Consider the following 55,356-nt stretch of genomic DNA (forward strand, 5'->3'; position numbering starts at 1 on the left):
TGCTGTTCGCGCACCTCAAGCGCATCCTGAAGCTCGATCGATTGCGATTGCGCGGCCCCTGTGGTGCCCGCGATGAGTTCCACCTCGCAGCCATCGCCCAGAACCTCAGGAAATTGGCCAAGATCTGCACTATCCGGACACCAATCCCAGCCACTTAGGGCAAGGAGGCCGCCTCGACCCAATCGCAACTCGTCGCGGCGAAAAGAACGCCTGGCTTAATCACCGACTTCTTCAACACAATCCACCAATTGCAGGCGTAGGTTTCAGGATTCACGCCATTTTTGCCGGTGGCGCAATACGGCGTCGGAAAATTACCCACATTGAACTGACCTTGAACATCGGCAAAGGCGATGCAGGCCTTCTTCCCTGTCTTGAACCAGCAACTGATCGCGTGCAGTCATCCGGATAAGCCGCCCCGCCGGAGGCCAAGCTGACTTGGTGACACACGAACGCATTATTGTCTTCCGGTCTGGCGGCAACAGTATCAGCAGGACGGCAAAGCTGACCGGCTGCAGCGAAGCGCAGGTGAAGCGCGCTGGGCTCGACATCAGAAGGAAAGCGGGAAGCAGGAAATGTTGTCGCAAAAGTTGAGTTCTGCGAGGTGCAAAAGTCAGTTGCAAATCGTCGCGACAGAGGCTCGGCAGCTCCCCGAAGTAGCCATTTCAGATTGCTTGCAGGTGCGGATAAAGTCCTTTATGCATCGGCACATGATCAAGTCCGCGCTCATCGCTGCAATCTATTATGCGACGCTTCCATAAGGAGCGGCGCGTTTCGATCATGCCTTGAAACAAGCCGCCGTCAGGCGGCTTTGTTCATTGAGAGGACCCCCTGGCGGCAATACCAGGAGGATTCCCTATGGCACTTCCCGATTTATCAACCGGTCATTCCAAACCATATTCGGCGGCTTTGAAGACGCTCATTGAGCGCGGCTATGTAAATCAAGGGACCGACCTGCCGGGTGTCGATGCCGCCTTTGAAGCAGGCATCGTACCCGCTTACGCTGGTTTCGATGCGACGGCTGACAGTCTTCATGTCGGCCATCTTCTTCTGATCATGGCGCTTCGTCATCTTCAGCAGACTGGCCATAAACCCATCGTTCTCATTGGGGGTGGGACCACCCGCATCGGCGATCCCAGCTTCCGTTCGGACGCGCGGCCGATGCTGACGGACGAGCGGATCGCCGCCAACATTGAAGGGATCAGAAAGGTCTTTGGCCGTCTCCTTGTCTTCGGAGACGGCCCGACGGATGCCGTGATGGTGAACAATGCCGACTGGCTGGACAGCATTCGTTGGATCGACATGCTGAGAGACGTCGGCAGGCATTTCTCCGTCAATCGGATGCTCTCTTTCGACAGTGTGAAGTCGCGGCTGGAAAAGCAGGAGAATCTGAGCTTCTTAGAATTCAACTACATGATCCTCCAAGCGTTCGACTTCCTTGAGCTAACCCGCCGGACCGGTTGCCGTTTGCAGATGGGTGGAGCCGACCAGTGGGGGAACATCATCAATGGCATCGACTTGATACGGCGGACGGATGGAAAGGAAGTCTTCGGAGTGACTACGCCGCTTCTGAAGACTCCTTCAGGTGTCAAGATGGGTAAGACGGCTGCCGGAGCTGTGTGGCTCAACGAAGATCGCCTTTCGCCATACGATTACTGGCAATTCTGGCGTAACACGGAAGACGCTGATGTCGTTCGGTTTCTGAAGCTTTTCACCGATCTGCCGATGAACGAGATCGAGCGATTTGGACAGGCTGAAGGAACCGAGCTAAACGCCGTCAAAGAACGTCTCGCCAACGAAGCTACGGCCCTGGCACATGGAACTAACGCCGCCAAACAGGCGGAGGCCACGGCTAGCCAAGCATTTGGGCAGGGCGAAGCCGCAGAGGGGCTAGCGACGCTTCATCTAAATGACGCCGAGGGGTTGGCCGGAGTAGCCCTTGTGGATTTGCTGGTACGCGCCGGATTGACCTCCTCCAAAGGGGAAGCGCGAAGGGCGATCTCGGGACGAGGTGTGCGGATCAACGGCAACGTTGTCGAGGTTGATACAATGATATCTTCCCAAGACCTCCCGATCCGGCTTTCGCTCGGCCGGAAGCGCCACACTGTTGTAAAGTAGGGTTTCAGCAAATGCTGTCGCAGAAATTCTGCCCGCTTAGCGGATATTGCAGACATTCGCGTCGAGTTCCCTGAGGAATGTCGAGAGACACTCCTCAGGGGGTAGTTAAGGCCGCCAAGTTTTCTGGGTTAGCAGGCGCGCCACTGTGGCAGCTTGGCTTGTATGGCGAGGCCATGGTTGAGTGAGGCGAACCAAATCCAGCCCCGCGGTCGATCCCGAAGCTTCCCACAATGGCGAAGAGAACATCTTCACTGGTTCCTTTTCAGCACAAGACCTTCCGTTCGCTATGGTCGGCTGCACTCATTTCGAACCTTGGCACCCTAGTGGAAGGTGCGGCGGCAGCTTGGCTGATGACGAGCATCGCCACCTCCCATGGAATGGTGGCGCTCGTCCAGTCATCGACCACCCTCCCCTACATGATCTTCTCGCTCGCGGCGGGAGCGCTCGCGGACAAGTTTGACCGTCGCCGGATCATGTTGACTGCGCAACTGCTGATGGTCTGCGTATCCGCCTTCCTGGCGTTCCTGACCTATGCGGGGAATGACACCCTGGACCCTTCTGGGTCTCACCTTCCTAATCGGCTGTGGTTGGGCATTGCACGATCCCTCTTGGCAAGCCTCCATGGGAGATATCCTGCCTCGCGAACACCTGCCAAGCGGGGTTGCGCTCAACGGCATGAGCTACAATCTCATGCGCAGCATCGGGCCGGCGATTGGCGGCATAATCGTGGCCACAGCCGGTGCGGCCTTCGCGTTCCTCTTCAACGTCCTTTGCTACTTCGCTCTGATCGCTGCGCTGTTGCGATGGAAAGCCGAACGGGCACGACAAGCGCTGCCGCGGGAGGCTTTCGGCAGTGCGATGGCGGCGGGCTTCCGTTACGTGCTCTTGTCGCCGAACCTTCTCAAGGTGATGTGCCGGAGCTTTTCGGCCTCACCGCCGTTGTCATTTTGGCTCTCCTGCCGTTGGTCGCTCGCGAACAGATCAAAGGGACCGCAGTCACCTACGGCGTGATGCTCGGCTTCTTCGGCCTGGGAGCGATTTGCGGCGCGCTCCTCATCGGGCGGGTCCGAGAAGTTCTCTCCAACGAATGGGTCATTCGCGGTGCGTTCTTTGTATTGGCGATCAGCTGCTTCTTTCGGGCATGGAGCGAGCACGTTGGGCTGAGCTGTCTCAACCTCATGCCAGCCGGTGCGGCCTGGATTCAATCATTCTCGCTGTTTAACGTCACAGTGCAGCTTTCGGCGCCGCGGTGGGTGGTTGGACGCGCCCTCTCTCTATCAGACGGCCACATACGGCGGCATGGCGGCGGGAAGCTGGCTTTGGGGCGAACTGGCGGATGTCCAAGGTGTTTCGGGAGCCTTGCTCGTCCGCCAGCTGGTTCTTGTCATTGGGGGACTGATGGGCATCCTTCTGCGTCAGCCGGATTTTGAAACGCTCAATCTGGATCCGACCAACAAGTTCAGCGAACCGACGCTGCAACTTGACCTGCGGCCACGAAGCGGTCCGATCATGGTGATGGTCGACTATCGTGTCGATCAGAGAGATCCAGACTCGCCCACAATAATTATCTGAATTTCAGCAGTAATTTTTGATCGCCCATTCGTGCTGTGTACCAGCCCTGTGTCTTGCGCAAGTGGTCACGAACGGCTGCCGGAGCCTCGAAGACGCCCTAAAAACACATGCTGCGATTTTTGAACACGCTTGACGATTAGATTAATTCATCCACAATGCGTGTGTTGAACACGCGAGGTGAGTTATGAACATGAAAGAGCTTAGGGTTCGACTGGGCATGACTCAAAAAGATTTGGCAGAGCAGATGGCAACGACGCAACAGACTGTGGCCCGTTGGGAAACAGGCAAAACGCAGTTGAACGTCGAGCAGATCAAGGACCTTTGTCTCACGTTGAAATGCACGGTCGAGGAGCTGCTGGGCTGGAAGATTGATGTCGAGGAGTGGCGCACGAGCCCGTTTGCAATTGCCGATGCCGAAACGCGATACGGCACGCTCAGAATCAAGACGACTGTTGGCAGCCGCCAATATCCTATCGATGAAAAGGCGCGTGAATCGATTTTACGTCAGTTGAAGGAACTTCATAATCTTCGTAGAAATAACACAAGCAGGCCATGGCTGTATTGTTGGAGCCTTGACAACAAAATACTCTTGATAAATCCGCAATATGTCCGCACCATTGAGCTTATCGGTGAAGATGTAGAGGAGATGCCAGAGTATTATCATCCAGAAATCTATCGGGCTTTGGATGACTGGGATAAGGGTGAGGTTTCAGGAAAGCTGAAGAAAGAATGCGATGCCATCATCGCAGAGATGGGTGATCAGGAAGCCGTGCGCATGGCCTCCCATGTTCGCGTCACATATGACGACGGAGAAGATGAGTGGAACTTCTTGGATGAAGAAACCGCTACGACTTTCTTCGGATTGGAAGCTGCGACCTTTGACGTTCCCCAGTGTAGTTTCGCCGAAGTGGAGGAAGAAGGTTACTACCGAGCGCGATACGCCAACCTTGATCGCGTCGCGGTGATGGAGGTTCCAAGCGACCGTTATCACAGATTGACCGCGCCCGAGGAAGCTTAGAACCATCCACGAAGGGCGCATGTTACATCTGACCTTGCGTGGTGCGTTTTCAGTACGAGATGACGTTAAGCGTAGGTAGTGGCAGGTAAGAGTGCTCGACCAGAAGCTCAACTGCCTCCTCAATATCGCTGCCAATGTGCCGCAGGACACGTCCACGGGAGCGTGGATAGGCGTGAAGTTCCTGCACTCCACGGTCCGCTCTCCCATCGTCGGTATGTGCCCGACGCCATCTTGTGGACGAGCTTGGCCGCCTGCACCCGGTTGTATTCCGGCTTGCGGTCCGCCTGGGGGTCCGCCGCGATGGCTATCTCCATGTCAATCGGCGCCGAACTTTGACTGCCCGCTGCTTTTGATGATTTGGCGAGGTCCCGCGCATAATCACTCTTGGTCTTCTCCTTGAGGCCCTGTGTCGCGAACTTGTGGTCCAGCAGGGCAAACAGGTCCAAGTCCCCTTCCGCCTGTGGCGCTGGCTTGTCCTCACCGCCCTCGGCTTCCCAATTGGGGACCGCTTCTGCGCGCTCCACCGTGGCGATTGTCCGCCCAAGACGCATCACAAGATCGAACGCCAAACCGTGCGCGTGCACGACGATTTGCCGCCCAGGCCTCATTTGGACAGGACTTGAGCTGGCCCGGTGGTTTGAGCCGGGTTACCTTGAGCCGGTGGGCTGCGAACAAGCAGTTCGAGACATTGGCCTCGATCACTTCGCAACACGCCGCTGCGCCTGGCCTCGGTGTGCTCCCCCCGAAATCGTTGTGTCATATCACCGAGGGCATCACGGCCAACAGCTTCCACATGGGCAACAGCCTCGCCATTGGGCCGAATATGGTCGCGAGCAGATCACCAACGAAGCGGTCGGAACCTCGGAGCCGAAGTTCGACGCCGAGGTGGTTCGCATGATGCGCTAAGCAGCACCACGGCGCTTGCCGGTATGTTTGCTGCCAGCAGCCGACGAACTCCTATCCTCCTGGACCGCTGTGCGTTATTGCTTTGATTTACCGGCCGCTCAAGGCTTCCATAGTTTCGCTTTCAAGGCGACCTTTGGCAACATGCCAACGGAAATTTAACATAACGGCATAAACATTTCTTTATGCGGCGTTGACAAAGAAGCGAACTGCTGTAATTGTCTCCCGCGTCGTGGTTCTCCGTACGGCGCTGCCGCAGCGGAGCTAAGAGGGAAGCCGGTGCGATGCCGGCGCTGCCCCCGCAACTGTTAGCGGCGAGCCAACCCCACTCATGTCACTGAGGCGAATAGCCTTGGGAAGACCGGTAGAGGCTATGACCCCGCGAGCCAGGAGACCTGCCACGGCGAATTACGTCCACGGGCGGGGTGTCTCGGTGGCCGCTGCAGCCTGGCGTTCGTGCCGGCCTGCTAGCGCCTTCCTTGTCACCGACGCCCCAACCATCGGGGTCTGGCATGACTGTCTCTCAGCAAATTCCTGTAGCAACGCTCGGCGTGCCCCGCTTCGGTCGTCGGCGAGAACTGAAATTCGCGCTTGAAAGCTACTGGTCCGGAAAATCGTCCGCTGCCGACCTTCTCACGACCGCGAAGGCGCTCCGTGCCGCTAGCTGGGAGGAGCAGCACGATCGCGGCGTGTCGAAAATCCCGTCGAACGACTTCTCGCTCTACGACCATGTGCTCGACACCGCAGCCATGGTCGGCGCCGTTCCATCCCGTTACGGCTGGAATAGCGGCGAGGTCCCACTTGACATCTACTTCGCAATGGCGCGCGGCAACCAGGGTCAGACGGAGGATTGTGGACACGCTGGTCACCAGCAGGCGGCTCATCGGCCTGATGTAACCGCGATGGAAATGACCAAGTGGTTTGACACCAACTATCACTACATTGTGCCGGAACTCGACGATGATCAGACGTTCGCCCTCTCGTCGACGAAACCGGTCGACTACTTCCTCGAGGCTAAAGCTCTCGGCATTCACACACGCCCAGTCATCCTTGGACCGGTCACCTTCCTCAAGCTGGCTAAATCGCCTGCCGAAGGCTTCGATCCCATCGCGCTCCTGCCGCGGCTGCTGCCCGTCTACGAGCAACTCCTGCAGAGGCTGAAGCTGTCGGGAGCCGACTGGGTGCAGATCGATGAGCCAGCGCTTGTCCTCGATCTGAACCCGAACGAACGAGCTGCGTTCGAATTCGCCTATGGCCAGCTGTCGAAAGCCGCGCCCGAGCTGAAGATCATGCTGGCTACCTATTTCGGGCCGCTGGGAGACAATCTCGAAACCGCGGTTTCTCTGCCCCTGGCCGGGCTGCATATTGATCTCGTGCGCGCTCCCGAGCAGCTGGAAACCGTGGGTCGGCTCGCACCGAAGGATCTGGTGCTCTCGCTTGGCTTGATCGATGGCCGCAACGTCTGGCGTGCGAACCTGCCCGCCATTCTCGACCGCATCAAACCGATCGTCGCCGGCTGGCCCTTGGACCGCGTCGAGATCGCGCCTTCCTGCTCGATGCTGCACGTGCCGATCGACCTGCGCATGGAGACGGAACTCGACGCGGACATCAGGTCGTGGCTCGCCTTCGCGGCCCAGAAGACCGACGAGTTGGTGTTGCTGGCCCAGGCCCTGTCCCAAGGCACGGATGCGGTGGCAGGCGCGTTGAAAGCGTCTGCCGAGGCTGCCGCCACCCGCGTGACATCCACGAAGATCCATGACCCGCTTGTTGAGGGGCGGATCGCCAGCATTGACGACAGCATGAAGCGACGAGAGAGCGCTTTTGCCGAGCGCTCCAGAGTCCAGGCCGGCACGCTGGGGCTGCCGCCGTTCCCGACGACGACCATCGGGTCCTTCCCGCAGACGCCGCAGGTACGCAGGGCGCGGGCCGCTCATGCGAAGGGCCAGCTGAGCTATGTCGACTACGAGACCTTCCTGAAGAAGGAGATCGAGGCTGCAATTCGCTGGCAGGAAGAGATCGGGCTGGACGTGCTGGTGCACGGCGAGTTCGAACGAAACGACATGGTACAGCATTTCGGCGAGCAGCTGTCCGGCTTCGCCTTCACCCAGCATGCCTGGGTGCAGAGCTATGGGTCGCGTTACGTGCGCCCCCCCATCATCTTCGGCGACGTATCGAGGCCCAATCCGATGACGCTGCGCTGGTGGCAATTCGCCCAGTCGCTTACGGAAAAGCCTGTGAAGGGAATGCTCACAGGCCCAGTGACCATTCTCAACTGGTCTTTTGTTCGCGACGACGTACCCCGCTCTGAAGCATGCCGCCAGATCGCGCTCGCCATCCGCGACGAAGTGACGGATCTCGAATGGTCCGGCGCAAGGATGATCCAGATCGATGAGGCCGCGTTTCGCGAAGGATTGCCACTGCGCCAGTCTGATTGGAACGACTATCTCGACTGGGCTGTCGAATGCTTCCGGATCGCTTCAACGGGTGTAAAGGACGCGACTCAAATCCATACCCACATGTGCTATTCGGAGTTCAACGAGATCATCGACGCGATCGCTGAAATGGATGCGGATGTCATTTCGATTGAGACGTCGCGCTCGAAAATGGAGCTGCTGGACGCTTTCACGAGCTCCAAATATCCGAACGAAATCGGTCCCGGAGTCTATGACATTCACTCACCACGCGTCCCGGAAGTCGGCGAGATTTTGGATCTCGTCATGCTTGCCCGCGAGCGACTGTCGGATGCCCAACTGTGGGTAAACCCGGACTGTGGCCTCAAAACACGCAAATGGGAGGAGGTCCGCCCTGCCCTCATGAACATGGTTGCTGCAGCACGCGCGCTCCGGGAGAAAGTGTAGGCCGGAGGGTTTCCTGGTTGCTCACCATGTGGTGAGTGACCGGGCTGCCGCATGTCGGCCGTGAATGTGCCAAAACGCGATCACATCCTTTGAAATAAGTCACTCGAGCGAGAATGTGCACTTTCCTTCGGCACGTGTATTAATCGCGCAGGAGTAAAGGGCACCGTTTTCTCCCTGTGACGTGTCGAGTTCGAAGGGGATGTGATTGGCGTCGAGACCGCTCCGGCCATGGGTTATCAGCATGCCAAGTGCACTGTTCTCGATCAGTTCGTAGAGGACTTCTCGGCTCGGTTCATCGAAATGCGCGGGTAAATACATGACAGTTCCTTTCACGGGCCGCTGGGTTGGTGTTTACCGGCCGGCATCTGATGGCAAGCGTTCCAGCGCCGCGACGATCCGGAGCTTTGCTGGTGCGGGCAGAGGCAGGATGGGACGCGGGGGTTCGGCACTGCAAATGTCGAGCAATTCGGCAAGTGCATAGACGACGCGAAGGCTCGAGAACTCCTTGAAGAGGCTCCAGAGCGGCGCAAGCGTGGCATCGATCCGTCGCGCTTCGGCCGCATCGCCCTGTTGCGCCGCCGTGACGATCTTCACGCAGACCTCGGGCAGGATGCCGGCGAGGACGCTGTACCATGTGTCGGCGCCGGCGATCATGGCCTCTGCAGCGTTCCAGTCGCCGCTGTAGCCGATCGAGAACCCTTCCGGCACAGTGCGCCTCTGGTCGGCCAGATGGCTCTTGATCGCATCGCCCTTGTCTGTCGGATTCTTGATAGCGACAATCCCACCCACCTTTGCCAGGCGGCTGACGAGTGCTGGGGTGAAATGGAAATGCGTCGTTCCTGGATTGTCGTAGACGACAATCGGCAGGCCGCTCTCGCACGCCACCGTCGAGAAATGTTCGAACACCTCGTCATCAGTGAGCGGGGTGTAAGAGGCGGCGGCAAGCAACCCCGCGGCAGCCCCAAGGGCCTTAGCGTCCTGCGCGAGCCTCACTGCTTCGTCGGTGCGCAGCGCGCCCACACCCACCACGACCGGCATTTGTCCCCCGGTTTCGTCCAAGGTCTCGGCGAGCGTCCGTCGCCGTTCCTCGCGCGTCAGATACATGTATGTGCCGGTGCTGCCGAGAAGACCGATGGAATCGACCTGAGCGGCGCAAAGCCTGGCAATCAGCTTGCGCAGAGCAACGGTATCGACGCGGCCGTCCCGATCGGTCGGCGTGATGGGAAACGCGGAAAGGCCGCTCAGGAATGCCATGGCAAGGCTCCGGGTTTGTACGCGAGCGCAGGACTGGCCGGACCACAGGTCATCACAGGGCGTCCAGAGCCCGCCGCAGGTCGGCGATTAGGTCATCGGCGTCTTCAAGACCCACCGAGAGACGCATGAGGTCCTCGCCGACTCCATCGGCCAGATGCGCATCCTTGCGGATCGGCTGACGAGCACGGGTCAGGCTTGCCGGATGATAGATGAGGCTGTCGGCATCGCCGAGGCTGACAGCCCGGGTGATCAGGTTGAGCCGGTCCATCATCCGCCGCGCGCCCTCGAACCCAGCGTGGAGGCCAAAGGCCAACATGCCCGACCCTTGGGACATCTGCTTTCGCGCCGTCACCTGATCAGGGTGCGAGTCGAGGAAGGGATAACTCACCCATGCCACCGCCGGGTGCGCCTCGAGCGCCTGAGCCACCGCAAGGGCCGTGGCGCTGTGGCGTTCCATGCGCAGCGTGAGCGTCTTCAGACCGCGCAGGATCAGGAAGGCTGACATGGGCGAGAGCGCTGCGCCGGTGATGTAGCGCAGGCCCGTTTCGTGCAGCGTGCGGAGCGTTTGCGCGTGGCCGAGAATCGCCCCACCAAGGGCATCGCCGTGCCCATTGATGTATTTGGTCAGGGAGTGGAGCACGAGGTCGGCCCCATGTTCGAGCGGCCGCTGGAGCGCGGGCGAGGCGAAGGTGCTGTCGACTGCAACCTTTACACCGCGCGCGTGGGCGCGCTCGGCAATGGCAGCGATGTCGAGGATGCGGCTCAGCGGATTCACCGGCGTCTCGAAGAAAACAAGCCGGGTCCGCTCGGTGATCGCGGCATCGAGATTGTGAGGATCGGACAGGTCGACCGCGACGACCTTGATGCCGAAGCGGGGGACCGCCTGTTCGACCATGGCAAGCGTGTTCGCATAAAGCGTCTTGTGGACGATGAGTTCATCGCCTTGGGACAGGAGCGACAAGATCAGTGTGCCGAAAGCCGCCATCCCCGAGGCAACGATCAAACCTGCCTCGGCTCCTTCCAGATTGGCGAGCCGTTGCTCGAGGATCTCCGTCGTCGGATTGTATTCGCGCGCATAGAGCCTTCCGCCAAGGGCGGCGGCGGCCTCGTTCGCTGCCACGCTTTCGAATCCATAGGTCGAGGTCAAGAAGACTGGCGGCTGAACGGCATTGGAAAAGCCGGCGGGATCGTAGCCATGATGGATCGCCCGAGTGGCGAATCCGGGACCGGTGTCGTGGAGCGACCGCGTGAGAGCATCGGTTTCGGATTGATAGGAGCGGGTCATTCGGCCTTCTAGATCTTTCTTGGGTTTCCGAAAGATTGACGGCAAACTGGCCAATGTGAAATATCCAGTTAGCAATGAATGAAATGGTCCAGTCTTCAAGTGCCGGTTCTGCAGGTCGCTCGCACGCGATGGGTGCACGCCAGATCTACGAGGCTCTTCGCGAGCAAATCCTCGGCGGCGTCTATGAAACCGGCAGTCAGCTGCCGTCCTCCCGAGGCCTGGCAAATGACCTTGGCGTTTCGCGAACGACGGTGACGGTCGCCTATGAGCAACTGACCGCGGAAGGTTTCATCGAAGTCCGTCAAGGCGCACGACCTCGCGTTGCATCTTCGCTGATCGGTCCTGAGACGAGCCGCACTGTCGCGAAACGAGTCGGCCCGGTTCATCTGTCCGCCTATGGCGAACGACTGCGCGTCACGCCGCCCTGGCCGGATTATCTGCCGACTGGGCTGAAGGTCGATTTCCGCTATGGCGACCTGGCGCCGTCAGACTTCCCCGCATTGGTCTGGAAACGTGCGATGAGCAAGGCGATGGGGCAGCGCCCGTTGCGTCTTGCCTATGACGATCCTCGCGGCTCGCGCCGGCTGCGCCAGGCGCTCCAGGGCTATCTCTGGCGCGCCCGAACCCTGAGTTGCGACCTCGAGCAGATCATCATCGTCAACGGTTCGCAGCAGGGCCTAGATCTGTGCGCTCGCCTGCTTCTCGATCCCGCCGACCGCTTCGTCATCGAGGACCCGTGCTATAGGATGGCGCGTCAGGTCTTTGCCAGTACGGGTGCCTCGCCCGTCCCGGTCACCGTCGACGAGGACGGGATGAAGACGGAGTTGCTGGCGGGGATCGGGGCACGACTGGCCTATGTCACGCCATCGCATCAGTTTCCGCTGGGCGGCGTCATGCCGATCACGCGCCGCCACCAGCTTCTGGAATGGGCGCGGCACAACAATGCCTACGTGATCGAGGACGACTACGACAGCGAATATCGCTACGACATCAATCCGGTCCCTCCGCTGCACAGTCTCGAGGACCACGGGGCTGTCATCTACCTCGGCACGATCTCCAAAACGCTCTCGCCGATGCTGCGTATCGGCTACCTCGTCGTCCCGCCGGAATTGCAGGAGGTCTTCGCAACCGCCAAACAATTCGCGGACCGGCATTCGCCGGTGGCTGAACAGGAGGCTCTGGCCTCTTTGATCGAGAGTGGCGGGTACGAAAGCCATGTGCGGCGCGTGCGCAGGCTGAACGGCGAGCGTCGGGGGACGTTGCTGGGCGCCTTGCGGCGCAGCTTCGGCGATCGCATCGCTGTCCAGGGAGCAGAGGCCGGTCTGCACGTCGTCGTTTGGTTCGACGAACTGCCGCGATCGCGGGAAACGACCCTGGTCGAAGCCGCCCGAGGCGCGGGCCTGGGGCTACACCTGATCTCGCCCCTTTACGAGCGGCAGTCGGACGAAGGCCACATCGATCGCGTGGGGCTTGTCATGGGCTATGCCGCCTTGAGCATTCGGCAGATCGAGAAGGGCGTTGAGATCCTGCGAGCGGTTGTCAAGCAGGTGCAAGACGCGTTGCCGGGACACGGTGGCTAAAACGGCGGGGACGTGGCGTGCTGGCGAGGAAACCGACCCTTGGGCTGAACCGCATTTCGTTTGCAAGCCAACTGGACTGGGAAAACGCCATGCAACTGGTGCTGTTGATCAGGCCAGTTTGGCGGCAGATTTTCGTGCGAGACGAATTTCCGAGAGCGATGCATGACCCGGCAAGGAAAGCTGCTTCACATCCATATCGCGCCCGCTGCCTCCTAATGAAATGGAGGATCTGGCGGAGGCGTAGCTTGTTGCCGGCCGAGGCGGGCTCGAGCACCCGCAAGAGATAATCGACGATCTCTACCAGGCCTTGTCCACCGCCGAACGATCGAATTATCCAGCGCATGGTGCGGCATGCACCATGCGATGCCAGAAGATCTGGACGCTCGACAAGCACCTTTCTTCAAACATTTCCCGAACGACCCGCAGCGCAAAGCCTCCCCATGAGAAAAGAGCATCCCATGTCTTTCACGCCATTGATTGCCCCCGAGATCAAGGCCCGCTACCCGGATTTTCATCTGATCAGCATTGTGGTGCGGAACGCTGAAATCGACGTGCCGGATGCACAGGCGTTGAACGACACGATTGCGGCGGCGGAACAGGCGGCGCTTCGCGATGACGCCCAAAGGGACGCGCGTCTTGCGGCGTGGGCCGTTGCCTACGAGGCTTTCGGCACAAAGGCCAATCGAACGCCGTGCTCGGCCGCCGCGCTTCTCAAGCGGGTGCGGAAAGATGGCTCTCTCCCGCGGATATCCCCACTGGTTGATGCCTACAATGCCGTCAGCGTGCTGTACGGCGTTCCGATTGGCGGGGAGGATCTCGATCTTTACCAGGGGGTCCCGAGACTTTTAATTGCGAAGGGAGCGGAGCCATTCGACACGATCCAGCAAGGTGAAATGGTAACCGAGCATCCCGAACCGGGCGAAGTCATCTGGTGCGATGATGCCGGTGTCACGTGCCGCCGCTGGAACTGGCGGCAGGGGCGGCGCACCATGGTCACGGTCGATACCCGCGCCATGTGGCTCGTGCTGGAAGCCCTCGGCCCAGTGTCAGCTAAACAGATGACGGCCACCGGAGAGCATTTGATGGGACTTATCCAAGCGTTGTGCCCGGGTGCGCGAATCGAAACCGCGCGAATCGACGAGTCCACTACATCTCGTGTTCCTTAGGGTATGGCCCCACCTTTCGGAGAAACACCCCACTCAGCCCTGTCCGGATCTGGCGCTCCTTGCTCGCTCCGCTGGCCTACACAGTTGATTGCGAACGACCCAGAACGGCTCTCGAAAACGAGCGTCGAACGAAATCAGATCACCGCTTGTTCTCCCTTAGCGTTGTTTGGCGTACTTTTATCGCGATGCCTCCAGTGGGGATGGTCCAAATTGCGCAAGCTCGGTCGAGTGATCGCGGAGAAGCTTAATGTCGACTACATCGAAATTCATGGAGCGGTACGGACAACGGGTGCGAACCCGGGACGTCGTCCCGGTGTCGTCAGGCTCTCCCGTCCGACTGAGCCTCAGTTTTCTTCACGGCGCGAATACTCCTGAGGCCGCCCGGATTCTCGTTAAGAGACAGCTGCCGCTCAGGACGGCCCACGCGATACTCACGGAGATGGTCGATCACGGCAAGGCGTTCGTGACGGTTCCTTGCGTCGACGACCTATTGCCACTGAAGAATGAACTGTCGTCCGCAGGCGTGATCGCGAAGGTTCATGCGCCGCGGCCGATAAGTGTTCGCGAAGTCCGGGATCGCACGAAGCTCTCTCAGGAGGCATTCTCCGTGAGGTATGGCCTCGATCTGGCAACGCTTCGAAACTGGGAGCAAGGTCGCTCGAAACCGGATGCAGCGGCGAATACTCTCCTTTGGACCATCGCCCGGAATCCGGAAGCAGTCGAAGAATCGCTGGACATGGAGGACGGAGTGGCTGCCCCTTCGCCCTAAGGGGGCCGATCACTTCGGCGCGCGGCAATTCGGCCGCCAGCGCGATGGCCGGCCGCCGCGCGGTATCGACAGCGCGCGAGCCTCATGCGTCAGACGCCTTCCTTGGCATGTCGCACGCCAGATCCCAAACATGATTCCATCGCAACGAGCTGGTGACGGAAGCAGTGTCTGCACTTTTGGAAACGAGCCATTTGCGTTCTCATGGACGTCGCGACTCGTCTCGTCCAGTAAAAGTCGCAATCATTGTCAATTGCGATGTTCCGCAGTCAGCTGGCCGTTTATTTTCCTAAGATCTGCGTTATAGGCCGGGGTGTTGTCGCCGTTTCGGCGGGTAAGATGGGATAGGCGACCTCGGGTGCCTTTCCGGTCAGCGAGTTGAGGAAGGCAACAAGCAGGTCGACTTCTTCGTCCGCCAGTACCACGCCAAGCTGGGTGGTTCCCATGATGGCAACGGCCTGTTTCAGATCCCAAACCTTGCCCGAATGAAAGTATGGCGCGGTGAGTGCAACGTTGCGCAGCGGCGCCACGCGGAAAACATAGGAATCGTCGGCTGCATTGGTGACCGCAAATCGGCCCTTGTCTTTTTCCGGCAGGACCTCGGCGCTGGGCTGTTCCACGAGGCCGAATGGGTAATAGGCTTGCCCACCAACGTTGATACCGCCATGGCAGGACGAGCAGCCTTTGTCCATGAAAAGCGCCAGGCCCTGTTTCTGTTCGGAAGTCATGGCGGCGTCATCGCCATTCAGGAAACTGTCGAAGGGGGCCGGCGTGACCAGTGTCGCCTCGAAGGCTTCGATTGCCTTGGCGAGGTTGTCGAAGGTGACCCGATCGGCTTCAGCCGGAAAAGCTGCATCGAACCACTCGACATATTGCGGCATGGACTTGAGCGTGGTGATGACTTGGCCCGGTGTATTGGCCATTTCGATCCCGGCTTGGACCGGTCCCTTCGCCTGAGCCTTCAGGTCTTCGGCACGACCATCCCAGAACTGGGCGATGTTGAAGACAGCGTTCAGTACAGTCGGCGCGTTGCGCTGTCCCTTCTGCCAACCATGGCCGATCGAGGTTTCGTGATTGTCGTCGCCGCCGGTGGCCAGGTTGTGGCACGAGTTGCACGACAAGACGCCTGACGCAGAGACGCGTGGATCGAAGAACAGTGCCTTGCCGAGAGCGATCTTTTCCGGGGTGATCGGGTTGTTGGCGACTGCCGGCGTGGTGGGTGGCAAAGCCTTGAAAGTGGCCATTGCCGTTTCTCTGAGGTCTGCGGGGATCGAATCCGCAGCAAAGGCGATGGCCGTCAGCAAGGGGACAGCCATCGTACTGAATAGGATTTTCATAAATGATCTCGCTGCGTCGTGCACGCAGCCACTCTGGGATATGCGGCTCATGAACGCCCTGCGCTAGATCAGTTGCGGGAGAGGACCGGGGGTCTGACACCTGTTTTTGCGGCAGAGCTTGGACCGTCCCGGAATTGAACGCTCTTCTCGATTGGATTTTGGGAGGCGGAGGATCGCTGCTCGGCAAGCGGCGGCGCCGGAGCCGTGCTCCGGTTCTCTCTGCGCCTTCAACTATGAAGAAATCGGGGCCACCGTGTCGGAGTCGGTTTGGGGCCGGTTATCTGTTCCGCAGCAGGTCCTGCTCGACTTCCGCCTGCCTTCGCCAGATCGACCTTGGCCCAAATCGATCCGCGATAGTGTCTTGTAGCACCTTTGCGGGACGATCTTATTTCGACTGTAGAGGGCCGTTTGGGGTGAGCAGAATTACACGAATTTCAGAGGCGCCTGAGTAGCTGTTTTAATTGGCTTGTAGGCCTCCATAGAGCGAATATTGGCAGACGACGGAGCACAATTTTGGCTTCGTTTATCATCTTGCTTCGATGGGGCCAACTGCTTTGCAATCATTACACGGCAATTTACCATCATGAATTTGAGAACCAAGTCCCACGCAGTGATTTTCACACCGGAGGCGTTGCAATCCTATCGCGAGAAGCTGATTTACAAATACAACAAGATGATTAACATCGCCATAGCGCCGCAAAATATTGTTTGTTCGCTACACTACGCTCCAGATGCCGGCGAAATCTCGACACAATAACCTCGTCGGCGTACCCGCTCCAGCCTCACACACGACTGCGGCGCCTATACTTGCGCTTTTCCACTGCCCGACATGCAGGCAGCGAGCCATTGCATCGCCGAGGTTGCATCTTCCAATATGGCGACCTGCTTCGCAAAGCGGAAAACAGCCTTGCGCGCTGCGCTCGCAGGTTTTCGTCCGTTGTATGCATCAAAGCACGCCCTGAGGGCGGCTTCGTAGATCCGGTCTCTGCGATCTTCTGGCCATTCGTTGAGAAAATCGATAGCATCCGCAGGACTGGCAATCTCTTGCACGATGTGCGCTGCACGCCTTACGAAAAGTGGGCTGCTGAAAGTCCCTGAGCTCATTCGTTCCTCCCGACCTGCTGAAACCGCTAGTTTTGCGTGAACAGGCGCCTCCTCTACACCCGCCCACCATTGCGGAATGTGTTGTCACAGCGATAGCGGTTCAATAGCAAAGCAGCGGCGTGATGTCCTCGGTTTGCCAGCGGGTCAATGCCTAACATCCTGCTGCAAGAGCGGCTCACCGGATGAATCTAGATCGTTTCGACCATTGCGAATCAACGCTTGATAGTTCCTCCACGCGCCACCAGGAAGCGGCCACTGCTCTGCCATCGATTTCACAGCCAAAAAGAGGATGGCGAAACAGAAATAGCCTGCTTCGTTTCGAGATCACTGGTCATTTCGGCGCAAAGCTTACGGCCGAGACGCGCCTGAAAATGCGCAAGGACCGCGGCAGGTCGCCAACAACGGGCGGATCAACGGTCACGACGGCGGATACCGCGCCATAGAATCTCGCTGGGCGAGCATCGCAATAATCATGTCGAGACCTTTGTTGCTTTCAGCGGCGACCGCCACTATGAAGCGACGCTTCGCCGACTGTGTTTCACGCCGCCTGGAGAGTTTCATGACAGAAGAAGCCGAAAAAAACATCGACACCCTCATCGAGCTCACGGCCGATGTCGTCTCAGCCTATGTCTCCAACAATCCGATCCCGGTGGGGGATCTCCCTGCCCTCATCGGCCAAGTGCACGCGGCTCTGAAAGGGACGGCCGGAGGTGTCTCTGCAGAAGAGCCGGTTGCCCTTACGCCTGCAGTCCCGATCAGGAAGTCGGTGACACCGGACTACATCATCTCCCTTGAGGACGGGAAGAAATTCAAATCGCTAAAGCGCCATCTGTCGACCCACTATGGGCTGACGCCGGATGGATATCGGGCCAAATGGGGCCTGCCGGCGGATTATCCCATGGTCGCGCCGAACTACGCCGCGGCGCGCTCGTCATTGGCCAAGACGATGGGGCTCGGCCGCAAACCGAAAGCGCCGGAAGCACCGGAGCCGACGAAGCGAACCCGCAAGAAGGTCGCGGCTTGATTTTGGCAATCGAGATTCGTTCTGGAGCGTTGCAGCCATCGGCTTAATCTGCTCGTCATATAAAAAGGCGGGGCCAACCCCGCCTTCCTTTCAAACAACTTTGTTTCATGAGGAATTCGCGACGCCTGCAGCAATCTGCTGCCCTCAGTTTTTGCTCGCTCCTATCGAGCGGCCGTGAGGACCTCCGGACCTACGCGCCCACTCTTGCCAAGACGCAGGAGAAAATTTCAACCAGCTTTGCTGAGGCTGCCAGCGGAGGACTTGCCGGTGCGGCGATCCTGCTCGATCTCATAGTTGATCTTCTGGCCGTCAGCGAGGGTCGAGAGGCCCGCGCGTTCGACAGCGGAAATGTGGACGAAAACATCCGGACCGCCATTGTCGGGCTGGATAAATCCAAACCCCTTGGTGCTGTTGAACCACTTTACCGTTCCAGTAGGCATATACGTGTTCCTCCTTAACAATTGCAACGTGGGCAGGCCATTAGGCCTGCCCGACTCATAGCCGAGACTTGGGCGCAGCAAAAAGCGAAAAATTGTTAAGCCCCGATCAGCTGGCGCACTCCATTTTGGCCGTAGTCGCCAGCAAGCAGTGTCCTACACTACCGCTCGAGCATGGCCGGAAGCGCCCGATCCTTCCAACGCTCCTCAGCGCCACGTCTATGGCTGGTGCTTGGAGGCACGGGACGTAAGGCCGACCGCTGCTCGTGCCGCCAGGTCAAAGGTCGGGTGGTTCACGGAGCTACCTTCGTGCATAACGGCTTGGCAAGCGCTTGAAGGAGTTTCGAATTGGATTGTTTCAAGAGGGTCGAGGCGTTAATAGATGCCACCAGCGTGGAAGCGATCGATAACGCGCGCGTTTTGCTGGACCAGTTCAAGGGCAAGTCAGAAACAATCGCTCAAGCGATCGATGACTTCCTACTTGATTTCATGACCTTGCTGTTTGTGGTAGAAGCTACCCGCGAGCGGTTCCACAATCCGGCGAGGCGGTTGGCGCGTATCAGATTGAGCAGGATCAGGCTGTTACTCACCCGATGCTCTTGACCTAAGGGACCACGCCGCCAGCGATGCGTTTGCAGCCGCAAAGAAGGCAAAATCTGTTCGCCGGCAAACCGAGCACAGCCAGGCGGTATTTACGCAGATGAATTCGATCGCGACCGCCAAATTCTCCTGTTTGGTACCCAGCGACGACGGCAAGCGCGGACACCTTCCGTGCTGCTGTCCTCCAGCGACAAACGTGCCTGCATGCCCCCATCCACGGCGAGCTCGACGGTTGTTTCTTACGTTTGATCAAGGTCCCGCGCAAACACTCCCCTTTCCCGCAGCAACTCATCAGGCTCAACGGCCTGGCGGCAGGCGCATTACGCCAGAAGCGCGCAACCGCATCGTTTTTTCCGGCCCGAGTCCTACGATCTTCGTTTTCCAGCGCCTCGCGGATATCGCCCAACTCGCCGATCTTTGATCAGATCCGTCTTCGCGCGCGAGCAGGCTCCGCGCTCGAGTTGGCTGGGCTGCTCACGCCTCTGCCCTTCAGCATCGACCCGGTCTGGCTGTCGAGGACAGGGTTCCGCTGGGGCGACCAACATCTCCATTCTCACCGTCAGTGCAGCGGCCATTCGAAGCGCATCCTATACCCCTCCCCCGGCAGCGCGCCCAATCGTCTTCCGAACGAAGAAGATATCCTCAGCCGCGCGCGCGTCGCGTTCGGCCCTGTCCGATGTCCGACAATGTCGCATGCGCAGCATGGCAGAGCCGGACTTGTCCACATGCCTCGAACGGTTTTCTGATCTGGCACGGTGCATGCTTGGTCATCCGCAAGGCGTCGCGGACCAAGGAGTATCCGTCCCATGATCACCTCACCAAGAAATACCGCCGCAGGTCTCCTGGGTCCATCCAAAGATGAGGCTCGAGTAAGGCCTGGCCCCATGAAGAGCTTATTCATCTGCCTCGGCGCTGCCCGCCGATCCTCCCACGCGGGGAGACGGGGACGCAGCGCCTTCATCAAAATGAGGAACAAATCACTTTCCCTCGAATTTTGCCTTTCGACCAGCCATCACAACCGGAGCCATCGATCGTCCCCCTGGCTGCGCAAGGCGTTCATTGCCACCGCGCTGGCCTTGGTGACGACCGCTCCGGCTTTGGCCGCCACCGACGGCGGCAAGGTGACGGATTTCCTGCTCGACAACGGCATGGAAGTGGTCGTCATCCCCGATCACCGCGCGCCGATCGTCACTCATATGGTCTGGTACAAGATCGGCAGCGCCGACGAGCCACCCGGCAAATCAGGCCTTGCCCATTTCCTCAAGCATCTGATGTTCAAGGCGACGACCAACCACGCCGCCGGCGAGTTCGACCGAGCCGTCTCAGCCATCGGCGGCTACAATAACGCCTTCACCGCCTACGACTACACCACCTTCCTCGAGACGGTGGCGCCCTCGGCGTTGGGTGAGATGATGGGCTTCGAGGCCGATCGCATGTTCAACCTCATCCTCAACGACGATGATATCAAGACCGAGCGTGACGTGATCCTGGAGGAGCGCCGTTGGCGCAGAGAGACGAACCCGCATGCTCTGCTGGACGAGGAGGTCAACGCGACGTTGCGGCAGAACCAGCCCTACCGCATTCCGGTCATCGGCTGGATGCAGGAGATGGAGAAGCTGAACGGCACCGACGCATTCACCATCTACAACAAATACTACCGACCGAACAACGCCGTGCTGGTGGTGGCCGGCGACGTAGAGCCTGAGACGGTGAAGGCGCTGGCCGAGAAGACCTATGGCAAGGTTGTGCGCGGGCCGGACCTGCCCCCGCGCAACCGTCCGGTCGAGCCGGAGCAGAACACCAGGCGCACAGTGACGCTGACCGATGCGCGCGTTTCGGTGCCGAGCTTTTCCACTCAATGGGTGGTGCCGTCCTATCATACGGCAGAGCCCGGCGAGGCCGAGGCGCTCGACCTGCTGGCCGAGATCCTCGGCGGCGGTAACCGCAGCCGGCTATATCAGGAGCTTGTCGTCAAGCAAGGCATAGCCTCGGCGGCCGACGCCTCCTTCCAGGGCACCATGCTAGACGACACCAATTTCACCATCTCCGGCTCGCCGCGCGGCGATGCAAAGCTCGTCGATCTCGAAGCGGCGGCCGTTGCCGAAGTCGCCCGGATCGCCAAGGATGGCGTCACCAGCGACGAGCTGGACAAGGCCAAAGACCGCTATATCCGCTCTGTGATTTTAGCGCACGACGAGCTGGACCACATCGCCAACATTTATGGCAAGACGCTCACCACCGGTGGCAATGTGAAGGACGTGCTCGAGAGGCCGGACCGCGTCCGCAAGGTCACCACCGACGAGGTCAAGGCGGTCGCCGCGCGTTTTCTGGTGCTCGACCATTCGACCACAGGCTATCTTTTGCCGCAGCAACAGGCGGGGAATTGATCATGAGCTCCATCCCCATGCAAATGCGCCAGCCGGTCTTCCCTTCACCCCTTGTGGGAGAAGGGAAGACCTGGCGCGCCTTCGCCACCCTGTTCCTCTCCATCCTCTTCTCATCTTGCCGGCGCTCGCCGCCCGCGCAATGACTATCCAGGAAGTCAAATCGGCAAAGGGCATCACCGCCTGGCTGGTCGAGGATCATACGGTGCCGATCATCGCCATCCGCTTCGTCTTCGACGGCGGCACCGCGCAGGACCCGGGCCGGCAAGGAAGGCCTCACGACCAGGAGGCGGTCGACCGCATCCGCGCCCAGATTTTCTGCGGCATCATCGCCAATGAGCGCGACCCCGAGACAATCGCCCAGCGCAAATGGCGGCGCGCGATCTACGGCACGCACCTTTATTCGAGGCCGGACGAAGGTACCAAAGTGAGCCTCGCCGGGATAACGCCGGCCGATCTCGGCGCCTTCCACCAGGCGACTTTTGCTCCCGACGGGCTCCATGTTGCAGTGGTTGGCCACATCGACGCCAAGACGGTAAGGGACAAGCTCGACCAGCTGTTCGGCGATTTGCGCGAGAAGCAGACGCTTTCCCCCGTTGCCGATGTCTCTGCAAAACTCGGACAGCAGGTGGAGGTGAACTACGATCTTCCGCAGACCTCGCTGCGATTGGCTTTTCCAGGCTTCAAGCGGAGTGCGCCGGACTTCTTCCCCGCGGAGCTGATGAAGGAGATTCTCGGTGGCAGCGCCTTCACCTCGCGGCTGTTTGATGAGGTGCGGGAAAAGCGCGGCCTTGCCTATGGCGTCCGCTCTTATCTGGTCGATATAACCAGCATTCTAATGCGCTGCTGGTTACGACAGCGACACGCTCGGACCGCGCCGCCAAGACCCTGAGCATGGTCCGTCAGGTGGTGAAGGATATGGCGGAGAAGGGGCCGACGGAGGCCGAGCTCGAGGCGAGCAAGAAATATCTGATCGGCGTCTATGCCATCAAACATCTGGATTCCTCGAGCTCGATTGCAGCCACGCTGGTCGATTTGCAGCTCGACAATCTCGGCCTCGACTACATCCAGCGCCGCGCCGCCCTCATCGATGAGGTGACGCTCGACCAGGTCAAGGCAGCGGCGAAGAAGCTGCTTTCGGCCGAGCCAGCCATTATGGTCGTCGGCCCGCCGCTGGGGGCAAAGGATAAGCCCAGGACCCCATTTCGACCTTCCTTCTCCCCTTGTGACGCCGGGGACGAAATCGGTTCCGTGGGGTAAACGGGATCTGTTACGAGCGGTTTTCGGGCCTTGCGAGGCATTCGTCGGTTCGGGCGGCCGATTAATGTGGCGCGCTCCTCGTCAGGCCAGCCTCTCTTCGAGTGGATAGAGGACGCCGATCGTTGTAGGCGCAGGCCACCAGCATGCACCGGTGTGCGTGGCGAAGCCGACGAACGATTGTTCAGCCTAGGTTTAGTGAGAACCGCGAGCCATCGAGTAGGCGGCGATCAGGATGGCGTCTTTCAATGGTCACCCTGCATGGCGATCGGAAATTTGCGCCTGGGAAGGCGATGAAACACACTCGTCATAGACCGCCCCTCTCCTTCACTTCATGCGCTCGCATGGCACTTAGCAAGGGAATAATTGTGCAGGTAACATCTTCCCGTCATGAGAGGCTGTTATGTATTTTTATGTTTTCGTGCGCACGTTTTCCGCATTGCTCACATTTCTAACGGCCGTATTCTATTACCTTCGCGATTCTTCCCCACCATTTCGGCTGCAGCATATTTCGATTTCAAGGGGCCGTGGTCCGCCCTCAACCGAGGATCGAATTTGAGGCATGTCGATAATGCCCGTCCGCGTCAATCGCGTCATGCCTCGGTTGAAGACCAGATGCTGCATCGGAATGAATCGCAGTTCTATCCATCAGCTGTACTGCGCGACGGCTTGCCCTCGGCCGTTGAGTGTCAACAATTGTGCCAAGTTCATCGAGGGTTATAGCGCCCCGAACAATGCGGTTTGGTGGCAGCACTAATGATATCCAATACCTTCTTGATCGTTGTAGTCATAAACGAGTAAGCCATCTGCTTTTACGGCCGTCATTGGAGAAACCTCAAACCGTCGCCTAGTTCCTTTCTCACCAATTGTGTCTCCGACATAGAACAAACCGATCTTTAGATTCTTTATAAGCGAACGCGTATTCTTTGGGCGGATGAATCCAATCACTTTTTCAACCTTTAAATAATCGAAAGCAAATTGGACCACTGCCCTTCCGGCCTCGACCCCGATCCCTTTTCCGGAGGCCGCAAGGTGGAGGCAGGTTATGATTTCCACGTTATTCGGATCTGCGGACACATAATTCGGATCTTCGGACAGATACGTGCCGATGCACATCAATCCACAATAGCCAGCGAATTTCCTGGCTTGGCCTTCATCTTTGACGAACACCATCCATAAGCCGAAACGATTGTGCTGCCAATGATTGATGAACTGAACCAGTGCAGCTTTCGACTGTTCTATCGTCGGATAGTCCCCATCTCTGATGGCGTTCACCACGAACGGATCGCTATGAAGTCCGTGTAGAAGAAGCTGGTCGCTCTGCGACGGCGGCCTTAGGATTAGGCGCGGCGTTTCTAGGATGTGCATCAGAAGATTCCTTTCTGATCCGGCACTGACAATTGAGCGGCGCCCACAACAAACATGGGACTATGATCTCCTAGAATGCGCGTTTGTTGGGTTAAAGTTCTAGGAAATCTCTGCAATAATCTGGTTTCCGGGATGCTGAAGGTTCTTTAAATTCGCTGAGACGGGCGGCCATTGCACGCTGATGATGTGCTGAAGTCACCCAAGGAGGTTGCAGGCCTTGCCTGGGCGCGAGAAGTCGAGAATCACACCCTTGATGTTGGCCCATAGGCAAGCAGAGTTCTTTCGAGAGCTGACCGGCGACGCGGTTCAGCTCGCGCTGGCACTAGATCGCCAGCACGTTGGCGCGTAGGTCCACACGAAGCGCCTGAACATGCGCCACCTCTAGAGAATGCAAAGTAACTTTCCCTTTCCAACTAGTAACGTGGTCTACCCCCGTCCGTCCGAGGTCCTATGCGAAAGCCGCACGTGCGCAATACATCCGCCTCCACCAATAGACCGTCCGGATCCGCTATTGCCCCTGTGCCTGCCGATGATCCGTCACCTGAGATCCCCTGACCTGTTTGGACCCATTGATCGCCTGCCGGCACTTGGCCCCACTATCGGCGAGCGGACATTCGAGGTCGTTAACCCCCGACCGGCGAATTGCTGGCAGAACTTCCCGACATTGGCGTGGAGGAGACGCGCGGCGATCGACAAGGCCTATATTGCGCAAGCGGAATGGGCGGCTTTGACCGCCCGGGAGCGCAGCGACATGCTCTGGCGCTGGCATCAGCTGATCGTCGACCACGCCGACGACCTCGCGGCGATTCTCACTGCGGAGATAGGCAAGCCGATTGCCGAAGCCAAGTCGGAGGTGTCGCATGCGGTTGCGTATCTGCAATGGTACGCCGAAGAGGCCAATCGCATCTATGGCGAGACGATCTCCGCACAATCGACGGACCGCCGCATGCTGGTGATCAAGCAACCGATCGGCGTTGTTGGCACGATCACGCCATGGAATTTCCCGGCCTCGATGGTGGCGTGCAAAATCTCGCCAGCCTTGGCGGCGGGCTGCACGATCGTCCTCAAGCCCGCTGAACAGACGCCGCTCGTGGCGGGAGCAACGTTCGCCCTCGCCCATCAGGCTGGCTTTCCCGAAGGCGTCGTCAACCTGATCTATGCGTCCGAAGGTGACGCGGTCGGCCGCGAACTTTGTACCAATCCCAAGGTCCGCAAGATCAGCTTCACCGGGTCGACTGAGATCGGGCGCCTTCTCATGCGCCAGTGCACGGACCAGATCAAAAAAGTCAGCCTTGAGCTCGGCGGAATGCACCTTTCATCGTCTTCGATGATGCCGATATCGATGCCGCGGTTGACGGTGCGATCCAGGCGAAGTTTCCGCAATGCCGGCCAGACCTGCGTTTCGGCGAACCGCCTTTACGTCCAGTCGGGCGTTCACGACGAGTTCGTCGAGGATTCGTGGAACGGGCTCGCCAACTTCAAGTTGGTGACGGTTTCGCTCCCGGAGTGGACATCGGACCGCTCATCGACAAGCACGCTTTGGCCAAGATCGAATCCCATATTGCCGATGCCGTCGCCAAAGGCGGCGCAAACGCATCGGCACGAATGGCACGTTTTTCCAACCGACAGTCCTGACCGGTGTCTCCAGCGAGATGACCGTCGCGCAAGAAGAGACATTTGGGCCGCTGGCACCGATTATTCGCTTCAAAGATGCGGATCAGGTCGTGCGTGAGGCCAACGACACGATCTACGGCCTCGCGGCCTACTTTTATGCCTCCAACCTGAAGCGTGTCTGGCGTGTGGCCGAGGCCTTGGAATATGGAATGGTCGGCGTAAATACCGGCCGGATGTCTTCAGAAGCGGCGCCGTTCGGTGGGATAAAACAGTCCGGCATCGGGCGGGAGGGATCCCGCCATGGCCTCGAGGACTACCTCGAAGTGAAATATCTCTGCATGGGCGGCATCTGAATTTTCGGCTTGCAGGGTTCACAGACCGGGTAACCTAGCGAGCGATCTCCAAATATGTGAATTGTAGGATCGCACCTCGATTGGGAACTGAGGGGCGGCTCCGTACCCGAGCAAACACGCAATCCTGAAGGAGCACCCTGGCTGGACTTATCTCCCGACGAGACAAGCGTCTTCATTGTCGGCGAAGACGGCGTGCAAGTGACGGAGGATACGCTTGCGAGGGATTTGGCGGCCCTGGCCGACTATCTTCAGGCGACGGGCTGTCTTTTGCGCGGGTCTGGTTGGAAGCTTGTGCACCATCGCGATCGTGAACGCTGGTTGTGCGCAATATCCGGTTTCTGGGGCAGAATTTTGAACCTGCTACCTTCCGATTGTCAGTAGCTCAGTTGTTCTTCGGCCGACTGCCGCGCCAGTACAGGCTCGGACAGAATCGAAGATACCATCAGGCAGGCATTCGCATTCGACATTTCCGGTGATCGGCGCACGATCCAGGGCGCGCCAGGTTGACCAAGCGCCTCGAACCGCATGACAGTCTTGATCGGCTGGAGGACGGAAATCCCGCGATGCCGAAGAGATTGGTCAGCGCAGTCGAGCCCACACGGCATCTGCGGCACGAAACAGCAAGGGCTGGGAAGCGATCGGCCGAGCGGTCCTCGAAGGCGCGGGCCAGGGTGTCGACGATGCGTTGGTTCAGGTCCGCCAATCTGGTCTCTACCAACTGATAGCGGCTTCGGTCGCCAGTGACAGCGAGTAAAGATATTTGGCATCATCGGCTTTGATTGCCGCGCAGATCTGGTCGAGACTGGGATAGCTCACTGGTGCACCTTTGGGCTCATAGTGCTTCCTCCTCATCGAGATGAGGATTGCCGGATTTGGCGTAGAACACCAACACGGGTCCGAGATCAAAGCGCGTCCCGGGCGCAAGGCGCTGGACGGACCGGGGCCATGTTTCGGTTGAGACGCCATCGATGCCTCGCGCCAGCGTTCTGGCAAATCGGGGCATCAGCGGAGCGAGTGTCGGTGCCAGGATCGCAGCGGCCGTCGTCTGAAGGGCTAGCGAAGTCCGATTGCGGGCGGGATAGAAACGTCGCGCCGCCGCATAGTCTCGCGCCCGACGGTAGATCACGCAATCGCGCACGAAATCGCAGACCTGAGCGGCCGCGCGCCGGACCGAGAAGCCTTCGTCCGAATAGGCGCGCTCCATCGCCGCGCGATAGATCTCTATCCGAGCAAAGAAGGCGCGGTCGACCGGGCCCCAGTCGCCTGCATCGGGTACACGGCCGGCAAAATCCTCCTTGATTTCCTGGTTCAACGCATCAAGCCAGTTCAGCCAAATCCCTTGGAACACCTCGTTCTCCGTGCGGCGCAGCGCGTCCAGCGTGAAATCCGTCCGCTCACCTTCCGGGCGTGTCAGGCCCAAATGGAGGCGCACAACGTCGACTGTCTTTGGGCTCAGAACCTCCTTGCCCCAGACCGCATGGCGGCAGCTGGTTGAGAACTTCTTGCCGTCGAGCAGGTAGAACTCGTTGACGTGATAGTGGATGCGTGGCGTCCAGTGGGCGAAGACCTCGGCGTAAAGAGCGGGGTAGAGTAGCGCGTGGTAGAACGAATTGTCGAAGCCGAAGAAATGGACAATCTGCCAGTCGTTGCCGGGCATCTCCGCCTTCCAGTCGCGACCCAGCAAGCGGCCGAGCGCCTGGATGTTGTAAAGAAAACCGAAGGCCATTTCCGGCCAGACCCAGATCACTTGCCCCGGGAACCCTTCGGCCGGCAGGCCCCAGTCCGAGGGGTGGGTAATGGGCACTGAAAAGTTGCCGCGTCGGCGTAGGCGCGCGAAGAGATCCAAGATCCGTAGCGGGACGCCCGACGCCCTTAGATGCCGGTCGATATTGTCGTAGCATCGGTCCAAGGCAAGTTCCGGGCGGCGGACGGAGCCGACCAGCGGCGCCTCGGCAGACTGCCGTGACCGGGCTGCACCCAAGTCGTGGCAAAGGTTTGGGGCGCCGCATTCCTCGCAGATGTTGCCACCGGCGGAGCCGCCGCAATCGGGGCAGAGGCCGCTAACATCCGGCTCGTAAAGATAGTGGCCTGTCACAGCATCGAAAAGCGCAGGGCTCTGGCGCAGATCTACCGCCGTGCTGCTCAGAAGACTGCGGAAACACGCGGCTTGAAACTCGCCGTAACCGTCATCGCCCATTGTGGGTTGGAAGCTGTGGACGTCACAATCGAGAAGTGCAAGCGTGGCGCGAATCTCGTCGGCGTAGTAGCGCGCCACGTTTGCAGGCGTCGATTGATCGGCATCGGCGCGTGTCGTGACGTAGCTCTGGTTGTCATCGCTTCCAGTGAGGTGATATGCTTCGGCTCCTTTCATGCGCAGGAAACGAGTATACACGTCGGCGCCGAAATAGGGGCCAGAAAGATGCCCCAGATGCAGATCGCCATTTGGCGTTGGCGGCGTGGAGAAGACGAAGATCGGCCCGCGTGGAGCCGCAGTCTTTGCAGCGGCATCAAGGGCGGCCTCGCCGTCTCGCCAGTAGACATCGACGAAATCTAGGTCTTCGTGTCCGTCGTTGCGCAGCACATGCGCTTCAAAAGGGTGGAACAGAACGACATCGCCCGCCTCGACCGAGATTTCCCCACGGTCGGTAGTGACCTTGCCCGCGCCAGACAGGACCACGAAGGCCTCGATTTCGTCGTGCCGATGGGGCTCGGATGTAGCGCCCGGTGCCAGCCTACCGAACGAAAAACCCGTCCCGACGCTTCCCGTTCCGAGCGTGGCCATGTCGATACCGAACGCCCGCGACAGCTCCGTTCGAGAAAACGTGTGTTTGCGCATGACAACGAACCTAAGCTGTTGAAGCCGTGGGACCTTCGGCTGCCAACGCAACAGCCTCCCGTGCAATTCGTGGAGAGAAACGGCCCGACCCGTTGGCGGCCCCGGCCAGGATAATGCAGCTCTGGGCCGCCAGGCGGGCGACGAGGGGGGCGCCAGTTGGGCTGTAGGCGTCATAGAAGACCGCCCTGCGACCACCTCCACAATCCAGGTGCCGAAGCGTCTCAACGGGCTGCGGTCGATGCTCCGCGAGCCCGCAAATCAGAACGCCATACTCTCCGCGCATTTTTGAGCGGTCGATCAGTTTCGTGTGCATGCCTCCGCCTGGCTGCGTGAGCTCAATCGCGATAGAAAATGCCATTTGGGGGCTTGAGTTTGTCGAGATCGGCCACTTTGCCCTCGGGCGGGTTAAGGGCGCGCTTAAGCACGTTATATTCAGCACGGGTCGGTCCACCGGTTGAAGCACGCTGGAACACCAAGTAGAGTGTCCGCCGCGAACGATTGCTTTTGTTCGGTCGTGAGTAGTGCGGTGCGTAATCGTCGAAGATGAAGATGTCGCCAGCCTTCCATACTACCGGTTCCCAGGAGAACATTTCGGCGACTTGAGGATCGATCACCCCACCGGCATCCATGGGAAACACCCCCTTCTTGTGGTTGCCCGGGCTGAAGCAAAGCCCGCCGTTTTCCGGGTCGGAGTCGTCGATGCCTATGGCAACCACCGCATGGACCATCCGGTCGGGGAGTTTGTGTGGAATGTGATAAATATCCTGATGCGGGAGATAGCCGCCGCTGTCGGGGTAGTGGAAAATCAGCAACTCCTTGAGCCTGCGCGAATCTTCGCCAAGCAAATCCTCGACCGATGACTTTATGCGCTGATCTTCTAAGAGCAAACGACGCAATGGATCATGGAAGTCGAGAAAATTCTCGATCTTGGAGATGATCTTTCGATTGTCCGTCGTCTTCTCGAACCACATGAGCCATTTATCATCGCTGACATCCCAGCGTGACATATCTTCGACAAAAGTAGAGATATCTTCCTGAGCCGCTGGAGCGAAGAACCTTTCGAGCCTGACGTATCCGTCTTTCTGCCACTTTTCTCTTTGTGCATCTGTCAACATGCGAAAAGCCTCCTGTTGGAAAGACTGGTCGATCGGACATCCCAATTAGGGCAGTCGGGCGCTGGTCAAGTTGCGGGTCCACGGAGACGGACTCACGTCATGTGGGACGGCGATGCTAAGTGCGTTCCGCTCCGGCGGATATTGTCCGCAGAAGCTCGGCGCGAGACTGCCTATGTCAGGCTCAGCCGGGTCCAGGGGTTCCGTAAACTGGGCCGGATCAATCGCTTCACCCGGTCCAGCCACGACACGCACCGCTAAAGGCCGGCACCATCCGGTGACCGCCGAGCCAGCCATGGCCGCCAAGACCACGGCGCTCTTTCGAAGGAGCGACCTGGTACGGTCTTGACGACCGTAGGGGAAATGCACGCCCCCAGAATAATGCGATGCGCCGCTTGGCCCAAGGGCTTGTTCGGTCACGATGATTTCGGAGAAGCCTCCGGCCTTCGCCGCAGCGAAGGCGGACAGCATTCCTAGGATGCTACCGCCGATGATCAAAAGTCTACCAGTCATATCCCGCTGCCCATTTCTTCGGCTGCGGGGTCGGGCCAGCTCTCGATCGAGGTATGGCTGATGAAGCCAGGATGCTCGGGGTTCGCGCATGGCGCGCGCCCAAGAAGGCTATCGAGGATGCGGCGCGCGCGCCAGGCCAGCAGGCTTAGGTTCGGATCGGCCAGGCCGCGCTGCCCGAGGCTCGCGTTTTGTACGAAGATGCGTCTGCCACGCGGCCCGTCCCAGCTCACCGAAAAATCCTCGCGAATAGCTAATTCATTGTCGATCTGCTCCAGCCGGTGCGCGATGGGTTCCAAGAAGTCTGGCACCGCGTTCTCGTAACCGGTGGCCAGGATGACGATGTCAGTCGTGACTTCTTCGACCTCGTCCATGCCGTGCTGCAGGGTCAGCCTGTGACCCGCGCCGGCGTTGATGCAGTGCGAGACGGTGCAGCCCGGCCGCAGTGTGATGTCGCATCGGTTTGGTTCGAAAAATGCGTGGCGGTACAGCGCCTGATAGATTGCGCGCAACGTGCTTTCCGAAATGCCGTCCGAGGCAAGCACGAAACGCCGCAGGAGCAGCTTACGCTGCGACTCGCTCATCGCCGCAAAACGATCCGAAAAGCAGGGCATGAACAACTCGTTTGTGAACGGGCTGTTGTCGAGAGGCAGATAGTTTTCGCGCTGCGACACCCAAGTGATCGAGGCAGGCCGCCGTTCTTTCGGCAGGCCGACAAGGTGCAACATCACCTCGGCTCCCGACTGGCCTCCGCCAACCACGCAGACATGCTTTCTCCGCACCTCAGGATGGATGTGCAGTAAAACAGATGAGTGGAAAAGGTTGCGTCCAGTCCAGCCCTGAAACTGAGGCGGGATTCGCGCCTGCTTGCCAATGCTGACCACGACGTCTCTGGCGCCGAGAACCGCCTTATCCGTCCGCACCCGAAACTCGCCGTCAAAGCGGATTTCGCGCACCGTCTCGCCGCGACGCACAAGTGGGTTCCTGTGGAAGGCCCAGTTCAGGTATTGCTCGAACTCAACTCTGAGCACGGCTTCGAACTGTGCGTTCAGGAAGTGATACAGACGCCCGTTCTCGTGCAGGAAGTTTACGAAAGTGTAGGCTGATTGCGGATTCACCAGCGTGACCAGATCCTTGAAGTGGCTGACCTGGAGCTCCGAGGAATCGAACGCGATGCCCGGATGCCAGCGGAAGTCGATCTGCCGATCCAGGAACAGTGCCCCTTGCCCAACTTGCTCGTGTATCTGACACGCAAGGCTCAAATTAGACGGCCCAGCACCGACCCCAACGCAAGATAACTCCATTTGCTTTCCTCCTATAGAGTCTTCCCACTAGGTGGCTTGTTCTCGGCGAATATCGGCCATAACCATTGGGGCCCTCGCGGACGTTTTCGGAGCCCCGGTCCCGACCGGGTTTGCGAGAATTTGTCCAGCGCGTTCGCGTCGTCGAATGTAGACCCGAGCATTCCAGCGCGGTGACAATCGAGGGGGTCAGGCCGGCGACGTGGGGCAACGACGTATGTCTTATCCGCCCGTCTGGATGCGCGCGTCGCCGTCACGCGAGACGCAGCCCATCGAGGTGTTTGAAGCCGGCGCAATCGTCCGCCTCAACCATGACGCGCCGGCCTTTCGGCGGCTTGATGGCAGGCGAGAGCGCGGTTTTCACTGCGGCGACGGCATTTTCGGTGCGCATGATCATGGACGACGTCTCGCTGATGCGTTCGCAGAATCCCATGCATGGGCCGTGCCAGAGAAGGAAAACTTTATTAAACAATGGGTTGGCGGATTTGCGATCCTGTCGGAAATCCGACATTGAGGGGGGACGCCTCACGGCGGCGCCCGATTTGCACGTCGATGTCGCCTTTTTCCGAATAGCTAATCGGGCACTTTCTGCACCAGAATACTTCTCTTATGGAGACCAGCACGAAGTCTTCATGAACGGACAGTGCAGAACCTTGTGTCTCTGCCGGACAGATCGAATATGCCTCGTCCATCGAGGTCGGCAGTTGCAAGAGCTGCCAGATCCTTCGCCCTGTCGTGCCGTTGCGCTGGCTCGATCCCGACATCCTCCGAGGCCGCGATCATGAAGAGCGACGCAATCTCATGTCCGCCGCGAGGCCTCTCTCATGGGGAAGCACTTCTCTATTTGGTGTCGGATCGATGCTCTTGATGAGATGGTCGCGGATGGGCGCATGCCCAGACCTAAGCGCATCAATGATTTGCGATATGGGACCTTCACCAACTGGATTGTCGAATCTCTGTAAAGATAGCCGGAAGGCTCTGCCGGTTCCAAAAGCACGTGCGCCATTCGGTGCCTGCGACTCAATCCAGGTGGAGGGATGAGGCCGCAAAGCAGTCTTGTGCACGCCCACCGGTGGGCCAGGATGGAGCCATCGTAAACGCAGTTATTCGATGATCGCCGCCGCAGAGCCCTCAGACTGTGCCGCGCCCGACACCGGCGACGTCGTGGTCGTCGATCGCCCCGTCGCCGATGTCGATCCGACAGCTCGGCCAGTTTCGCGGTGAGCTTCACTGCTTATTCCGCAGTGCCCACCGAGTGGCACAGGAGGTTCTATCAGGCGGTCACGGCTGCGTTCGTTGTCGGATCTTCGACGATGTCGGACATGAGACACAGCGCCATCAGGGTGATCGCATTGTTATGAAATGATTTTCTCATTTGGCACGATACCTGCAGCGCAGTCCGCAAAACGCGCTGCGGCACTGAAAGAGGAGAATCATCCCATGATCATGCGCGCCGAACCTGCGGTCGCAGCCGAGAAGCAAACTGGGCATGAGCGCCGCGGCAATCCCAAGCAATTCGAGCAAGACTTTTCGTAGTTCAGTCCACATTTCTGAAGAGCAAGGAGAGAGTATCATGGCGAGAAACCAAATGCGCGCGGCGCGGGGAGTAACAGCGGCCGTTGTCCTCATCGTGATGGGACAGCAGGCCGTCGCGGCGGACCTTGCGCAAGCGGCGAGCGTCCCGCAGGCAGGAGCCTCGGTCACGGAAGCGCCAAGCCCTTGGCAGATCCGGCTGCGTGCGTTGGGGGTCATTACTGAGGATTCGGGTTACGTCAATGCGGTGCCCGGCTCTGGTCTTTCCTATTCGAACACCGTGACGCCGGAACTCGATATCTCCTATTTCTTCACGGACAACATCGCCGCCGAGCTCATACTCGGCACCACCTATGCTAACATCGGGGGCCAAGGTACGATCGGCGGGCTGGGCAATATCGGCAAGGTTTGGCTGCTGCCGCCCACGCTCACATTGCAGTATCATTTTACCGATCTCGGCGCTTTCAAGCCCTATGTTGGCGCCGGCGTGAACTACACGATATTCTATAACCAGGATGCCGGCAGCGCCGATACTCTCAAGGTTAAGAACACGTTCGGCACCGCGCTGCAGGTCGGATTCGACTACATGGTGGATCAGCATTGGGGGGTCAACTTCGATGTGAAGAAGCTTTTCCTCAAGCCAGACTTCGACGTCACCGTCGACGGCGCGAAGCAGACGGGGAAGGCGGAGCTCGACCCCTGGTTGATTGGCGCAGGTGTCACCTACCGCTTCTGATGCGCAACGCGAAGGCGGCCTGATGACAGCCGATCTGAAATGAAGGGCGCCTCGGGCGCCCTTTCCACGCCGACTCTGCACGGGCGGAGTCGGCGTGGAACACTAGAGGGGTGGGGTGTAACCCTTGGGGGGACGTGTCCGAATCGGAGGAACGTTTCTGATCAACGCTATGCGATAACCACCCAGCGCATAGCAGCCGATTGTCGGGGATACTTGAAAAAGCCGTATTAGGAGTCGGCGTCCTCGCCTGCACCCGGCCAGGTACTTGCTTAGCCGCCGACAGGCTGCCCGCGCCAGGGCGCGAAGCCGAACGGGCAAGATCGCTGAAGCCTGCCGAAGACGACCGGGCGCGAACCATGAGCAGCCGGCGCGCGTCGTCAGGCGCGCGGGCCCGTAGCAATTACTTGGAAGTCGGGGGTCACGCCTGTTTGTCGGGCCTAACCAGATCCGTGTGGCTGACGCCGAGGGCCAATGCCAGTTCATAGATCGTGATGATTGTCGGATTTCTTCGGCCTTTCTCCAAGCCGCTGATGGACTGCTGGCTGAACCCGGAAATCTCGGCAAGCTGCTCCTGCGTCAGACGCCTCCTTAGCCTGATCCTCTGCACATTACGTCCGACCAACCTGCGCATATCCATGCACGACAGGCAGCGGATTAGGCAGCTTAGTTTATCAACTATAATATGTAATCCACATCGAGCATCTAAATCCGCTGGCGGAGGGGCTTCGCGGAGGCCATTTTCCGGAGATAGCGATGTTACAGTCTAAATCGAACACGCCTATTGCCGACGAAGTGCACTGGTCGGACAGCCTCACGGCTTACGATAAAGCGCATTTCACGACTTATATGCGGCTGCTAGACGCCTCCGCCGATGGTGCGAGCGAAGAAGAGATGGCCCACCTGATCCTCGGCATCGATCCAGCACGCGAACCGGAGCGCGCCAGGAAGGCTCTTCGTAGTCATCTCAACCGTGCGAACTGGATGGTCACAACTGGCTACAAGAAATTGTTCGCCGGCTGAACAATCGCGCTGTGCGCTCCGTTTCGCCTTTCAAGCAAGGAAATCCCTGTACTCGTCTTTATGAGCGCGTGCCGTCCCGGACGGCGCGGCGAACGCCTCCACGCAGATGATCGGCAGGATCTCACTGGCGGCCTGAACCCGTGACTCGCCGATCAGGGCTTCGGCATTTCCCGTTCCACCCCCCGGCAAGCGAACCGTCGAGCGCCTGGAGGGCGAAGCAGAGGCGACGGCCACGCGCTTCCGGCGGACACATGGGTCTGGCAGTCGTCCGGGCGCAGCTAAAACTGATGATACACTCAAAGGCCCACAGCCGATGTCTCAACTGCCAGGCGGGCAGATCGCGTCCATATGGCGACGCACGGATTGAGTAACCCTCGTACCCGAACCCGGGAATTGAAGATGTCGGTCGGGGCGTGGACACCAGAATACGGCCACATCACGCCTGAGAGAGTCCGCGAGACAGAAGCGCCCCAACGCGCCAGGTCGATGCGCGACGCGACGATGGTGTGGTCATCTTCCACCGATCCGGCCGGTCGGCGGCGCTGACTTCTGCCCAGCTCATGACCCAGGCCCGCCAGGATCACGCGACGGCCCGACATCACGCGGCCCTGCTGGCAACCTGCGCCCACAGCGCCGGCTCAGTGAAACCCGTCGTTTAGCCGAATGGCATCCACCGTCTCGTTGGAGCCGTTGAGATATCCGGCCACGCCGCGGGTTTCCCGATTGTGTGGGTTCTCCGATCCGGGCGCGGCCGGCCGGCTCGGCGAAGGATGTGCTCCATGCACAGATGGGTGACGGTGACAATTCGGCCGGCACAGCGCGACAGGCCGAACTCGATCATAGCTGCGAAGAGGTCGTAATTACCAACAGAACGCCACCCGCTCCCTTCGGGGGTGGATGACGCAACATCGAGCGCACGGCGGGTGCTTTCCCAGACGCTCGGTTCCTTGGGCGCCGTCTTTCCTTCCAACAGCACCGGAACAGTATCGCGAAGCATGGTCGGCCCGCTCGACATTCGTCCGTACATCCGTGGAGCCGCTCCTTGAAAACGCGGTATCGCAGAGGGTGCATTGCATGTAATTTGTTGCCAAAGTCACCTTACCAACCAGCCGCAATAAGTTGCATCATGATGCGTCTATGAAGGAATGACCCTGCCTTGGAGGCGAATGGCCAGCCGAAACAGCCTGTGCTCATGCTCAAGACGACCAAACACGAATTTAGTTTCTCAGAGAATTGAAGATCGTGAGGAGGCCAGCAGGGCTACGGCCTGATCCTTGGTGTGGACGCCGAGCTTCTTCTTCGCATTGTCGAGGTGGAAATCGACGGTACGCGGCTTGATGCCCAAGATGCAGCCGACAGCCCAAGAGGACTTGCCGCGCGCGGCCCATTGAAGGCATTCATATTCACGAGGTGTCAACGAAACGCCGTCCACTGTTCGATTGCCGGACAGCTTTCGACGAGCATAAATGTGAAAACATGTCGCCATGAGTTGGAGCGCCTGTTCGTATCGCTCAGCAACGCGCAGGGAGGCGGAATTGGGCTTATCAGCGGCAAAGGTCACCGCTGCAACACAGCCTCTACGATCGATAATCGGGATCGTCAAACCGCAGCGGATGCTGAACTGGGCCGCCTCATCAAATAGCTTCTGTTGAGCCGGCGACATCTCAACGCAACGCAAATCTGACCCCGGCCATGGAAACGGGGAGCCGCCGCACCGCGCACGCATGATGACGGGATCGACTTTCTGATACTGGTTTTGCAGATAGTGCGCGGTCCAGAGAGGCGGGTAATTCGAGATCAGCTTGGGCTCGCCACAAGATTGCAATGGCAACGACAGATAGGCAAAGGTGAGTAGATCAAGTGCTATGGCCGCCCCAGCCATGGCATCCCGGAGATCTGTTTCATCGACACTCTCCGACAGCTTTTCCAGAAATGTCTCGAAGAGAAGCGGCATGTTCTTCGTCATTGTCCTGACTCAATCCATTCCGTCTGCTGCGCGCCATTCTGACCGGGAGACTCCGCCATAAGCCGGGGCCGCATAACTGCGGCCGGGGTTTGCAGGCTTGTGGCCGGGCTGGCCGTCCTTACAGGACGCCACGTAACTTGCATGATCTTCGCACCGATCGTCGCCAACCGCAGCTGCGCTGGACTGTCCGACTGCCATCACCGAGAAGCTACAGCATCTTCCCGACGCAATAGTGCAATCAGAGAGCTTCTTGGGACGAAACGAAATCCTCGCCGCCTCCGGATCATGCAATCGTGAGAAGTCATCCTGCGCCATCATGATCGGGGGGTATCAAAGCGTTCCTCAATCCAATGGTTGCCGCGGTGAACGTCGGTCGACAGGGAAGAGCACAACGGACGGTGCATCTCGCCGCTTTGAGCGCTATGATCCGGACGTATTGTTGCGCCGCTTTATGATTGTTGGTGGGCGGATCGACTCCAAACATTAGCATGGATAGGGGTGCCGCTATTCTCCGCTAAATTCAATACCAAGCTATCATCTTAAGCCGGACCCAACCCAGGCCGGCACTATCGCTCGACACTGCTGCGGTGACATTCCATTGAAGGCTCTGAAGCACTTCGCGAAGTGCGAAGCAGACGTAAACCCGCAGGCCATGGCAATGTCGATGATGGGCATCCGCGTGCCTTCGATCAGGCGCTTCGCATGGTCTGTGCGGATCCGGAGATAGTGGCGCACCGGCGGAAGTCGGACATGGGAAGCGAACAAGCGTTCCAGCTGGCGCCGCGATACTGCGGCCCGTTGCGCAACCTCTTCCATTGTCAGCGGGAACTCCACATTTTCTTCCATGATCCGCATTGCCATCAGGAGCTTGTCGCTCACACCCGCAAAGGCTAGGCCCGACGGACCGGTCTGGCGGTTTGATCCTGAGCGCTGACCTTGGACAGTCGCGTGGCGGCAGACCTCCTGTGCAATATACCCGCCGGCATGGCTGCCGATCAGATCGACCGCCAGGTCAAAAGCTGCCAGTTCTCCTGCGCAGGTTGAATACTGGCCGTCCTTGACAAACAAGGAATCGCTTATGCGGGGTTGGTTGAACACTTCGGCGAAAGCAGCGAGCCGCGACCAGTGTATCGTGCAGCGTGTACCTGCCAGAAGGCCCGTCCGAGCGAGCAGCCATGTCGCTGTCCCAACCGCAGATATCGGCACCGCGCGACGCGCCATCGTTCGCAGAAATCCGTTGAGCTCAGGCGTCAGTTGCTGTTCTACCGGCTCGCCCGTCACGATAGCGAGCTGGTTCGGTCTGCGATCGTCCGAGCCGGAAACCAGCTCGTCTATCGCGACATCAACAGCAACCGAAAGGCCGTTGGCGCCCTCGATTGGCCGAGCGTCAAGCCCCGCGATTCGCCACCGGAACAGCGGCAGGCTCGATACCGTGTTGGCGATGCGAAAGGGTTCGATATAGGCGTGAAGCGCCAGGTGCGAGAACCCGGGTAACACCAGAACCACCAGGTCAAACGGTCGATCGGCCGCCGCCGAAATTTTCGGCGTGGCCAACGACACAATTGCGCTGATGTTGGCGGGTGCGTTCACTAGGATCCGTACGTGGCTACTGGCTCACCGAACGTGCCTGGTTCCGGTTTAATGCCGAGGCCAGGCAGTTGCGGTACGGCGATGTGACCATTTTCGATGACAATCGGATTCGTCGCGTCGAAATGTCCTTCGATATATTCCTGCGCGATCCAGGCGCCCTCAAAACGGCGCGGCTCCACAGTGGAAGCTAAGTGCACGCAAGCCGCCGCGATTATGTCGCCACCCCATGCGTCATCACAGCTGTGCGGTAACGAGCGGATGGCGCAAAGGTCGCGCATTGTCGCCATTTTGGTGAGGCCGCCAAGACGGGTGACCTTGAAGCCGAAGCCATCCGCGATGCCGAGCGAGATCGCCCTGAGTACTGCGTTCTGATCTTCGGTGTTCTCGTCCAAATATACCGGATGCGTCACCCTGCCCTTCAGAGTGGCCACCTCATCCATAGTGTTGCAGGGTTGCTCGAAAACGAATGGGATCGCCTGGCAAAGCCGGTCCAGATGGATCGCTGCAGCGACAGTGAGGCCCCTGTTGCCATCCACTGCGATACGCGCTTTGTAGCCGACCGCTTCCCAAACCTTGTGAATCGAGGCCACATCCTGTTCGAGATTTCGCCCCGAGATTTTGACCTGCAGGCGTGGATAACCTGACTTCACCTTGTCGGCGGCTATCATGGCCGTTTCGTCAGGCGGGCCAACAATCAGCGAATAGTAGGCCGGAACACGGTCGACCAGCGCACCGCCCAGCAGTGTCGAGACCGGAACTCCAAGCCGCTGGCCGAGAAGGTCAAGGAAGGCAATGTCGAACGCTGCCTTGGCATAGCCATGCCCGTTCAAGCGCTCGTCCATGCGTTTGGCGAGAAGCCTGATCGAGGCAATCTCGGCGCCCATAAGACCTGGGGCGATTTCGGCAATCGCCGCGCGTGCGCCGAGTGCATGATGTGGCTGATAAACCGGCCCGACCGGGCAGGTTTCGCCCCAGCCAGTCAGTCCGTCATCGGTCACAATCCCGACGATGGTGCTGTCAAGCGCGTTGACGTCGTCGCTTGCCATTCGATAGGTGCCACCTTTAACAGGCAGCTGGACCTTATAGACGTTGATCCGGTCAATGCGCATGAGGGTGCTCAGTATTCTTCGTTGAGTGCGTCGACGGGGATATCCCTTGAGCGACGGTCGACATAAGCGCGCAATTCCTCGTCCTTCGCGACGTCGAGCTTAGGTTCTTCATATTCGGCCAGAAGATGGCGCGTATGCTCGAGTGCGCGTTGCTTGATGTCCTTGGAGCCATCAGCGTACCACTGCTCATCGAGTTATTGTCGAAGAGTTTCGGGATAAAGAAGGCCTTCTCTAAGTTCGCCTGTGTATGCGGATTTCCAAAGTAATGGCCGCCCGGCCCGACACCGCGGACCGCAGCCAGGGCTTCATCAAAGTCGTCCCATTGGATGCCTTGCGTCATGCGATAGCCCATGGCGCAGATTCGGCGTCGACGACAAACTTTGCGATCGAGCAGGGCATGTCGGCTTCATTCCAGCCAGCCGAATGCCAAATGTAGTTTGCGCCTGACATCAGCACGGCCATTATCGTCATTGCACTTCATAGCCAGCTTGGGCATCGAAGACCTTGGCGCCGCCAAGAAGGTTCGAGGTACGCCAACGGACGTTGTAGCGGCGAGCCATCTGGCCGATCATGAAGTTCATGAGCGAAATCTCAGGAGTTCCCGCCATTGGCGCTCCCGATTGCATCGACACGGTCGACAGGTAATGCCCATAGATCGCGGGGCAACCTTCGCGCCGACCTGCGTGTAGGCGAGAGCCGAGGCGCCTCCGCATTGAGCTGCGCCACTGCCGCCGCGGTGGAGGCCGGCGTGTTCGCGCCGCCGAGAACGAAGGGCGAGCGGCAGAAAGCACGCATGCCGCCCAGCATGACCTGGTCCAATACGAGCGGCGAATTGCTGTTGCAGTTCCGGTCGTGACCGCATGCGTGCATAGCCCGTCGATGACGTCGACTTGACGGTCACGAAGGCGCTTTCTTCCGAGGCAAGCCAGACAGCCAGATTTCCCGACATCTTTCGATTCGCCCCAGCGCAACGGCGGACTCTTTGGCCGACTTCCCCTTGTTGCATGTTGTCTGGGTGGGTCCTATGATCGAAGACGAGGACATGTTGAAGGATTCCTGGATAAGCGCTGCTTATTCCTCCTCGCGATTGAGAGGGCTACGACAGATTTAGGCTCGGATCTGCGAGTTCTGAAGGCGGAAAAAATATCGTCCGATATAAGATCAATTCATCTAAGCGTGCTACGCTGATCAGGCCAAACCGAGGCGCCCAATGTGCTTGCAAGTGCAAGGGGCTTGCGCCGAGCAGGCGCGGACCCTTAGGCGGCGTGCCGACTCTTTAGCGGCGTGCTGACCCCGAGCCGGGACTATCGCCGTGCACCATCCGGCAGCAGAATGAACCTGCTCGCCTGCATCTGGTAGCGATCGAACTCCGATTTGGCCACAAGCCGGAACTCGTCGATTAATGCATCGGCAAAAACGTCGGTGCGTTGGTCACGGTTGGGCGCCGGCTCGTGCTCAATCTGCGAACCGCCCAGAATCATGGCAGGCTGAAACGAGCGCAGACCGACGTCCCTGCAGCGGTCTCCCGATCAAATCGCCTGAGACTCGCGTATTCCGGCCTTCGAGGTCGACGCACAACGGTCTCGAGCAGCGCCATTCGACATCTCGTGTCGGGTTTGTCGGCTCCGCTACACACGCTCTGTTTCAGCCCATCTCTTGTTTTGCCTCGGACCAAATAGCTGAAAAGCAATCACAAAATCTCTTTCTCGGCTCGATAAGTCAAATTGGCACGACTTTTGAAACCCTTCGGTGTTGAGGCGGCGACGACGAAATAGTTCTCTGTATATCGCCATGCGAAGTAAACATCGCTCCGCAGTACTCAGCCTTCGAAGGGAAGAAATTGGCCATGTCAAATCCACACATAAACAAAGGTTTGTCTATTTTGACGGACGATGTCGCCTGCGCAAGGCAACTCAATGCCCGCAACGTAAGAGTGCTCAGCACGGATGGCGATAGGGGGCGCGGCGTATTCTCTGCTCGCGATTTCCTGCCCGGGGAGATTGTTATCATTGGGTTAATTGACCGCATGGAAAGGAGGCGGACGACAAACTCGTTTCAATTGGACTGGAATGTCCATGCTCTCTTTCAGAAGCCGGCTGTCATTGTGAATCATTCTTGTGAGCCAAATTTGGCGATTGTGCCTAATCGCTTCGGAGCCTACGACTTCGTCGCTATTGAGCATATCTCTTCTGGTGTCGAAGTAACCTGGGACTACGCTACCTCGGAGTTCGAGTGCATCGGGGTATCAGTATGTCTTTGCTCATCGGCAAATTGCCGAGGTACAGCCGGCGGCTTCTCTAAGTTGCCTCGCGATCATCCGACGCTCGTGTCCGGATTTTATGCACCATACCTCAACCAAACTTGGACGTCATCCGAGAAGAGATAGATTTCTTTCAAGTTTGTCGGTTAACAGGACTTGGACTCGTCCGGCCCCACACCGAATGGCTAAGCGCGAGCTGGCCATATCTACCGTCTTGCATTATGTTGCTGACTCAAGGATACGGCGACTTTCGTGTATCCCGTCGGTATTTCTGTAGAGCGTTTCATCTCTTGAGCGAATCGCAGATTGATCGGGATAGGGGGGCGCCTCGCGACGCCGCCCCTCCCACACCACCGGGCATACGGGTCCGTACCACGGCGGTTCGATCGGATTAGGCTTGGGCAGAGACATGAAGTCGAGGGAGACCGAGGGACTCGAAGTAATGGTTGCGCAGGGCCTGTTGGACCGCCGGGTGTCCTGACATGCGCCAGAATCCCGTCGGTGATCCGGCGGCAACCGCAGCTCCGAACTTTGGTACGCCATGACGGCGCAGTTCCTTGAACCGGTTGTGCCCGTTCCCCCATTGCCGCCCAGATACATGCGTAGTCTTCGGCGGATCCACGCTTCCAGGTGTCTGAGTACTCGAGGCGTCTGGCAGAAGCCGAAGTAGCCGCGCCAACCGACGAGGTATGGCTTCAGCTCTTTGACCAGCTGCGGCAGACTTACGCCCCGGGTCCGGCGTGTCATGTCCCGGATCAGCGCCTTGAATTTGTCGAGAGCTTTTGGCGCGATGCGCCGCTCGCTTCCGTCATTCGAGATGCTGAACCCCAGGGACTTCCGCTCCTCCGGTCGCGCCACCGCGCTCTTCGCCTCGTTGACCTTCAGCCGCAGCTTCTTGGTCAGGAACCGGCTTACGGAAGCCATGACCCGTTCACCGGCGCGGCGGCTGCGAACATAGATGTTGCAGTCGTCCGCGTAACGGCAGAAGCGGTGACCACGTCGGGCCAGTTCCTTGTCGAGGTCGTCGAGCAGGAGGTTGCTTAGGATGGGCGAGAGCGGACCGCCTTGCGGGGTCCCTTCGTCCACCGGACGGACCAAGCCATCCTCCATCACCCCCGCATTGAGGAATGCTCGTAAGTTTGAGCGCACGCTTATCGGACACCCTCGCGGCAACGCGCGCCATCAGGCTATCATGATTAACCCGGTCGAAAAATCTTTCGAGGTCGAGGTCAACCACGTAGCTGTAACCCTCGGCAATGTAGCATTGCGCTTGGGCTACCGCCTGATGGGCAGAGCGTCCCGGGCGGAAGCCGTAGCTGTGCTCCGAGAACGTCGGGTCCCACTGCTCTTGGAGGACCTGCAGCAGGGCTTGCTGGATCAGTCTGTCGACGACGCAAGGTACGCCGAGTTTTCTGACCCCGCCGTCCGGCTTGGGGATTTCGACCCGCTTGACCGGCTGCGGCTGATAGGTTCCCTCGAGCAATCGAGACCGAATGCTTGGCCAGTGCTCACGCAGGTAGCCCTTGGCGTCGTCGATGGTCATCCCATCCACGCCTGGACCGCCCTTGTTGCTTCGAACGCGTTTCCACGCTGTTTCCAGATTCTCTCGGCTACATACCGTCTCCATCAGTTGTTCTGTCCAAGCCGGGCTTTCGTGTGCAGACTTCGCCACGAGCGGTTCGGCCCCTTGGTAACCGCTGGCAGGGGCTTCACCCCTCGGTTCCAGGGCCAGTGAATACTGGGTCTTCTGCCGCTTTCCACTCATGAGTTGCCAGTCCTATTTGCCACTTCCAATCGTTCGGGCCTTCGGTCACGTTTCCGGCTCGGCCTATCCATTTGCTCCGCCTTTCAGCCTTGGAGTGCCTCACTAGCCTTGCCGACAGCATCACCTACTACGCCGTCTGCTGACTCCTGCATCACGGTCAGGTCACCTTGCGGTTCCATCAGTTCCGAAGTCGGAACATGACGCAGGCCTCCCCAGGTAAGTTCAATCGCCTTCCCCGCGCACCTGCCGGATCTACAGCCCTGCCCCTTGATGCATATGGACTTCGCGACCGTTGCCCGCTCGTCCGGCCAGGGATGCCTCATATCCGGTTTCTGTTCGTCAGGTCGCGGTTTTGCTCCACGCTTCCTTCAGACACCACCTCGCGGTAATGCCCTTGCGCTTTGCTAAGCCTTCACCTCCATCAGGTTCGCCGACGCATGATCGAGGACATGACGATCCGCAATCTGTCGCCGGCCACGCAACGATCCTATGTACACGCGGTGGCGAAGTTTCCCGGCATTTCGGCCGCTCTCCGGACCGGCTTGGCCTTGAGGACGTCCGCGCTTCCAGGTGCATCTGGTCTCGACCGGGATCTCATGGCCGGCCTTGAACCAGACGGTGTGTGCCCTGCGGTTCTTCTGCGGCGTGACGCTGGGCCATGCCAAGATCCCGGAACGGATCGTCTATGCCCGCGCGCCACGCACGCTCGCGGTGGTGCTGAGTGCCGACGACGTTGTCCGCTTTCTTGAGGCGGTGCCGAGCCTGAAGACGCGCACGGCCTTGACCACGGCCTATGCCGCGGGCCTTCGCGCTTCAGAGACCGTGGGGCTGAAGGTCGGCGACATCGACAGCGAACGCGGCGTCATCCGGGTCGAGCACGGCAAGGGCGGCAAGGACCGCACCGTGATGCCTGCTGGCGGCTGGCGAAGCGCAGGGCTGGTTGTTTCCGGGCCGGGATCCAAATCGCCCCATCGACGTGCGGGTGCTGTATACGGCCTGCCGCTCGGCGCGTGCGGCCGCCGGCATCGACAAGCGCGTGACGGTCCACACGCTCAGGCACAGCTTCGCCACGCATTTGCTGGAGAACGGCACCGACATTCGCATCATCCAGGTGCTGCTGGGTCACAACAATCTGTCCTCGACGGCGCGCTACACCAAGGTCTCGAACGGCCTCATCCGGCGCGCGACAAGCCCGCTCGACCGACTGAACATCGAAGTTCGTGCCGCCGGGCTGATCGGTTCCGCCCATGTCGGCGAGACTGGAGGTGGCGGATATCTTCCGCCGTCATGGCGAGGCGTATCGGCAGGCTCATGACGGTCATCTCGGACGCGTCGAGCGCCGTACGATGAGCGCCATCGAGTTGTGCCAGACCGCCGAACTGGGCGGCCTTGTCGAGGGCTGCCGGTCCTGCGGGGCGATCCGCGTGGCCTACCATTCCTGTCGCAACGGCATTGCCCCAAGTGCCAAGGAAAGGCCTGCCGGGAATGGCTCGCCGCGCGGCAGGACGAGCTTCTTCCGGTTTCCTATTTCCACGTGGTGTTCACGCTGCCGGCCGAGATCGCGGCGGTCACCTTCCAGAACAAGGCGGCGGTGTACACGATCCTGTTCAAGGCGGCCGCCGAGACGCTGCGCACGATCGCCGCAGATCCATCGCGGCAAGACGAAGCTCATGACGCTCGACGCGCACGAGTTCATCCGTCGCTTTCTCCTGCACACGCTGCCCGACGGTTTCCATCGCATCCGCCACTACGGCTTCCTCGCCAACGGTAATCGCACCGCCAAGCTCGACCTGTGCCGCAGGCTGCTGGCCGGATCGCAGCAGAACGATCTCGAACCGAATGCCAAAAGCGCCGCTGTCGCCGCCGAGCGCCTTGCGGTGGCGCATCGCTGCCCCTGCTGCGGAGAGCCAATGATCACGCTCGCCATCTGGCGCTGCGGGCAGGCGCCGCCGAGCCCCTTCTGGAACGATACCTCATGACCACGCCTCGCCATGCGCGCCGACACCCCGGCCCTTATCCCGCCGCACAAAGCCGCAAGCAGACAGCCCGGCGCCAGAAGGCACTGCAGCCTATCCGACGGCTCGCGCCACCACGGTTCCGCCTTCCACCGTGCCATCCTTCGCTGTGGCCGCATCGTGAACGCCCTTCATCAGCATGGCGAAGACGATCCCGACCGCTCCTCCAGGCTACAATCCCAATAGCGCCAGACCGTCCCGCGGCTTCGTTCAGTCCGGCTTGCAATGAGGTCCGACAACCAGTCCGTCCGCTCCGTCGAGCATGCGGACCTCACGGAAGCCTCCGGATTCCCTTCTGAACGATTTATGAACATGCCGGCTGGATTAGAGGCCAGCATCTGATGCAACCTCAGGTTCAATACAAACAGCGGCAAAAATGTCAGGTTCATTACAACCGGCCATCTTTGGGCACTGGAGTTTTAGAGCATAATCAATGCGCGCCACTGCGCTGAGCGCACTTGGCAGGGCTTTTGCTCCTTGAGATTCGGCAACACTGAGTAAGCGCTGACTGCACGAGACGAGCGATGCTTTTCTTGAACCCATGTGCCCCTCTCTAAGAGGGAAACAAGCTCGCGCACAAAGTCGCGCAGCCTTTGGCAATAGCTTTGGAGAGCAACATGGTACTTCAGATCGAGTCGCCGGCTCCTTCTATCAAAGTGGAGGACTGGCTGCGTGGCGAGCCCCTCGCGAATTTCCAGCCCGGCAAGGTGTATATTGTCGATTTTTGGGCAACTTGGTGCGGACCATGTGTGGCGGCGATGCCCCATCTGATGCAGCTGCAGGAGAAATACAAGGACAGCGGACTTGAGGTCGTCGGAGTCGCGGCCGATGAAGATGCTCCAACGGCCGTCGAGGCCCGAACCAACTTGGACGCGTGGTTGACCGAAAAGTGCTCGAATCTGAACTATCGGATCGCGTTCGACTACACAGGCGAAATGAACAAGCTTTGGAGGGAACCCAGCTTTTCTGTCGGGATTCCGACCTCCTTCGTGGTCGACCGAGACGGCCACATCGCCTTTATCGGTCATCCGACCGAACTCGATGAGGTTTTGCCGAACGTGCTTAACGGCAACTGGCCTACCAGCGATCAAGCGAAAGCCGCCGATACGGAGCGGATCGTCAAGTGCGAACCCATCGCGTGCGAACACGCGTGGAAGAAGACGATCAATGAGAGATTTTGGGCGGCAGTGGGGAAACAGGATTGGAAGACGGCGCTCTCGGCGATCGAAGACGGCATCGTCTTGATGCAGGACGATATCAATTTCCGCCTAGCTCATGCGCATCTGTTGCTTCACAAAATTCAAGACATGTGGACCGGCTTGCCCGCGATGCGCCAATTGGTTCGCGACGCGATCGACAGAAACTCCGAGCATTGGATGCTTGCAGCGCTCGATCAACTCTTCGGTCCGGCGCATGACCATTCGCGCTTTCCGTCTGCTGAGCGCTTCGCGCTGGGCAAAGAGCTGTCCGAACACATCCTGGCACTGAATCCTTCGCAAGGCGACGGCCCTAAGTTCCGGTCTTATCCGGCGGTCGCTCGCTACTATCACGAGAGCGGCAACAAAGATCGCGCGATCGAGTTGGTCGGGCTGGCCCTGAAGTCGCTGGACGGACCGGAGCCTATCCCGGACGAACTGAAACGGCACCTTCTACCGGATTTGCTGCAGGCCCTGGCCAACTACAGACGCGAGAAGGTTTGTTACGGCGCTCTCTGTACGGCTCCGCAAAACAATTTCCCGAAGGTGCCAAAGCGTGGCCGGCCGAGGAGAAAACATAAAAAGGGGTGATGGTCGAATGTTTAGTGGCCAGTTCGTTCATTTCTCTGTGGCCGCAGCAAATAGGGTCCATGCGGCACGAGGTGGATCGTTTGCGGCAGGGAGCCACGATGGCGCTTTCACCAAGCATGGCGTCGAAAAGGTCCTTGTAGCCGACGGCATCGGTTACCCTTTCCGCAACGATTGGATTGCAGCTTTGCCGGTTGTGAATTTCGGAAGCGTGGGCACTTCCCGGTCGGCCTCTGGGAGCTTTGGGAACCAAATGGGGCCGAGGGGCTGTGAACGTCATCAATGGATCAAGACGTTCTGTAACCACCGGTACCATGTAGCTCTCAATCCAGCTTTTTTCGAATGCGATTTGAAATTCCTGCCAGTTACCAGGTCGCGTCCCCACAGGTGATAGCTCGGCGGTAGCGAAGCCGCTCGCGAGCGCGCCCTCGATAGCGCTGTAGCGAGCGAGCGGCTTTGCGGTGGTCATCGACGGTTCGCCGGTAAGGTTGTGTTGCTGACACCAACCTGATGCGAAGGAACCATCGATGACCGATGACATGATGACCTGTGCGCGCTCGCGGAGAAGACCCGGGTGCCGATCTCCTGCCGGAGGTTGACTCATGATTCCCCCAGATAATCGAAGCAGTATAGTTTAGTTGAATTGCTTTCGCAGATTCAAGAATAAGTTGTCCTGCAAGGCTTGGAGCCGCGCCCGCTACACTCCCAATGGCTCGAGCGACCGGCGAAGCGCCGCCTCCTGTTCGGAAGAGAGCTTTCTCAAAGGCCGGCGAACGTTGCCCGTTCCGTAGCCGCGCAATTGCGCAGCTCTGAGGACAGACGGTGTGTAAGGTGCTCTCCAGATGAACAGGAGCGATGGCAATATACGGTGCCAGAGGGCCAGTGCCTGCATGTATTTCTTGGCACTCGCCAGCTCATACAATTCAACCGCTTCGGCAGGCATGTAATTGGCCGCGCCCCAGATGACGCCACGGGCGCCAGCCATCAACGCGTACAGCGTAGTGGTGTCGCAGCCGTTGAGAACTGTGCCGCTTGTCTGAAGATACTCCTGATGGACGGTGAAGTCCCCTGCGCTATCCTTGATATAGTTGAAGTTCTTCAGCTGGCTTAGGCGTTCAAACAGCTGTGGGGAGACCGAAATGCCGGTGGCCTGGGGAATATTATATCCGACCAGGTCGACACCGACGACAGCATCGATTGCCCTGTAAAAGTCGAAGGTTCCATCCTCGTCGTTCGGCCCCTCGAAGTACGGAGGCAAGATCATCAACGCGTCCGCGCCGACCGACTCGGCGTGACGGGACCTTCTGATGACTTCGTCCATGTTGAGGGCCGAAGTCTGGCAGATAATATTGCAGCGGCCGGCTATGCGCTTTGCGCCGACTTCATAGAGCCGATTGCATTCCGCTTCAGTGAGATAGGGGTGTTGCCCCGTCCCGGCGCCAAGCACCAACCCGTGAACGCCCGCAGCGACGTATTTTTCGATCAATTCCTCAAAAACCGAGTAGTCAATTGCACCATTCTCATCGAACGGCGTTTGCATCGCCAGATTTATGCCCTTCAGGTCCGCCATGTTCTCTCTCGTTGTATCTAGACTTCAGCGCCGGCCTGTCTGAAACGGACCGCGGTTACAATGCGAACGCCCATCGCTGTGACAGGCTTGGGATAAGGCTTGCTGGGACTCGCGCGCCTCTTCAGGATGTCGATCACCGGCGATGACCGCCCCGACGCCAGATCGGCGACGGCCTTGCCGAAGGCTGCTCCTCGCGCGACGCCGGTACCATTACAGAAGGCGGCGCCGAATACGTTGTTGTCCAATTCGCCAAAGACCATGCCGCCATTTTGCGCGAGGGTGAGAAGGCCGCCCCAACTGGCCTCGAAGCCGACCGACGAGAGTTCCGGCCACCGCCGATCGAACGCGATCTGCTGCTGCAGCCGAGCCCTCATCACGTCCTGCGTGGTGGTCTTGAAGTCAGTCGCATAGGAATAGACGTTGCGAAGGAAAAGTCGGTTGTCGATCGTGCGACGAACCGTTGTGCCGAAGCTGTCCGCCGGAATAAGCCCGTAGGCTTTCTGATTGCCCACCTGAGAAAGCTCGCTTTCCGTTAGCTGTCGCGTCATGCTCGCAAATGTGTAGAGCGGTATTGCCCGGTTCTCGAAGAAGCCGAACTTCGTGAGATAGCCGGATGCGCAGATAATAACTTTCGAGGCGCTGATTGTTCCGGTGGGCGTCTCGCAGACGTGTTTGGGCGTGCCGAATCGCACCGCCACGATGGGGGTGTTTTCGTGAACGGTGACGTTCGGGGGCAGGCTTCTTGTAGCGTTCTTGAGGTACTTCGCAGGCTGGACAAGAATGGTGCCTGGATGGTGCAGAGCCTTGATGTAATGCCTGCTGCCGGTAATCGCCTGAATTTCGGCGTTCTCGACCCAGCTGTAGTTTTGCCCAAGTTTGTCCAACGCCTCTGAAAAACGCCGAAGATCTTCAACTCCGTGGGCGCTGGCCGCGCTGTGATACTTGCCCTGCGGGTCCCAGTCGCAATCTACTCCATGCTGTTCGACGGCGCTGCGGATATAGGCAATCCCGTCCAGGTTAATGAACAGCTCCTCCTTGTTCCCCTCGACGTCTTCGACGAAATCGCGCTTGCGAGGGTTGTGGGCAAGATCGATGACGAAACCCATGCAGCGTCCGGATGCATTGTTTCCAATGCGATCCGCGTCCACCAGGAGCACCGAAGACTGGGGGTTTAGTTCGGCGTATCGACGAGCCGCGTGCAGCCCCATCCAGCCGCCGCCAATGACTAGGCAGTCACACGCAACGTCGCCTTCTTGCGGCACCAGCGCCAGCTCCGGTCCTGCCGTAGCGTACCAGCCGGACATAGTCGGCTCGGGATGGGGCGGCTGAACGACTTTGCGCTTTTTCGTCATTGTTTGATTGAACGAATCCACTGCCAACTCGCTGAGTTAAGGCGGCCGCCAAGGCTTGCTACGATCCGCGGCCGCGTTGTTCCTCTTCGAATAGACCACTTGGCGGGCGTCTCGTAGACGGAAAAGATGGCGTCTGATATAGACCTGCTTCATGTCAAAGCTTCGTAACCTGGTGCCTTCGACGCATTCGCTTTTTGTCTTCGAAGCGGCTGCCCGAACCCTAAGTTTCAAAAGCGCAGCCAGCGAGCTCAACGTTACGCAACCAAGCGTTTCGCACTCGATCAAGACGTTCGAGAAGCATTGCGGGACCGCACTCTTTGCCCGAGATAATCGAGGAGTGCAGCTGACGGAGGCTGGCAGGCAGCTCTACGACGAGGTGCGCACCAGCTTCCGCCGTCTGGAACAGCGGCTTGAGACCGTCTCCGATCGTGGAACGAAGTACGTCACTTTTGCTGCTTCGACATCTCTCGCGGCACATTGGCTGGCGCCTCAGCTCTATCATTTCCAGGAAGAGCATCCGGACGTCAGGATCAAGGTTGTCGCCACCGATCGGGATATCGAGCCCGATCACGAAGTAGACGTCACCGTATGGGTGCGGCCACGAGATTTTGATAGGACCAACAGCTGGTTCGTATGCGACGAAATCATTTACCCCGTCTGCTCCCCCGTATATCTTCTGACGCACCCCGCTCCACAGACCGTCGATGAGCTGGTTCACCACCAGCTCATTCATTCGTCCGATGCCTTTCGCAAGCGAATGGGCTGGCCCGAATGGGTCGAGCTTGCAGGCGGAGATGCCAGCGAGATCAAACCGAACATTGTCTTCAATGACTATCAGCTGACGCTTCAAGCAGCTCTTGCAGGCGAAGGAATCTCGTTGGGATGGTCCTTGACTGCCCAGCACCTGCTCAACAACCGTCTGCTGGTTCGGCCCATCTCGACTGAGATCAAGACCGACCGCGCCTTCTTCCTCTTGGCCAATGAGGATGCAAGCAAAAACAAGAGGTGCAAGGTTCTGGTGGACTGGTTCCTCGCTCAGTCGGAGGAATTGCGGTCTTAAACGGCTACCGGCGGTGCTCCCTCGGTTGTCATACCTACCGCCGCTGGGTCGGTTTCGGGCTATTTCTTACCACGTAACGAGAGCTGCGCCCAGGTATAAACTGAGTTTAACACCAGCGAAACCTTTTGCGAATTCTCAGGACAATTGCTGGTCCCTATCATCAACGTCAATGCGCAGGGGCCGCGTCCCGTATCGCGGACCGAAGAAAGCTCTGTTGGCGGGACCTTTGTGCCCCTCTGGGAAGACGCGATGATGGATACTGATACTCCCGTACTTCGGCGCCGCGGAGGGCGCGCCTCGGTCATGGCTGCCCGGGAAACAGAGAAGAGGCCTCGCGTCTCGACCATCAAGTACGGCATTCGACCTGTGGAGGCCGTCACTGCTGAGCAGCTTGAACGCATTCACCAGGCTTCGCTGGCCATCCTGCGCGAGATCGGAATTGAATTCAGGGATGAAACGGCGATCCAGCAATGGAAGGAGGCCGGCGCCGATGTCCAAGGCCAACGTGTGCGCCTCGATGGCGAGATGCTGATGCATCTCATCTCCAAGGCCCCATCTCGGTTTGAGATGACATCTCGCGATCCGTCACAGCGTTTCGAGATCGCGCCAGACACAATGACCTTCAGCGCCATGCAAGGCGCGCCAAACGTCCGCGATCTTCAGGGCGTGCGACGGGCATCCACGATCGAGGATCTGCGGAACATGAACCGGCTGACCCAGATGCTGCCTGGGTTCCATGTCGCCGGCGGGTTCACCTGCGAGCCGACCGACATCGCTGTTCCATGGCGCCATCTGCACATCAACCATTCGAGCCTTGTGGAAACGAACATGCCCTTCTTCGGTCTGACGACCGGGAAGCAGCGTGCCGAGGACTCGATCGTCATGGGGCAGATCGTCCACGGCAAGGCATTTATGGATCAGAACGCGGTGATGCTTGGTCACGTGTCGGGAAACTCGCCGCTGGTCTGGGATTCGACCATGCTGGAAGGGCTCCGCGCTTTCGTCGAGGCGAACCAGGTCGTTCTGCTGTCTCCTTTTGTGCTCGGCGCCGCAAACACTCCCGCCGACATCCCCGCAACACTCGCTCAGGTGAACGCCGAGGCACTCGCCGCACTCGCCTACACTCAGCTTGTCGCGCCCGGCGCCAAGATGATCTACGGTCAATATTCGGTCTCGGTGTCGATGCGCAGCGGCGCTCCGATGTCCGGCATGCCGGAAGTCACGCTCATCAACGCGGTCATCGGCCAACTGGCGAGGCGGTACGGTGTGCCGTGGCGAACCACCGCGTCTCAATCCTCGGCCAAAACCTTCGATGCTCAATCCGGCTATGAATCGGCGGTGGCTTACATGTCCGGCGCCAGCGCCTGCTCGAACCTTATGATGCATGCCGGCGGCTGGGATGAGGCCGGTCTCGTGTGCTGTATGGCGAAGTTTGTCGCGGATGCTGAACAGAACCTCTTGATCGAAAAATACGCGCGGGGGATTTCCTTCGACCATTTCGACGACGCTCTCGAGGCCGTGCGGCGCATCGGCCCGGGCGGTCACTATCTCGGAGATTCCTTCACGCTCAAGCGCTTCAAGGACGCATTCTTCACACCGGAGATCCTCGATTACCTCAACTACGAGCAGTGGAAGGTCAAGGGCTCCAAGGATATGGCGCAGCGTTGCCGTGACAAGGCTAGGTCGATCATCGAAAGCTACGAGCAGCCCCCGATGGATCCCGCCGTGCGCGAAGAACTCGATGCGTACGTAGCGCAACGCCAGGAGGAAATCTCGCCAAGCATTGGCTAGGCCTCGCCCACGAGCCGATGAGGGAAATAAACCGGGAACGCTAATAGCGAGAAGAAAATGGGACTTTTCAAAAGCAATGGGGATCGCATTCCGGCTTCCATCGAAAAGATCGCGAGCGACGTCAAAGCAGGCCAAATGGACCGGCGCGAGTTCCTCGCCCTTGCAAGCACATTCGGCGCCTCGGCTGCGATGGCCTACAGCCTAATCGGCGTAGCATTACCCCAGCCCGCACGCGCCGCTGAGCCGAAGAAGGGCGGAACTCTGCGCGTGTCCATGCCCGTCAAGGCACAGAAAGACCCACGTACCTATGACTGGGTGGAACTTGCCAACATTTCTCGCTGCTGGCTTGAGCCGCTCGTGCGTTACACACATGAGTTTACGTTCGAACCTGTCCTGCTGGAAAGCTGGGAGATCAATGATGACGCCACGGAGTATGTCCTCCATGTCCGGAAAGGCGTCACCTGGACCAACGGCGACGCTTTCAACGCCGATGACGTAATCTTCAACGTAACCCGCTGGTGCGAGAAGGCTGTCTCCGGCAACTCGATGGCGGCTCGCGTCGGGGGGCTTATCGATGACAAGACCGGCAAGGCGAGAAACGGCGCGATCGTCAAGGTAGATGACCATACGGTCAAGCTGATGCTGAGCGAGCCGGACATCGCCATTATCGCGAATTTTACAGACTATCCCGGATTGATCGTCCACCGCAGTTTCGATGCTGGCGGCGCCGATCCCGTCGCAAAGCCGCTTGGAACGGGGGCATTCGAACTGGTATCTTACTCGGTCGGCAGCAAGGCTGAAGTCAAACGCCGCGAGAATGGCAAATGGTGGGGCGGTGAAGCTCTGCTCGATGGCGTGCAATTCGTCGACTATGGAACTGACTTCCAGGCGACGGTGGCTGCTTTCGACTCCGGTGAGATCGACCTCAATCTGGAGACGCCGGCTGACTTCATCGACATTCTGGACAAGATGGACGTGGTCAAATCGGAGGTCGCCACCGCAACGACGCTGGTGTGTCGCACCAACACGACCAACAAACCATATGACGACAAAAAGGTCCGTAATGCGCTGCAGATGGCGGTCGATAACAACGCTATCCTTCAACTCGGCTATGCAGGAAGGGGAACGGTCGGCGAAAACCATCACGTCAGCCCAATCCACCCGGAATATTATGCCCTGCCCAAGAAGAACCGGGATGTCGAGGGCGCGAAGAAGCTCGTGGCTGAGTCCGCACATGCCGACTTCGAGCATGAGCTGATTTCGATCGACGAAGACTGGCAGAAAAACACCGGTGATGCGATTGCGGCCCAACTGCGGGAGGCCGGCTTCAAGGTCAAGCGCACGGTGCTTCCCGGTTCGATTTTCTGGAACGACTGGGCGAAGTATCCCTATTCACTTACCGTTTGGTACATGCGACCGCTCGGAGTTCAGGTCCTTGCGTTAGCTTATCGTACTGGCGAGGCCTGGAATGAGACTGCTTACTCAAACCCCGACTTCGACGCCAAACTCAAGAAGGCCTTCTCGGTGAGCGATGCCGCCAAGCGGAAGGAACTCATGAGGGACATCGAGGAAGTGCTGCAGGACTCCGGGGTCATCATCCAGCCGTTCTGGCAAAGCCTCTTTGGTCACATGAACAAAAAGGTTCAGAACTACGCAATTCACCAGACTTTCCAGATGGATTTGCAGAAAGTCTGGCTGGCCGCCTAGTCAACTCCCAAGGCTCCAACCGGGAGCCTGGTCGGTGCCCCATCGAGCCTGGGTACCGACCTCCTTTGAATTATGCACGAGGCGACCCGCCATGGCCGACGACGAGATCATCCTTTCCGAGCTTTCCGACGACGAGCTCGTGCAGCAGATGCACGACGACCTTTATGACGGGCTGAAGGAAGAGATCGAGGAAGGCACCAATATCCTTCTCGAGCGCGGCTGGGCGCCTTACAAGGTGTTGACCGAGGCTCTGGTCGAGGGCATGCGTATCGTCGGCGAGGATTTCCGCGACGGCATCCTGTTCGTTCCCGAAGTGCTGCTGTCGGCCAACGCGATGAAGGCCG

The 55,356-nt window shown here is 59.1% G+C and carries 43 protein-coding genes, 6 pseudogenes and 1 riboswitch; of the genes and pseudogenes, 26 read left to right on the forward strand and 23 right to left on the reverse strand.

Features of this window, described 5'->3' with window-relative positions:
• The 4 genes and pseudogenes from NKH41_RS27740 to NKH41_RS27755 all read left to right on the forward strand — a co-directional run.
• Window positions 1-158, forward strand: a pseudogene (locus NKH41_RS27740) (IS5/IS1182 family transposase); the annotation flags it as partial.
• Window positions 159-855: 697 nt separating this feature from the next.
• Entirely contained in the window at window positions 856-2,115 is a 1,260-nt protein-coding gene (gene tyrS, locus NKH41_RS27745) for a tyrosine--tRNA ligase (RefSeq protein ID WP_352934879.1), read from the forward strand.
• Window positions 2,116-2,345: 230 nt separating this feature from the next.
• Window positions 2,346-3,660, forward strand: a pseudogene (locus tag NKH41_RS27750) (MFS transporter); the annotation flags it as partial.
• A gap of 211 nt (window positions 3,661-3,871) precedes the next feature.
• On the forward strand, window positions 3,872-4,705 hold the full coding sequence (locus NKH41_RS27755; protein ID WP_352934882.1) for a helix-turn-helix transcriptional regulator: 834 nt from the start codon (window positions 3,872-3,874) through the stop codon (window positions 4,703-4,705).
• Window positions 4,706-4,824: 119 nt separating this feature from the next.
• On the opposite strand, the gene NKH41_RS27760 is transcribed toward NKH41_RS27755, so the two are convergent.
• Entirely contained in the window at window positions 4,825-5,274 is a 450-nt protein-coding gene (locus NKH41_RS27760; protein ID WP_352934885.1) for a hypothetical protein, read from the reverse strand.
• A 550-nt stretch (window positions 5,275-5,824) separates the two neighbouring features.
• Window positions 5,825-6,025, forward strand: a riboswitch (cobalamin riboswitch).
• Between the two features lie 95 nt (window positions 6,026-6,120).
• On the opposite strand from NKH41_RS27760, the gene metE reads away from it, so the two are divergent.
• A complete protein-coding gene (metE, locus tag NKH41_RS27765) occupies window positions 6,121-8,466 on the forward strand; it encodes a 5-methyltetrahydropteroyltriglutamate--homocysteine S-methyltransferase (protein ID WP_352934887.1) in 2,346 nt (781 codons plus the stop codon).
• Between the two features lie 99 nt (window positions 8,467-8,565).
• On the opposite strand, the gene NKH41_RS27770 is transcribed toward metE, so the two are convergent.
• The 3 genes from NKH41_RS27770 to NKH41_RS27780 are packed head-to-tail and all read right to left on the reverse strand — an operon-like array spanning window position 8,566 to window position 11,005.
• Window positions 8,566-8,784, reverse strand: coding sequence for an FMN-binding negative transcriptional regulator (locus tag NKH41_RS27770; protein WP_352934890.1), 219 nt, complete (start codon window positions 8,782-8,784; stop codon window positions 8,566-8,568).
• A 33-nt stretch (window positions 8,785-8,817) separates the two neighbouring features.
• The gene (locus tag NKH41_RS27775; RefSeq protein ID WP_352934893.1) at window positions 8,818-9,720 is read right to left on the reverse strand and encodes a dihydrodipicolinate synthase family protein; all 903 of its coding nucleotides are present in this window, start codon (window positions 9,718-9,720) and stop codon (window positions 8,818-8,820) included.
• 52 nt (window positions 9,721-9,772) lie between these two features.
• Window positions 9,773-11,005 carry a trans-sulfuration enzyme family protein gene (locus NKH41_RS27780; protein WP_352934896.1) on the reverse strand — a complete coding sequence of 411 codons (1,233 nt, stop codon included), beginning with the start codon at window positions 11,003-11,005 and terminating at the stop codon, window positions 9,773-9,775.
• A gap of 83 nt (window positions 11,006-11,088) precedes the next feature.
• Here NKH41_RS27780 and pdxR point away from each other — a divergent pair, with 83 nt between their 5' ends.
• From pdxR to NKH41_RS27795, 3 genes are all read left to right on the forward strand, one after another.
• The gene (pdxR, locus tag NKH41_RS27785) at window positions 11,089-12,585 is read left to right on the forward strand and encodes a MocR-like pyridoxine biosynthesis transcription factor PdxR (RefSeq protein WP_502906057.1); all 1,497 of its coding nucleotides are present in this window, start codon (window positions 11,089-11,091) and stop codon (window positions 12,583-12,585) included.
• Window positions 12,586-13,043: 458 nt separating this feature from the next.
• A complete protein-coding gene (locus tag NKH41_RS27790; RefSeq protein WP_352934901.1) occupies window positions 13,044-13,751 on the forward strand; it encodes a B3/B4 domain-containing protein in 708 nt (235 codons plus the stop codon).
• Window positions 13,752-14,190: 439 nt separating this feature from the next.
• Window positions 14,191-14,520: a helix-turn-helix domain-containing protein gene (locus tag NKH41_RS27795; RefSeq protein ID WP_352934904.1), complete on the forward strand. Its 330-nt coding sequence runs from the start codon at window positions 14,191-14,193 to the stop codon at window positions 14,518-14,520.
• Window positions 14,521-14,798: 278 nt separating this feature from the next.
• Here NKH41_RS27795 and NKH41_RS27800 read toward each other — a convergent pair whose 3' ends face one another.
• The gene (locus NKH41_RS27800; RefSeq protein ID WP_352934907.1) at window positions 14,799-15,854 is read right to left on the reverse strand and encodes a cytochrome-c peroxidase; all 1,056 of its coding nucleotides are present in this window, start codon (window positions 15,852-15,854) and stop codon (window positions 14,799-14,801) included.
• An 801-nt stretch (window positions 15,855-16,655) separates the two neighbouring features.
• Complete coding sequence (locus NKH41_RS27805; RefSeq protein WP_352452612.1) at window positions 16,656-16,958, reverse strand: DUF982 domain-containing protein; 303 nt, start codon at window positions 16,956-16,958, stop codon at window positions 16,656-16,658.
• 559 nt (window positions 16,959-17,517) lie between these two features.
• On the opposite strand from NKH41_RS27805, the gene NKH41_RS27810 reads away from it, so the two are divergent.
• Window positions 17,518-17,982 (forward strand): Ros/MucR family transcriptional regulator, encoded by a 465-nt coding sequence (locus NKH41_RS27810; RefSeq protein WP_352567522.1) that lies wholly within the window; start codon window positions 17,518-17,520, stop codon window positions 17,980-17,982.
• A 227-nt stretch (window positions 17,983-18,209) separates the two neighbouring features.
• On the opposite strand, the gene NKH41_RS27815 is transcribed toward NKH41_RS27810, so the two are convergent.
• On the reverse strand, window positions 18,210-18,422 hold the full coding sequence (locus tag NKH41_RS27815) for a cold-shock protein (RefSeq protein WP_023679670.1): 213 nt from the start codon (window positions 18,420-18,422) through the stop codon (window positions 18,210-18,212).
• A 345-nt stretch (window positions 18,423-18,767) separates the two neighbouring features.
• Here NKH41_RS27815 and NKH41_RS27820 point away from each other — a divergent pair, with 345 nt between their 5' ends.
• The 4 genes from NKH41_RS27820 to NKH41_RS27835 all read left to right on the forward strand — a co-directional run bounded on the left by NKH41_RS27820 (window position 18,768) and on the right by NKH41_RS27835 (window position 22,663).
• Window positions 18,768-19,022 carry a hypothetical protein gene (locus NKH41_RS27820; RefSeq protein WP_352934910.1) on the forward strand — a complete coding sequence of 85 codons (255 nt, stop codon included), beginning with the start codon at window positions 18,768-18,770 and terminating at the stop codon, window positions 19,020-19,022.
• A 962-nt stretch (window positions 19,023-19,984) separates the two neighbouring features.
• Window positions 19,985-21,406 (forward strand): M16 family metallopeptidase, encoded by a 1,422-nt coding sequence (locus tag NKH41_RS27825; protein ID WP_352934913.1) that lies wholly within the window; start codon window positions 19,985-19,987, stop codon window positions 21,404-21,406.
• 139 nt (window positions 21,407-21,545) lie between these two features.
• Complete coding sequence (locus NKH41_RS27830) at window positions 21,546-22,295, forward strand: M16 family metallopeptidase (RefSeq protein ID WP_352934916.1); 750 nt, start codon at window positions 21,546-21,548, stop codon at window positions 22,293-22,295.
• 2 nt (window positions 22,296-22,297) lie between these two features.
• Window positions 22,298-22,663, forward strand: a complete 366-nt coding sequence (locus tag NKH41_RS27835; RefSeq protein WP_352934919.1) for a peptidase M16 family protein — start codon at window positions 22,298-22,300, stop codon at window positions 22,661-22,663.
• A 750-nt stretch (window positions 22,664-23,413) separates the two neighbouring features.
• On the opposite strand, the gene NKH41_RS27840 is transcribed toward NKH41_RS27835, so the two are convergent.
• On the reverse strand, window positions 23,414-24,028 hold the full coding sequence (locus NKH41_RS27840; RefSeq protein WP_352934922.1) for a GNAT family N-acetyltransferase: 615 nt from the start codon (window positions 24,026-24,028) through the stop codon (window positions 23,414-23,416).
• A gap of 664 nt (window positions 24,029-24,692) precedes the next feature.
• On the opposite strand from NKH41_RS27840, the gene NKH41_RS27845 reads away from it, so the two are divergent.
• Both NKH41_RS27845 and NKH41_RS34255 read left to right on the forward strand, forming a co-directional pair.
• Entirely contained in the window at window positions 24,693-25,760 is a 1,068-nt protein-coding gene (locus tag NKH41_RS27845; protein WP_502906058.1) for an aldehyde dehydrogenase family protein, read from the forward strand.
• Window positions 25,660-25,995, forward strand: a complete 336-nt coding sequence (locus NKH41_RS34255; RefSeq protein ID WP_502906059.1) for an aldehyde dehydrogenase family protein — start codon at window positions 25,660-25,662, stop codon at window positions 25,993-25,995. The genes NKH41_RS27845 and NKH41_RS34255 overlap by 101 nt, the downstream gene beginning before the upstream one ends.
• Before the next feature lie 832 nt (window positions 25,996-26,827).
• Here the strand turns inward: NKH41_RS34255 and NKH41_RS27850 are convergent.
• The 3 genes from NKH41_RS27850 to NKH41_RS27860 form a co-directional block, all read right to left on the reverse strand.
• Complete coding sequence (locus NKH41_RS27850) at window positions 26,828-29,005, reverse strand: class I tRNA ligase family protein (protein WP_352934925.1); 2,178 nt, start codon at window positions 29,003-29,005, stop codon at window positions 26,828-26,830.
• Window positions 29,006-29,166: 161 nt separating this feature from the next.
• Window positions 29,167-29,946, reverse strand: a complete 780-nt coding sequence (locus NKH41_RS27855) for a phytanoyl-CoA dioxygenase family protein (protein ID WP_352934928.1) — start codon at window positions 29,944-29,946, stop codon at window positions 29,167-29,169.
• A gap of 506 nt (window positions 29,947-30,452) precedes the next feature.
• Entirely contained in the window at window positions 30,453-31,757 is a 1,305-nt protein-coding gene (locus tag NKH41_RS27860; protein ID WP_352934931.1) for a lysine N(6)-hydroxylase/L-ornithine N(5)-oxygenase family protein, read from the reverse strand.
• A gap of 214 nt (window positions 31,758-31,971) precedes the next feature.
• On the opposite strand from NKH41_RS27860, the gene NKH41_RS27865 reads away from it, so the two are divergent.
• Both NKH41_RS27865 and NKH41_RS27870 read left to right on the forward strand, forming a co-directional pair.
• Complete coding sequence (locus NKH41_RS27865) at window positions 31,972-32,268, forward strand: hypothetical protein (protein ID WP_352934934.1); 297 nt, start codon at window positions 31,972-31,974, stop codon at window positions 32,266-32,268.
• A 1,074-nt stretch (window positions 32,269-33,342) separates the two neighbouring features.
• The gene (locus NKH41_RS27870; protein ID WP_352934987.1) at window positions 33,343-34,023 is read left to right on the forward strand and encodes an OmpW/AlkL family protein; all 681 of its coding nucleotides are present in this window, start codon (window positions 33,343-33,345) and stop codon (window positions 34,021-34,023) included.
• A gap of 418 nt (window positions 34,024-34,441) precedes the next feature.
• Here NKH41_RS27870 and NKH41_RS27875 read toward each other — a convergent pair whose 3' ends face one another.
• The gene (locus NKH41_RS27875; RefSeq protein ID WP_352934937.1) at window positions 34,442-34,660 is read right to left on the reverse strand and encodes a helix-turn-helix transcriptional regulator; all 219 of its coding nucleotides are present in this window, start codon (window positions 34,658-34,660) and stop codon (window positions 34,442-34,444) included.
• A 116-nt stretch (window positions 34,661-34,776) separates the two neighbouring features.
• Here NKH41_RS27875 and NKH41_RS27880 point away from each other — a divergent pair, with 116 nt between their 5' ends.
• Window positions 34,777-35,043, forward strand: coding sequence for a DNA -binding domain-containing protein (locus NKH41_RS27880; RefSeq protein WP_352934940.1), 267 nt, complete (start codon window positions 34,777-34,779; stop codon window positions 35,041-35,043).
• 655 nt (window positions 35,044-35,698) lie between these two features.
• Here NKH41_RS27880 and NKH41_RS27885 read toward each other — a convergent pair.
• From NKH41_RS27885 to NKH41_RS27915, 7 genes and pseudogenes are all read right to left on the reverse strand, one after another.
• Window positions 35,699-36,070, reverse strand: a complete 372-nt coding sequence (locus tag NKH41_RS27885) for an acyl-homoserine-lactone synthase (protein WP_352934943.1) — start codon at window positions 36,068-36,070, stop codon at window positions 35,699-35,701.
• 198 nt (window positions 36,071-36,268) lie between these two features.
• Window positions 36,269-36,997: an autoinducer binding domain-containing protein gene (locus NKH41_RS27890; protein ID WP_502906060.1), complete on the reverse strand. Its 729-nt coding sequence runs from the start codon at window positions 36,995-36,997 to the stop codon at window positions 36,269-36,271.
• Window positions 36,998-37,543: 546 nt separating this feature from the next.
• Window positions 37,544-38,599: a GlxA family transcriptional regulator gene (locus NKH41_RS27895; RefSeq protein WP_352934949.1), complete on the reverse strand. Its 1,056-nt coding sequence runs from the start codon at window positions 38,597-38,599 to the stop codon at window positions 37,544-37,546.
• Window positions 38,599-39,708: a mandelate racemase/muconate lactonizing enzyme family protein gene (locus NKH41_RS27900; protein WP_352934952.1), complete on the reverse strand. Its 1,110-nt coding sequence runs from the start codon at window positions 39,706-39,708 to the stop codon at window positions 38,599-38,601. Before NKH41_RS27900 ends, NKH41_RS27895 begins: the two co-directional genes overlap by 1 nt.
• 8 nt (window positions 39,709-39,716) lie before the next feature.
• Window positions 39,717-40,334 (reverse strand): annotated as a pseudogene (locus tag NKH41_RS27905) (trimethylamine methyltransferase family protein).
• The gene (locus NKH41_RS27910; protein WP_352934955.1) at window positions 40,300-40,578 is read right to left on the reverse strand and encodes a trimethylamine methyltransferase family protein; all 279 of its coding nucleotides are present in this window, start codon (window positions 40,576-40,578) and stop codon (window positions 40,300-40,302) included. The pseudogene NKH41_RS27905 and the gene NKH41_RS27910 overlap by 35 nt, the downstream one beginning before the upstream one ends.
• Window positions 40,579-41,012: 434 nt before the next feature.
• On the reverse strand, window positions 41,013-41,189 hold the full coding sequence (locus tag NKH41_RS27915; protein ID WP_352934959.1) for a hypothetical protein: 177 nt from the start codon (window positions 41,187-41,189) through the stop codon (window positions 41,013-41,015).
• Window positions 41,190-41,554: 365 nt separating this feature from the next.
• On the opposite strand from NKH41_RS27915, the gene NKH41_RS27920 reads away from it, so the two are divergent.
• Window positions 41,555-42,094 carry an SET domain-containing protein-lysine N-methyltransferase gene (locus NKH41_RS27920; RefSeq protein WP_352934962.1) on the forward strand — a complete coding sequence of 180 codons (540 nt, stop codon included), beginning with the start codon at window positions 41,555-41,557 and terminating at the stop codon, window positions 42,092-42,094.
• Window positions 42,095-42,187: 93 nt separating this feature from the next.
• Here the strand turns inward: NKH41_RS27920 and NKH41_RS27925 are convergent, their stop codons facing one another.
• Both NKH41_RS27925 and NKH41_RS27930 read right to left on the reverse strand, forming a co-directional pair.
• Window positions 42,188-43,066 (reverse strand): reverse transcriptase domain-containing protein, encoded by an 879-nt coding sequence (locus NKH41_RS27925; RefSeq protein ID WP_352934965.1) that lies wholly within the window; start codon window positions 43,064-43,066, stop codon window positions 42,188-42,190.
• Window positions 43,067-43,133: 67 nt separating this feature from the next.
• Window positions 43,134-43,733, reverse strand: a pseudogene (locus tag NKH41_RS27930) (reverse transcriptase domain-containing protein); the annotation flags it as partial.
• A 437-nt stretch (window positions 43,734-44,170) separates the two neighbouring features.
• Between NKH41_RS27930 and NKH41_RS27935 the strand changes: the two are divergent.
• The 3 genes and pseudogenes from NKH41_RS27935 to NKH41_RS27945 form a co-directional block, all read left to right on the forward strand.
• Window positions 44,171-44,964 (forward strand): annotated as a pseudogene (locus tag NKH41_RS27935) (tyrosine-type recombinase/integrase); the annotation flags it as partial.
• A 16-nt stretch (window positions 44,965-44,980) separates the two neighbouring features.
• Window positions 44,981-45,712 (forward strand): annotated as a pseudogene (locus NKH41_RS27940) (IS91 family transposase).
• A 653-nt stretch (window positions 45,713-46,365) separates the two neighbouring features.
• On the forward strand, window positions 46,366-47,535 hold the full coding sequence (locus NKH41_RS27945; RefSeq protein WP_352934968.1) for a TlpA disulfide reductase family protein: 1,170 nt from the start codon (window positions 46,366-46,368) through the stop codon (window positions 47,533-47,535).
• A 694-nt stretch (window positions 47,536-48,229) separates the two neighbouring features.
• On the opposite strand, the gene NKH41_RS27950 is transcribed toward NKH41_RS27945, so the two are convergent.
• Window positions 48,230-49,102: a dihydrodipicolinate synthase family protein gene (locus tag NKH41_RS27950; protein ID WP_352934971.1), complete on the reverse strand. Its 873-nt coding sequence runs from the start codon at window positions 49,100-49,102 to the stop codon at window positions 48,230-48,232.
• A gap of 17 nt (window positions 49,103-49,119) precedes the next feature.
• A complete protein-coding gene (locus NKH41_RS27955; protein WP_352934974.1) occupies window positions 49,120-50,475 on the reverse strand; it encodes an NAD(P)/FAD-dependent oxidoreductase in 1,356 nt (451 codons plus the stop codon).
• A 130-nt stretch (window positions 50,476-50,605) separates the two neighbouring features.
• On the opposite strand from NKH41_RS27955, the gene NKH41_RS27960 reads away from it, so the two are divergent.
• The 4 genes from NKH41_RS27960 to NKH41_RS27975 form a co-directional block, all read left to right on the forward strand.
• Window positions 50,606-51,514 carry a LysR substrate-binding domain-containing protein gene (locus NKH41_RS27960; protein ID WP_352934977.1) on the forward strand — a complete coding sequence of 303 codons (909 nt, stop codon included), beginning with the start codon at window positions 50,606-50,608 and terminating at the stop codon, window positions 51,512-51,514.
• 249 nt (window positions 51,515-51,763) lie between these two features.
• Window positions 51,764-53,305, forward strand: coding sequence for a trimethylamine methyltransferase family protein (locus NKH41_RS27965; RefSeq protein ID WP_352934980.1), 1,542 nt, complete (start codon window positions 51,764-51,766; stop codon window positions 53,303-53,305).
• Window positions 53,306-53,362: 57 nt separating this feature from the next.
• Window positions 53,363-55,012 (forward strand): ABC transporter substrate-binding protein, encoded by a 1,650-nt coding sequence (locus tag NKH41_RS27970; protein ID WP_352934983.1) that lies wholly within the window; start codon window positions 53,363-53,365, stop codon window positions 55,010-55,012.
• A 91-nt stretch (window positions 55,013-55,103) separates the two neighbouring features.
• A partial coding sequence (locus NKH41_RS27975) for a B12-binding domain-containing protein (RefSeq protein WP_352934985.1) occupies window positions 55,104-55,356 on the forward strand: 253 nt, incomplete at its 3' end.

This window comes from Mesorhizobium sp. M1169 (assembly GCF_040318345.1).
Lineage (GTDB): Bacteria > Pseudomonadota > Alphaproteobacteria > Rhizobiales > Rhizobiaceae > Mesorhizobium.

Bases quoted from the DNA above. Each gene is read 5' to 3' on its own strand.
- tyrS (WP_352934879.1), top strand. From the start codon at position 856: ATGGCACTTCCCGATTTATCAACCGGTCATTCCAAACCATATTCGGCG.
- NKH41_RS27755 (WP_352934882.1), top strand. From the start codon at position 3,872: ATGAACATGAAAGAGCTTAGGGTTCGACTGGGCATGACTCAAAAAGAT.
- metE (WP_352934887.1), top strand. From the start codon at position 6,121: ATGACTGTCTCTCAGCAAATTCCTGTAGCAACGCTCGGCGTGCCCCGC.
- NKH41_RS27770 (WP_352934890.1), bottom strand. From the start codon at position 8,784: ATGTATTTACCCGCGCATTTCGATGAACCGAGCCGAGAAGTCCTCTAC.
- NKH41_RS27775 (WP_352934893.1), bottom strand. From the start codon at position 9,720: ATGGCATTCCTGAGCGGCCTTTCCGCGTTTCCCATCACGCCGACCGAT.
- NKH41_RS27780 (WP_352934896.1), bottom strand. From the start codon at position 11,005: ATGACCCGCTCCTATCAATCCGAAACCGATGCTCTCACGCGGTCGCTC.
- pdxR (WP_502906057.1), top strand. From the start codon at position 11,089: ATGGTCCAGTCTTCAAGTGCCGGTTCTGCAGGTCGCTCGCACGCGATG.
- NKH41_RS27790 (WP_352934901.1), top strand. From the start codon at position 13,044: ATGTCTTTCACGCCATTGATTGCCCCCGAGATCAAGGCCCGCTACCCG.
- NKH41_RS27795 (WP_352934904.1), top strand. From the start codon at position 14,191: ATGGTCGATCACGGCAAGGCGTTCGTGACGGTTCCTTGCGTCGACGAC.
- NKH41_RS27800 (WP_352934907.1), bottom strand. From the start codon at position 15,854: ATGAAAATCCTATTCAGTACGATGGCTGTCCCCTTGCTGACGGCCATC.
- NKH41_RS27805 (WP_352452612.1), bottom strand. From the start codon at position 16,958: ATGAGCTCAGGGACTTTCAGCAGCCCACTTTTCGTAAGGCGTGCAGCG.
- NKH41_RS27810 (WP_352567522.1), top strand. From the start codon at position 17,518: ATGACAGAAGAAGCCGAAAAAAACATCGACACCCTCATCGAGCTCACG.
- NKH41_RS27815 (WP_023679670.1), bottom strand. From the start codon at position 18,422: ATGCCTACTGGAACGGTAAAGTGGTTCAACAGCACCAAGGGGTTTGGA.
- NKH41_RS27825 (WP_352934913.1), top strand. From the start codon at position 19,985: ATGAGGAACAAATCACTTTCCCTCGAATTTTGCCTTTCGACCAGCCAT.
- NKH41_RS27830 (WP_352934916.1), top strand. From the start codon at position 21,546: ATGACTATCCAGGAAGTCAAATCGGCAAAGGGCATCACCGCCTGGCTG.
- NKH41_RS27835 (WP_352934919.1), top strand. From the start codon at position 22,298: ATGGTCCGTCAGGTGGTGAAGGATATGGCGGAGAAGGGGCCGACGGAG.
- NKH41_RS27840 (WP_352934922.1), bottom strand. From the start codon at position 24,028: ATGCACATCCTAGAAACGCCGCGCCTAATCCTAAGGCCGCCGTCGCAG.
- NKH41_RS27850 (WP_352934925.1), bottom strand. From the start codon at position 29,005: ATGACGCCTACAGCCCAACTGGCGCCCCCCTCGTCGCCCGCCTGGCGG.
- NKH41_RS27855 (WP_352934928.1), bottom strand. From the start codon at position 29,946: ATGTTGACAGATGCACAAAGAGAAAAGTGGCAGAAAGACGGATACGTC.
- NKH41_RS27860 (WP_352934931.1), bottom strand. From the start codon at position 31,757: ATGGAGTTATCTTGCGTTGGGGTCGGTGCTGGGCCGTCTAATTTGAGC.
- NKH41_RS27865 (WP_352934934.1), top strand. From the start codon at position 31,972: ATGTCTTATCCGCCCGTCTGGATGCGCGCGTCGCCGTCACGCGAGACG.
- NKH41_RS27870 (WP_352934987.1), top strand. From the start codon at position 33,343: ATGCGCGCGGCGCGGGGAGTAACAGCGGCCGTTGTCCTCATCGTGATG.
- NKH41_RS27875 (WP_352934937.1), bottom strand. From the start codon at position 34,660: ATGGATATGCGCAGGTTGGTCGGACGTAATGTGCAGAGGATCAGGCTA.
- NKH41_RS27880 (WP_352934940.1), top strand. From the start codon at position 34,777: ATGTTACAGTCTAAATCGAACACGCCTATTGCCGACGAAGTGCACTGG.
- NKH41_RS27885 (WP_352934943.1), bottom strand. From the start codon at position 36,070: ATGTACGGACGAATGTCGAGCGGGCCGACCATGCTTCGCGATACTGTT.
- NKH41_RS27890 (WP_502906060.1), bottom strand. From the start codon at position 36,997: ATGCCGCTTCTCTTCGAGACATTTCTGGAAAAGCTGTCGGAGAGTGTC.
- NKH41_RS27900 (WP_352934952.1), bottom strand. From the start codon at position 39,708: ATGCGCATTGACCGGATCAACGTCTATAAGGTCCAGCTGCCTGTTAAA.
- NKH41_RS27910 (WP_352934955.1), bottom strand. From the start codon at position 40,578: ATGCACGCATGCGGTCACGACCGGAACTGCAACAGCAATTCGCCGCTC.
- NKH41_RS27915 (WP_352934959.1), bottom strand. From the start codon at position 41,189: ATGATTCTGGGCGGTTCGCAGATTGAGCACGAGCCGGCGCCCAACCGT.
- NKH41_RS27920 (WP_352934962.1), top strand. From the start codon at position 41,555: ATGTCAAATCCACACATAAACAAAGGTTTGTCTATTTTGACGGACGAT.
- NKH41_RS27945 (WP_352934968.1), top strand. From the start codon at position 46,366: ATGGTACTTCAGATCGAGTCGCCGGCTCCTTCTATCAAAGTGGAGGAC.
- NKH41_RS27950 (WP_352934971.1), bottom strand. From the start codon at position 49,102: ATGGCGGACCTGAAGGGCATAAATCTGGCGATGCAAACGCCGTTCGAT.
- NKH41_RS27960 (WP_352934977.1), top strand. From the start codon at position 50,606: ATGTCAAAGCTTCGTAACCTGGTGCCTTCGACGCATTCGCTTTTTGTC.
- NKH41_RS27965 (WP_352934980.1), top strand. From the start codon at position 51,764: ATGATGGATACTGATACTCCCGTACTTCGGCGCCGCGGAGGGCGCGCC.
- NKH41_RS27970 (WP_352934983.1), top strand. From the start codon at position 53,363: ATGGGACTTTTCAAAAGCAATGGGGATCGCATTCCGGCTTCCATCGAA.